The following is a 57671-nucleotide window of genomic DNA, read 5'->3' as shown; positions in this document are numbered from 1 at the left end:
GTCACGCTACTATCAACAACTTTTGCCGCTTGGAACGATAAAGATCCTTTTAGACAAAGCGCTGTTATTGCCTATTATTCCATTTTTAGTATACCAGGATTATTAGTGTTAATCATTTCTATTGCTGGTTATTTCTTTGGAAATGACGTTGTAAATAAAAATATCTTAGAACAGATTTCGAGCACTATGGGAACAGAAACGTCAATCCAGATCAGTCAAATTCTAATTAAATCTACCGAATCAAAATCTACGGTATGGGGATCTATAATTGGCGTCACTATTTTACTTGTTGGATCAACAGCTGTATTTGTTGAATTGCAAAAATCTCTCAACTTGATTTGGCATGTAGAAGTACTTCCACAAAAAGGGATTTTAACTATTCTAAAAGCAAGATTATTTTCCTTTGGGCTAATATTAGCCATCGCTTTTTTACTTCTGGTCTCTTTGGTTATCAGTGCCAGTTTATCCAGTATGGCTAATTGGATCAAAGGATATACGGATGACTCCACTATCCTTTTTTTCAATATATTAAATTTTTTATTTTCCTTTGGGGTGATATCGGTACTTTTTGCACTAATGTTTAAAATTTTACCGGATGCCAAAATTAAATGGAAGCATGTTTGGCTAGGATCTATAGTAACTGGAATTCTATTTACCATTGGCAAAACAGTATTAGCCTTTTATTTCAGCACAGCCAATCCAGCATCTATTTATGGAGTTGCGGGTTCCATAATTTTAATTTTATTATGGGTTTCATACTCTTCTATGATTCTGTTTTTTGGCGCCGAATTTACAGCTGCTTACGCCAAATTTTACTCTGGCACTATTGCTCCCACCACAATCGCAAAAAAAGAATCTTCCAATAGTAAAAAAATATAATTAGCTGATTCCTTTATTGCTCCTTAAATGATCCAATTTTCATGATAAATTAATAATCAATTATGATTAATTAACTAAATCTAGTCCAGATTAAACTCCGTCACAATTTCTACCTCTATCTTATTACATCTGTAAATTATATAAGTTTATTCAAAAGTTGTATAACATAATTTTATATTAAAATACTGAATTTTAATGTATTACAAACTATGAAATTCTATACTTATTTTTTTAGCATTTCCATAAACAAATGAATATCATGAAAAAAGTAAAAAAATTAGGAGTATGGATGGATCATTCTATTGCATATTTAATGGAATTCACAAACAATCCTTTTGATATAAAAACAATTGAATCTGAATTTATTGAAAGAAAAAAAGAACAGTCTATTTCAAAAAAAACCGAATTATCAATTAATAACGAACAATATGTTTTATATGCTTATTATAACAAAATAGGCGAAGCCATTAAAAACTACAAACAAATAGTCCTTTTTGGCCCAACAGATGCCAAAGTGGAATTATTTGATGTTTTAAGCGAAGATCATCGTTTTGTGAAAATGAAAGTTGAAATAAAAGAAACAGACAAAATGAGTGTAAACCAACAACATGCCTTTATAAATAAATATTTTACAGAAAACTAACCCCACAATTAATAAACTAAACTTGATTTAAAGTCATTATTTAGAAGCTAGATTCCAAAATCGATTTTAAACCAGACTATTTAATTCCTTCCACTTTCGATAAAAAAACTGTGAAAAATATAAATTTATCTCAATATTATGCAACAATAGTCCATTGGATAACGAAGACCTTTGTAGCATAATAAAATGAAATCATTTAAAAATGCTTTTTAAAGCAAAATAAAATTAATTCTTTAAATAAATCCAACCCTTATTATACAAAATTACAACAAGTACTAATTATTAATCTCTATTACATATGAAGCTTTGACAGTTTATCTAAAAAATATTTTTAATGATGTAGGTAATGTTACATTATTTGCAACAAAGTTTTTTAAAGAGGTTTTTTCTCCTCCTTATGAATTTAAAGAATTCATGAAACAATGTTATATTATAGGGTATAAATCTATTCCCTTAGTTGCTATAACAGGTTTTATCATGGGATTAGTACTAACTCTTCAATCTCGCCCTACCCTAGCTAAATTTGGTGCTGAATCTTGGTTACCCGGTATGGTGGCACTTTCATTGATTAGAGAAATTGCGCCCGTTATCACCGCACTAATCTGTGCTGGGAAAATTTCATCAGGTATAGGAGCTGAGCTAGGTTCTATGAAAGTAACAGAACAAATAGATGCTATGGAAGTAGCGGCAATTAATCCGTTCAAATACCTAGTGGTGACCCGTATTTTAGCAACAACGCTTATGGTTCCAATACTAGTAATATTTGCTGATGGAATTGGCATGTTTGGTGGGTATATTGGTATAAACATGCATGGAGACGTTAGCTTTTTTCGTTATATATCAAAGGTATTCGATTCCCTTGCATTCGTAGATATTATTCCGGCGACAATCAAAACATTCTTTTTTGGTTTCTTTATCGGGATGATTGGGTGTTACAAAGGATTCAATGCTGAAAATGGTACAGCAAGTGTGGGTCAAGCTGCAAATTCAGCTGTAGTAACTGCCTCACTTACTATTTTCATCATCGATATGTTAGCCGTTCAATTAACTGATTTACTATTTTAAAATGGAGAAAGAATCAACAACTATACTTCCTCAAGCCTCTATTGAGGATAAAGGACCTGTTATAGAAATCAAAGGACTCTTTAAAACCTTTGGAGAAAATAATCATGTCCTAAAAGGAGTTAGTCTTTCCTTAAATAAAGGAGAAGATCTAGTGATATTAGGAAGATCTGGTTCTGGTAAATCCATAACAATAAAATGCATCGTGGGTCTAGTTTTACCCGATAAAGGAGAGATAAAAGTATTTGGTCATAATGTATTGAATTTAGCCACTCATCAACTTAATGAAGTTCGAATTAGAATTGGTTTCTTATTTCAAAATTCTGCTTTATATGATTCAATGACCGTTAAACAAAATCTGGCATTCACCTTAAAACGTCATGCATCCAATTTGACCTATCAAGAAGTTGAAAAGCAAATTGAAGAGGTATTAGAAAGTGTAGGTTTAGCAGAAGCTATAAATAAAATGCCCTCAGAATTATCAGGAGGAATGCGAAAAAGAATTGCGCTTGCACGCACACTAATCTTGAAACCTGAGATCATTCTATATGATGAACCCACAACTGGTTTAGATACAATTACATCACGGGAAATAAGCGAGTTGATTTTAGAAATTAAGAAAAAAAACAAAACCTCTTCCATTATTATTACACACGATATGGCCTGTGCAAAACTTACAGCTGACCGTATTATGATTCTGAAGGATGGAGTAATTCATGCAGAGGGCAGTTATCAAGAACTAGAAGCGAGTGAAGACCAATGGGTACGCTCCTTTTTTATATAATTATTAAATTTAAGAAGTTAGTTATGAACAGCAAATCAGGGAGCACTTGGAAATTAGGAATGTTTGTTTTAATAGGATTAGTGGCGTTTACATCAACCATTTATTTTGTTGGAAAACAAAAAAACATGTTTGGTTCTACCTTTCGTTTAAATTCAAATTTCAAAAATGTTAGCGGGTTGGAAATCGGAAATAATGTGCTTTTTTCGGGAATCAATGTTGGTACAGTAAGCGAAATACAGTTAGTAACGGATACATCAGTAGTTGTTCGATTATTAATTAAAGAAGAAGTACAACAGTTCATTAAAAGCGATGCTGTTGCTAGTATTGGGTCAGATGGATTAATGGGAGATAAAGTTCTTACTATATCTCCGGGAACTAATTCGAAGAGCATCGTAAAAGATAATGCGACCATAAAATCAATTCAAGCAATTGAAATGGATGAAATCATGAGAAGCATTAAAGTAAGTATGGACAATGCTGGTATCATAACAAATGAACTTGCTGAATTCACTTATAAAATGAATAATGGAAACGGGGCACTATCAAAATTAATCACTGATGAAAAATTTGCAAACAGCCTAACAAAAACACTAACCAATCTCCAAACTGGGTCTAAAGGACTGAGCGAGAATATGGAAGCGGCAAAACATAATTTTTTACTAAAAGGGTACTTTAATAAAAAGAAAAAAGCAGAAGAAAAGAAAATTAAAGAGTTAGAAAAAGAAAAAGAAAAAAATGAAGCAGCAAAGTAATTCAACATTAAAGAAATATTTACTATGTGTTTTTAATACCTTATCAATTCTATAACTTAATTCTTCATCATAGGAAAAGCCTTGCCATTATTGATTATTTCAAGATTTAACACGTAAATAATGAAACTTAATACTAAAATCGTGTAACACTCCGTTGAGCTAATAGCGGAACCTTTACATAATTAATAAATATTAAAATTAATCCCTTAAGAATAAAAAAATGAAAAAATTAAATGTAATTCTAGCTTTTATCATGTTTGGATTCCTATTGAACTCATGTAATAATGATAGTACAACCGGAAGCTACCCCTACTCAGTAAGTATGACTGATGCGCCAGGTCCTTATCAAGAAGTAAATGTTGATGTGATAGGTGTTGAAATAAAAGGTGATGGAGCAGAAACAATAACACTGAACGTCATTCCTGGTATTTATGATCTTCTTACGTTATCAAATGGAGTGGAAAAACTTATCGCTACTGACACATTAGAAATTTCTAAGATATCTCAAATAAGACTTATATTAGGAACAAGAAACACAGTCGTATTAGACGGTATAACTTATCCATTGAGTACTCCAAGCGCTGAGCAGTCTGGCCTAAAGCTTCAGGTAAACCAAACATTACAGGAAGGTATAATGTACCATGTTCCTCTTGATTTTGATGCTAATAAGTCAATTGTTAAGTTAGGTAATGGCGGTTATAAATTGAAACCCGTTATTAGAACTGTTGAAACTGCAATAAGCGGAGCTATCAAAGGTACTATTACACCTATTGGATCTTTAGCCGTAGCTACTGCCACTGAAGTTGTTTCTGGGTTAAGTTATTCCACCAATGTAAATGTTGAAGGAAACTTTCTACTAATGGGACTTCCAGCAGGAAAATACACTTTAACCATCACACCAGATGTAATTTTAACTCCCGCCCTAAAGGAAGTTACTATAGAAAATATTGATGTAGAAATAGGTCAAACAAAAATTATCGCAGCTATTACTTTGTCCTAGTGCAGCATAAAGTAAATCATTTTAAACACCTCATTTCTTAAAAAGAAATGAGGTGTTTTTTTTTGTGCCAATTTAAATTGACCCTTAATTTATTATAATTCTTAAAATTTATTTATTCCCAAAATAAGTGAATCATATAACTTCTTATAAAAGTTATGTAACACATTTAAACTCATAACTGCCCAACTTTGCAGCATACTGAGTAAAGAATATAAATTACATTAAAATGCAAAAGAAAGATCTCAAAGAGACATGGAAAGAGCAAAAGGAGCATCTCAAAAAAAAAATTGCGGCTTTAACTGATACTGAATTATTATTTCTCGAAGGCAAAGAAGAAGAAATGATAACAAAGCTTCAAGTTAAGTTTGGCAAAACAAGGCAAGAATTATATCAAATTATTAATAGGCTGTAAAGTAGCGGCTTGAGTTAAAAAAAAAGCCTCCATTATTTCAAATGCTAAATACTATAGAAATGCAAATCAGTAAACATTAATCATCTAACCGTAAATAATATAACATTTATCAAAAGTTATATAAGAACTTTCCTGATCAAGTTCCCGAACTTTGTAAGACAATCAGGCACAAAAAAATTAAATTTTAAAACAAACAAAATGAAAAAATCAAAACAACTGACGTTAGCTACTTTTTTACTAACGTGCTTTGCATTTAATGCATCAAATGCGCAAGACATAAAATCAACTACTCCAGCATTTGGGTTCAAAGGGGGTCTTAACTTTTCCAATATGTATACTGATAATGTAGACGACAATAATATGTTAACAGGTTTCAATGCAGGTTTGTACGCTAAATTCCCAATTACAAATTCTGTATCCATACAACCTGAAATATCGTATACTACTAAAGGTGCTGAACTTACCTACAATAATGCTTTTGCAAATGGAACAGCACAATTCAAAATAAACTATATTGAAGTTCCTGTACTACTAGTTTTCAATCTTACAGATGCTTTAAACATACATGCTGGACCGTATGCAGCTTATATGGTAAGTGGTAAAACAACAAACGATTCAAACCTATTTACCTCTGAAACTAGATTAGACACTAATGATTTCAAAAGGTTTGATGCTGGTCTTTCAGGAGGAGTAGGAGTTGATTTAGAAATAGTTAACTTTGGAGTAAGATACAATTACGGTTTAACAAAAGTATTCAAAGAAGGAAGCTTTGCGGATCCAGATGCTAAAAACAGTGTCTTTAATGTATATGTTGGTCTACGACTTAACTAAAAATAAAAGTGGGATTCAAAAAGAGAATCACGGTCCTTAAAAAACAATAACTAATCCATAAAAAATAGAAATCATGAGCAATCTTCTTTACACACTGGCAGTAATTTTAATCATTTTTTGGGCAATCGGATTCTTCGCATTTAGCGCGGGAGGAATCATACATGTATTACTAGTAATTGCAGTAATTGCGGTACTATTAAGACTTATCCAAGGAAGAAGATTATAAAATACAATTATATACATATTAAAAATAAAATTATGAAAACAGATAAAGTAATATTAGGCGTTTTAGGTGGTCTTGCAGCGGGTGCAATAATGGGAATATTGTTTGCTCCAGAAAAAGGAAAAAAAACAAGAAAGAAAATTAAAAACGTAAGCAACGATTATAAAGACGAATTAAAAGATAAATTTGATTCTGCATTAGAAACACTTTCAAAAAAATATGATGTTCTTAAAGAAGAAGGACAAGGTCTTTTTGAGGAAGGTAAATCTAAATTTGAGAAAACTAAAAAAGACATTGAAAATATGGATATTAAAAATATCAATATCTAACAATAGTTTTTTTAAACTTCAATCGGCTTAAAATAAAATTATGAATGACAGAGCAACAACAATAGAAATTCTTTTCGAAAAAGTAGAAGACTATACTCGCACAACTGTGGAATTGGCAAAACTAAAAGTTATTGACACTTCAGCAGATGTTGTATCTTCCTTGATCTCGCGATTAACAATTGCTATTGTTTTTGCTATGTTTTTGCTACTTCTAAACTTTGGTCTTTCGTTTTGGATTGGTGAACTTCTTGGGAATTTTTATTTCGGCTTCTTCATAATGGCAGCCTTATATTTAGTACTATCTATTGTATTATATTCTTATAAAGATCAATGGATTAAAATACCAGTTAGTAATTTTATTATTACCAAAATGCTGAAAAATAAATAGCATGGAAAAAGGGAACGCGACACAAAATTTGAGCCAAACGATTTTATTGTTGGAACAAAAAAAGACAGAAGAATTACAATCCTTACAACAACAATATCTTGTTGTTTATGAAAGCGTAAAGCCTTTAAACTTAGTCAAAAGTGCTTTAAACAAAATGACCACGTCTCCAGATTTAAAACACAATATACTTAATACTGTGATTGGTTTATCTACTGGTTACATCTCAAAGAAATTATTGTTGGGTTCAACCCACAATCCAATAAAAAGGATACTTGGAACCGTATTACAATTTGCCGTAACAAACTTAGTTGCGAGACGCAATAACAACTAGAAATTATTACTTCTTTAATGAAAATTTCACTCTATATTTTAAATAAATCAATTTGTTTATTATGATTCGAATAATACTATTAATTTATATTCTTTCTAAGAAAGCGACACGAAATAGTAACATCCAGTAATCCTTTTAGTTTAATTGTCAATCTTCTAATAAACCTTTATTAGCTCACACTGAGCAAAAAATTAAAAAGAAGAATTGATAATTGTGACTAAAGCACTCGCGTATTAAAATCAATAAAAGCATGAAGAATCAGTACAGTCCCGTGATGGATTAATTAAGGAACTCCCTACCTATCTTAGATCTTCAACAAGAAGCCAAAAAAATACTACTTTACAATATTTGAGTTCGCTCAGAGACGCTGCGCTATTTATAAAACCGAAATTGGTATCCTCCACCTGTTTTTCTAATGATAACTAAGCGAAAAATCATGCTTATAATAACTATTTTAAGATATTAATTTCTTAAAATCAAATTCACTTTCCATTTTTAGTTCTCTTTTTTAGTTTTTTTAGCGGCATAAATTATTCAAATAACAGTTCTTTAACAAAATTAAATATATAACACCTTGATTTACAATAACTTTATTTAATTTTTAACATTTCATATAAGTGAATTATAGAAGTATACCTTTTAATAGTGTAATACTTGTACAAGTAATTAAACCAACCTTTGCTTCATAAAATAATTAATCCCCTAAACTTAAATAAAATGAAAACTAAAAATTTACTATTAACCTTTGCAATACTATTTATTGCTTTAATTTCCGGTTGTGCGAAAGACGATTTTATAGAGGTCGATGGCGTTTGTCCAGTTGTGACAAATACCACTCCAATCAATGGAGCTACTAACGTTCCTTTGGATCAATTGATTACTGTAACCTTTAATGAGGAAATGAATGTTGAAACTATAAATCAGTCTTCATTTACTTTAAATGGTACTTCGCAAGTAGCGGGTGTAATCACATATGCAGGTAAAACGGCAACGTTCAAGCCATCTGCTTTACTTTCTCCTAATACAACTTACAATGTTACAATAAAGAGAACAATATTAGACCTTACGGGTAACGCGCTACAAACAGAAACTAATTGGACTTTTAGTACTGGGTTAACAGTAACTCCAATGGTTGCATCAACTGATCCAGAGAACAACGCTAATAACGTAGTTTTAAATAAATTAGTAAGTGTAACATTCAATATGCCAATGAAAGCTAGTACTATCACTGGGACCACATATACTGTAAAACAAGGAACTACTGATGTTTCAGGAATTGTATCCTACAGCGGAAACACAGCTGTATTTACTCCTACATTAGCATTGGCAGCAAATACAGTCTACACGGCAACTGTTTCAGCAGCTGTAACTAATTTAGACAATACGTCTATAGCTGCAGACTATGTTTGGAAATTTACAACTGGGACCATAATAGCTCCAATAGTGACTTCTACAGATCCTTTTCCTAATTCAACAGGAGTAAATGTCAACAAAACGATTGTCGCAACGTTTGATATGCCAATGGATGCAGCAACAATTAATAATACTAATTTCACCTTGAAACAAGGTATAACAACTATTCCGGGAGTTGTAACTCTTAATACTGCAGGAACTATTGCTACTTTTAATCCAGACAGTAATTTATTGGAAGGAAAAGTATATACTGCTACAATTACAATTGCGACAAAAAATGTTGCGGGAGTGCCTTTGGCAAATGATAAAATATGGAACTTTACAACATTAATTACTCCTACAGTACCAGTTGCACCTAGCACATCAAATTTATTTTATGGAGTTTTTGGTGGAACAGCAGGAATAACAAATCAAGGACTAACCACAAGAGTTAATAACGGTCCTATCGGTACAACAGCTGTATCTACTAAAGTAACTGGGTTCACAGATACTAAGGCATCCCCATTTGAGGTGTATACAATTACTACTCTTAATAATGGTTTAGTTAACGGTGGAATTTTTGCCGCGGCACCTGCACCAGGAAGCGCTCTTAAAGCAGCAAAAGCACTAGAAGGATTAAATGCAGCACGAGATCTTTATAATAGTATTTCTCCAGCTTCAAAACCAGGTGGAAGTGCTATAGGTGTAGGAGAACTAGGAGGACTATCTTTACCTCCAGGTGTTTATAAATCATCAGTTGATTCATATAAAATTACAAATCTTGATTTAGAATTAGATGCCCAAGGTAATGCAGACGCGGTTTGGATTTTCCAAGCAGTATCTTCCTTAACAGTAGGATCTTCAACAGCACCTAGAAGTGTTAAGTTCAAGGATGGTGTTGGTAATCCAAATAATGTTTATTGGTACGTAGGTAGCCAAGCAGAAATTAACTACGGCGGCGGTGGTGTAATGGTTGGAAATATCATTGCAGAAGAGGGTGTGACATTGTCTGCACCAGCAAATAGTACTACGTTGCCTGGTCAGGAAACAGTATTAAACGGAAGAGCTATTTCATTAGTAGCGTCTGTTACTATGGTAAATACCATTATTAATATTCCCGCTAATTAAGTAACACCCCTAAGTTTTACATATCCCGTCTCAGGGCGGGATATATTTTAAATAAAACCTAATAATAAAAAAAATGAAATTAAAAACTATTTATACGGACAAATCATGTACTGCATGGACTCCAACTAATCTTACCATCAAAAGCATCGGAATGATTGCTTTAGCCATGTTAAGTTTTCAAACAGCTGTACAAGCACAGGAAACTATTGCAGTCAAATACGCAAAACCTTCATGGTACTTTGGTGTAGCAGGTGGAGCCAATTTTAATTTTTATCGTGGTTCAACGCAACAATTGAATGCAAGTTTTACGTCGCCAAAGGCATTTCATGATGGATTTGGAGCTGGACTTTTCATTGCGCCACTTTTAGAGTATCGTCCTGCTGATTCAAAATGGGGTGTTATGTTACAAGCTGGTTATGATAGTCGTAAAGCTGATTTTGACCAAGTGATTACTGCATGTGACTGTCCTGCTGATTTATCAACTGACTTAACTTACATTACAGTAGAACCAAGTGTGCGTTTTGCTCCTTTTAAATCTAATTTTTATTTATATGGTGGACCACGTTTGGCTTTCAACTTGGATAAATCATTTACATATCAATTAGGTACTAACCCAGCATTCCCAGAACAAACAGCTAACGCTGCAGTAACAGGTGATTTTGATAATATTCAAAAAACAATCGTTTCCATGCAAATTGGAGCAGGCTACGATATTCCACTTTCAACAGATGCAAACAAAACACAATTTGTATTGTCTCCTTTTGTTTCTTTCCAACCTTATTTTGGTCAAGATCCACGTTCAACAGAAACATGGAACAATACAACTGTAAGAGCAGGTGTTGCACTTAAATTTGGACAAGGAAAAAACATTCAGGAAGCTACAGATATCGTAGCAGATAAAGAAGTTTCGTTTTCTGTAGATTCTCCTAGTAATGTTCCTGGAGATCTTAGAATTACTGAAATTTTCCCTCTTAGAAACTATGTGTATTTTAACGCTGGATCAAGTGAAATACCAAACCGTTATGTTTTATTAAACAAAGGTCAGGTAAAGGATTTCAAAGAAGACCAATTGGAAGTTTTTGCGCCAAAAAATTTATCAGATCGTTCAAAAAGACAAATGACTGTTTATTACAATGTTTTAAACATCCTTGGTGACCGTATGCAGAAAAATCCAAATGCAACTATTTCTTTGGTAGGTTCATCAGAACAAGGACCGGAAGATGGTTTAGCGATGGCAGAATCAATCAAAACATATTTAGTTGATGTATTTGCAATAAATCCATCTAGAATAAGTACTAAAGGTCAAACCAAACCAAACATTCCAGCAGAACAGCCAGGTGGAACACTTGAATTGGGACTTCTTCGTGAAGGAGACCGCAGAGTTTCTATCGAAAGTAATTCTCCAGATTTATTAATGGAATTTCAAAGTGGTCCTGATGCTCAATTAAAACCGGTGAAAATTGTTCCACTTCAAGAAGCTCCAGCTTCAAGTTATGTAACTTTTAACAATAAAGGAGCTGGTGAAGCTTTATCTACTTGGTCATTGCAAATAACTGATGAAAAAGGTAAATCACAATCTTTCGGACCATATACTCAAGATGAAGTTCGTATTCCTGGAAAAGCAATTTTAGGAAGCCGTCCAGAAGGAGATTTCAAAGTAAAAATGATAGGTCAAACTAAAAGTGGTGCTGTTATACAAAATGAAGCGCCTATGCATGTTGTTCTTTGGACACCAGCTAAAATAGAAGAAGGTCTTAGATATAGTATCATTTATGAATTTAATAAATCAAAAGCTATTGCCATCTATGAAAAATATTTGACTGATGTTATTACACCAAAAATCCCTGTTGGAGCAACAGTAATAGTTCATGGTCACACTGACGTTATAGGTGAAGAAGTTTACAATCAAGATTTATCTTTAGCTCGTGCAAACGATGTGAAAACTATCATTGAAAATGCGCTATCTAAAGCGGGTAGAAATGATGTTAAATTTGAATTAAATGGATTTGGAGAGAATGACAGCAACTCTCCTTTTGATAATAAAACTCCAGAGGAACGTTCTTACAACAGAACTGTTATAATTGATATTGTAGCTGTAAAATAATAAGTCCATTTAACGACAAACTTATTTTTTAGATTTAAAAAAGAGGATAGAAACTTAACGGTCTATCCTCTTTTTTTTGTTTAAAATTAATCCCTAATACAACTCTGTGCCTACTGCAATCAATTACACAATCATTTTAAACCCTTAAGTCAATAAATATAATTATCTTTATAACAACGACTTAAGATAAAAAAAATGAAAAACCAGCAATTATTCACTCCCGAAAAGATTGGCTCTATCGAATTAAAAAATAGAGTTGTCATGGCGCCTATGACCCGATGCAGAGCTTTAAAAAATGTTCCAAACGAGCTGATGGCTGAATATTATAAGCAGCGTTCCAGTGCTGGTTTAATTATTACCGAGGGTACCTCACCATCGCTAAATGGACTTGGCTATGCGCGAATCCCTGGCATATTCAATGAGCGACAAGTGAGTGGTTGGAAAAACATAACCAAAGCTGTACATAAAAATGGAGGAAAGATCGTTGTTCAGTTAATGCATTCCGGAAGAATAAGCCATCCTTTGAACATGCCTCTGGAAAGTGAGGTACTTGCCCCTTCTGCTCTTAAAGCTGCCGGACAGATGTGGACTGACTTGAAGGAATTACAAGATTTTGTTGTGCCAAAAGAAATGAGTTTACAAGATATTATACATGCAAAAACAGAATTTGTTAGCGCTGCACAAAACGCCTTATTTGCAGGATTTGATGGCGTAGAACTGCATGGAGCAAACGGCTACTTACTAGAAGAATTTCTATCGCCCGTGAGCAACATTAGGAATGATACTTATGGTGGAAGCATTGAAAATCGATGCCGATTTGTGATTGAAGTAGTAACTTCCGTGGCTGAAGCCATTGGAAAAGATAAAACGGGAATTCGTTTATCTCCTTATGGTATTGCTAGTGATATGCCACATTATCCCGAAATAGACGAAACCTACAATTACCTATCAAAAGAACTTAATAAAATTGGCATCGCTTATATCCATCTTGTAGATCATTCAGCCATGGGAGCACCTCCTGTACCAATCGATATTAAAAAAACAATTCGCAAAAACTTTAGAAACTCCCTAATTCTTTGTGGTGGTTTTGACCAAGAAAGCGCAGAGCTGGCGATTGCAAGTGGACTGGCTGATCTGGTAGCATTCGGAAGACCCTTTATAAATAATCCAGATCTAGTAGAACGTTTTAAAAATGATTGGTCTCTTTCCCAAAATCTTAATGCAGATCTATTTTATACCGCCGACGAAAAAGGATATACTGATTATCCTTCTTATCAACCATAATTCAATATACATCTTTTAATAACGAAATGGGATATCACTAAAATAAAATTTAAAATGGAAGATATAGACCGCTTGCTAGAATTATTAGGAGACAAAAAGGATTTTTTACTAAACCATGTCTGCAAAACAGTTACTAAAGACCAAATTCAATTACCGCATCCCAGTTTTACAGACTCTTTTTTACAAAGCAATCGAAATGGGCAAACTATCAGAAGCTTAACTCAGCTTTATAACCATGGTAGATTATCTGGAACAGGATATCTCTCTATTTTACCGGTAGACCAAGGTATTGAACATACTGCTGGAAGTTCATTTACTCCAAACCCAATGTACTTTGATCCTGAAAACATTGTAAAACTAGCCATGGAGGCCGGTTGCAATGCTATTGCTTCTACGATGGGCACCTTAGCCCTGCTTTCCAGAAAATATGCCCATAAAATTCCCTTTGTTGTAAAGATCAATCACAACGAATTACTAACTTACCCCAAAAAATATGACCAGATAATGTTTGCGAGTGTAAAAGACGCTTGGAATATGGGGGCGGTAGCTATAGGTGCAACTGTATATTTTGCGTCGGCTGAATCTGATCGACAAATAATAGAAGTTTCAAAAGCATTTGAAGAGGCTCACAATTTGGGAATGGCGACTATTCTTTGGTGCTATTCTAGAAATAATTCATTTGTAAAAGACAATGTTGATTATAATTCAGCTGCAGACATAACAGCTCAAGCCAATTATTTAGGAGTATCACTGCAAGCTGATATTATTAAACAAAAATTACCAACAAGTAACGGCGGGTTTACCGCTATTGGGTTTGGAAAAACTGACCCAGAAATGTATACTAAATTAACTAGTGACCATCCTATAGACTTATGCAGGTATCAGGTTTTGAATTGCTATGCTGGACGAATTGGTATGATAAATTCCGGAGGAGAATCAAAAGGGGCAAGTGATTTTAAAGAGGCGGTACAATCTGCTATCATAAACAAACGTGCTGGTGGATCGGGAATAATTATGGGGCGAAAAGCTTTTCAACGTCCTTTTAATGATGGAGTGAAAATACTAAATGCCGTACAAGATGTCTATCTTGCAAAAGTAATTTCTATAGCTTAATAAGTTTAAGTAAATTACGATTCTAAAAACCAACTTTTTTAGCAATAAAAACAGTTTATTTCTTATCTATTTTGATAAAAAAAACACTTTGAATAGAAAAATTTATTATTTTTAGTGCTCTTTTTAACTTAATTATGACGGAAAACGAAAAAACAATTACTAAATTTTACGATGCTTTTGCTAACGGAGATGCTTCAGCAATGTGTGCATGCTATCATCCAAATATTGAATTTCGTGATCCAATCTTCGGTTCTTTGAAAGGAAATGATGCTTGTAAAATGTGGGAGATGTTAATGGCACGCAGCAATGGAGATGTAAAAATTAAGCTTTCAGAACTAAAAGCAGATGACTACCATGGAGCTGCTCATTGGGAAGCTACTTATAATTTTAGTAAAAATAATAGAGCCGTAGTCAATCATATTAGAGCGGCGTTCTTTTTTAAAGACGGTTTAATCCTGCGACATACAGATGATTTTGATATCTGGAAATGGTCAAAACAGGCATTAGGATGTAAAGGATATCTGTTGGGCTGGACTGGTTACATGCAGAATAAAATTCATAAAAGTGCACTAAAGTCGCTTAAAAAATACCTACAAACCAATTTATAATACTTCAGTCTTTAAAAATGATTTTTTTAAGAGATTTAAATCGATTAAAACGAAAGTCAAATTTGGACGATTGAAAAAGGAATAAGTAATTCTGCTGGGAATCTTTGTTTGCATATTGTGGAAAATCTTAATCGCTATATTTCGAATACATACGGGAACATAAAATACGTAAGAAATCGAGAATTTTAATTTTCATTAAAAGATATCCGAAAAACGGAGCTAATCCATATAATTGACGAAACTATTATAGTCGTGGACAATGCGCTCGATAAACTATCTGAAAAGGAATTGCGAATGGAATTTCCGGTTTTAGTTTTTGAAACAAAAACATCAATCGGATTTATATTGATTCATCTAACTACTCGCCTCGCCTATCATCTTGGCTAATTAAATTACCACAGACGACTATTAGAAGAATAAATTCCATAATTCATTCCCTACTAGGTTTTTTTTCTTTCTTTCTAAGTAAAAGAAAATATTAAAAAATAAAAAAATATAATTACCTGTAAATCAATAATTTTACTGTGCTACAATCGCTTCGACGATATTCCATAGGAAGGAATCTGTTTTCTTATTTGGCCTTTTATCACAAATGCCTATATTGCGGAGCAAATTGAAATAAATCCAAATACTATACAATGAAAAAGGTATTACATAAAAAATTAAATGAATTACAGGCGACGGCTATTTGCGGAAATGATATTAGTTCTTCGTGCTTGTATGTTTCGGCTCTTACTATTATGTATGCGGGGCAGTATGCATGGATTTCATTATTATTTGTGGCTGTTGTTTTATTTTTATTCAGAAAAATATATGGTGAAGTTGTTGGAGCAATTCCCCTTAATGGTGGAGCATACAATGTATTGTTAAATACTTCTTCTAAGAAGATGGCTTCTCTTGCCGCAACATTAACGGTATTATCCTACATGGCGACTGCAGTAATCTCTGCATCTGAAGGAATGCATTATCTACATGGTATTATTCCTGGTATAGATATAACGATTACGACAGTTATTGTATTATTAGCATTTACTGGTTTGGCAATTTTAGGGATTGGAGAATCTGCATTTGTGGCAGTAATAATTTTTATAATCCATTTAGCCACCCTGAGTTTATTAGTCGTAGCTTCTGCATGGTTTCTTCTTAATCATGGTTTACAAACTTTTCATATAAACTGGAGCCTTCCAGTTACTTCTGGTGGTATCGTCAATGCTCTTTTCTTGGGTTTTTCTGCCGCAATGTTAGGAATCTCTGGTTTTGAAAGTTCTGCAAATTTTGTTGAAGAGCAGGAACATGGTGTATTTCCAAAAACACTTCGCAACATGTGGGCTATCGTCAGCTTTTTTAATCCAATGATTGCTTTGCTATTAATCTGTATTATTCCCTTAGCTGAAGTGGGCGAACATAAAGAATCATTACTTGCATTCTTGGGACAAACAACAGGAGGATCATGGCTTGCTTATCTTATTTCCATTGATGCTGTTTTAGTGTTATGTGGAGCTGTTTTAACCTCATTTGTAGGGGTTTCTGGTTTATTGAATCGTATGACATTAGATAGAATTTTGCCAAACTACTTTTTAAAACAAAACAAGAGAGGGTCTAATTATAGAATTATCATCAGTTTTCTAATCCTTTGTGTTTCTGTACTATTTGTTACAGGAGGTAATCTTATTGCACTGGCTGGTGTATATACCTTCTCCTTCTTGGCTGTAATGGGCTTATTTGGTCTTGGAAATTTATTATTAAAGTTCAAACGTAAAAAATTACCCAGACCAGAGAAAGCAAGAGGAGTTTCAGTAGTTCTTGCTGTAATATTGGTAATTGTAGCCTTTGTGGGTAATGTTCAATTGAATGTAGATTCCTTCTATACTTTTATCAAATATCTGATTCCTTCGTTGCTTTTTATAGCAATCATGTTAGGTAGATCTTTTCTGATACAACTTATGATAGACGCCTTAGAGTATTTTTACAAACCAATGCGCAAAATGGTGATATTCAGCAATCGCTATTTAATGAAAATGAATTTAAAAATAAATTCACAAGAGTTTGTGTTTTTTACTAAAGGTGATGATGTAGCTATTCTAAATAAAGTGATGCAATATGTACAAAATAACGAGTCTACCAAAAAATTAAGGATCGTCAATGTAAAACTTAAAGGAGCAAAATCTGATGAGTCACTCATAAAAGATCTTAAAGTTCTGGATCGCGCGTATCCAGAAATTGACATTGAATTCATTGAGCTAGAAGGTATTTTTGGCCCAGAAATCATTGATGAACTTTCTAAAAAATGGAATATACCAAAAAATTTCATGTTTATTGGTTCGCCCGGAGATCGTTTTTCCTATAGAGTTGCTGAATTAGGCGGTGTTCGATTAATTATGTAACTTTAGTAGCTGCTACTATAAATAGCTAAGATCAATAGTCTCCAAAAAAAATTAAACACATGAAGGAAATAATCGACTATACTCTTTTTCAAGATGGTGGTTTTGACATAAAGGTTATTGGTATAATAAAGCTGATTGTTTTTATAATCGTAGTGCTACTGGTGTTAAAAATCATTAGAAAAGCAATTTATAAAGTTGAAAAAATTGACGTAGCCAAAAAATATTCTATTTACAGGCTAATTCGATATTTAATTATTCTAGTATCAATCATTGCTGGATTACAATTATTTGGTTTTAATTTATCGGTGCTTGTAGCTGGATCAGCGGCCCTTTTAGTAGGGATTGGTTTAGGACTTCAGAATCTTTTTAGTGATTTTATTTCTGGAATCTTACTATTGCTTGATTCCTCTGTAAAAGTCAATGATGTTATCGAATTAAACGGAATGGTTTGTACTGTTCAGGAAATTAATTTGCGAACGACAACAGTTCTGACCAGAGATGACAAGTATATTATTTTACCTAATTCTGATTTGACAAAAAATCAATTAATCAACTGGACTCATAACGATCTTGCATCGCGGTTTGAAGTAAATGTAGGTGTTGACTATTCTTCAGATGTTGCACAGGTAATGCAAATATTAAAACAAGCTGTTGATAGTCAAAATAGCGTTTTGAAGGAACCGAGTCCTTTTATACGTTTTACGGATTTTGGCGATTCATCATTGAATTTTTCAATAATTTTTTGGTCCGAAGAATTATTTCGTGTTGAAAATACGAAAAGCGAAATGAGGATAAAAATATTTGAATTGTTTAAAACGAATAACATCACCATTCCTTTCCCCCAGCGCGTTGTTCACATTAACAAATAACAAATGGAAGAGCAAATTCAAGAATATCTTTATAATCCAACAGTTGGAAAAATTGTAAGCTTTTTTATTGGCATCGCAATAATTTGGATGTTAATAAATACCATTCAAAAAAATCTTTTTTCGAAAATTAAAGATAATAATAACCGATACAAGGCTAAGAAATTTAGTAGTTTTATTGGTTATTTTTTAACAATACTTCTTTTAACAATTATATTCAGCGATAGACTTGGGAACCTTACCGTTGCTTTAGGGGTTGCTGGTGCTGGTATTGCATTTGCTCTACAAGAAGTAATCGCTTCATTTGCAGGATGGTTAGCTATCATGTTTGGAGGATTTTACAATACAGGAGATCGCGTTCAGCTTGGTGGAATTAAAGGCGACGTAATGGATATTGGTGTACTAAGGACTACTATTATGGAAACTGGTCAATGGGTTGACGGCGATTTGTATAACGGCCGAATTGTTTTGATTGCAAACAGTTATGTTTTTAAGGAACCTGTATTTAACTATTCAGGAGATTTTCCTTTTTTATGGGATGAAATTAAAATTCCTGTTCAATATGGCAGTGACTATGATAAAGCCAAGGAAATAATTCTTAAGGCCGGAGTTGAAGTAGCTGGAGACCTGACAATTAAGTCCAAACAAAAATGGACCTCTCTTCAAAATAAATATCGCTTAGAAGATGCCCAAACAGAACCAATGATTTCCTTAATTGCCAACGATAATTGGGCAGAATATACCCTTCGTTATGTCGTGGGATATAAAAGGAGAAGAACTACAAAAACAGAATTATTTACTAAAATATTAACTGAAATTGAAAAAACAAATGGAGCCGTAAAAATGGCTTCTGCAACATTCCAATTAGTTCAGGCACCCGATTTTAATGTTAATATCAAAAAATAAGAATGGATTTATTTCCTCTTTTTTCAGTACTTATTGTTTTGTCAGCAGGCTTTATTTCTATCAATTTTAGGATCCTAAAATTACTCAATGCAATAGGTTTGATGTTAGTTTCTTTAATTTTTTTTTATCTTAATTCTCGGATATTAATTCCCTCCGTTTAAAGAAAATATTGCGGTAAAAATGGACAATATTAATTTCAGCGAACTATTATTAGAAGGAATGCTAAGTTTCATGCTATTTGCGGAAGCGATTCATATCAAATTTTAAGATTTGAATAATGAAAAACTTAGTATTTTACTTTTTTCAACCATTAGCGTATCAATAAGTACTTTCATAATTGGATTTACAGCCTCCTACTGGCTCACTTTTATGGGGTTGATGTTCTGTTAATCCATGCCATGTTTTTTGGCGCTCTAATCCCCCCTACTGATCCCATCACTGTATTCAGTTTACTAAAAAGTGCAGGTATAACTAAATCATTAGAGACTAAAATTGCTGTAGAATCTTTGTTTAATGATGGAGTAGCTGTTGTCGTTGTTATTACGATTTTAAAATTAGCGCAACCTGAAGCCAATTTAGAAATAAGTAACATCTTATTATTATTTAAACAATTAGCTATTGGAGGCTTACTTTTAGGACTTGGAATTGGTTACATCGGGTATAAATTGATTGCTAGCATTGACCATTACCAAGTGGAAGTTTTAATCACTTTAGCAATAGTTATGGAGGGTATACGCTTGCTCATTTTATCCATGTTTCCGGACCTCTGGCGATGGTTGCGGCAGGATTAATTACAGGAAATCAAGGCAAAAAATTAGGAATGTCAGATGTTACCGCAGAATATATTGATGAATTTTGGGAACTTATTGATGAAATTTTAAATGCAGTATTGTTTATTTTAATAGGTTTAGAATTATTAATCATACAAGTCAATGAAAAAATACTTTTTGCAGTCATAATACTATTAATAATAACACTGATGACAAGGTATATTTCAATTTACATCCCTTCCATCGCCGTTCGTTTGAAAGAAAGAATTACTCAAAAAACCATTCTTATTTTAACTTGGGATGGGTTAAGAGGGGGGATTTCTATAGCACTTGCCTTATCTATCGCTCCTTAATTCAGTAAGGATATTTAGGTAACCATCACTTACGTTATAGTATGTTTTTCAATTATAGTGCAAGGAATGACGATTGGGAAATTTGCCAAAAAAATGCAATAACTTATTTTTTGTCTATTTCTACACAAAGTACTAGTAAAATAGACACAAAAAAAAACATTACTTTTATTTTTTACAGTAATTATTTATTATATTTAACAACCCTTATTCTACTTAATTTTAGACCTATAGATTTTTAAAAATTGTATAGTATACATTTAGTATCTGTACCTAACTTCAATTTATTAACTAATGGATTATACGAGTTTAAATACTGCTAAAATCGAATCCGATTTTTATAAATTACAGCAAGATTACAATTCATTAAAGGAGTTGTTTGATACAATAACCAATACGAATCAAACTAATGAAAATCAAATTAATCAAATTAATGAAAAACTCACTATATCTTTAGAAAACATGTCAGATGCTTTTGTTGCTATAGACAACAATTGGAAGTATACTTTTGTAAACCAAAAAGCAGGTCTAATGTTTGGAAAACAACCTGAAGACCTCATTGGCAAAAATGCTTGGGTTATTTTCCCTGATGCTGTTGGAAAACCATTCCATAAAGTGTACTATAAAGCAATGAAAACCAAAAGGGAAATAGTTTTTGAAGATTATTTTCTTCCTTGGGATCGATGGTTCGAAAATCGAGTTGTCCCCAGTAAAGAAGGAATCGTTATTTTTTTTCAAGATATAACGGAGCGCAAATTAGCCGAAAAAAAACTAAAAGATCTTAATACAAAACTAGAGGTTCGAAATAGAGAATTATACGAGAGTATTATTCAGATACAAAAAATTAATACTGAATTAATTTACGCAAAAGAGAAGGCAGAAGAAGGGGATCGCCTAAAATCTTCTTTTCTAGCTAACATGAGTCACGAAATCAGGACTCCAATGAATGGTATTTTAGGTTTTACAGCCCTTCTAAAGGAACCAAAACTAACTGGTGAGGCACAACAAGAATATATTCGCGTTATTGAAAAGAGTGGAAGCAGAATGCTAAATATCATAAATGATATCGTTAGCATCTCAAAAATAGAATCTGGCCAAGTCAATCTATCTTATAAAGAAACTTCAGTTAAAGATCAAATTAAAGCTATTTTTAATTATTTTAAAAATGAAGCGCTGCAAAAAAATATTGAACTCAAAATTAACAATACTCTAAATCAAGAGGACAATTTAATACATACAGATGAAGAAAAAGTCTATGCTATATTATCGCATTTACTTACTAATGCAATAAAATTCACCAATCATGGATTGATTGAGATAGGATGTTTTAAAAACAACAATTCTATTACTTTTTATGTACAGGATTCAGGCATAGGAATTGATTCTAAAAAAATAGACATCATTTTTGAACGATTTAGACAAGTGGACGATTCATTAAGCAGGAATTATGATGGTGCCGGATTGGGATTATATATTGCTAAATCTTACATTGACCTTTTAGGCGGTAGAATCTGGGCAGAAAACAATACAGATCATGGTTCTGTATTTTATTTTAAAATCCCTCTTATCAAGTCCAATGAAACTGATAAAGTAGTCCAACCCCAATTAGCACTCGTACCTTATGAAACACAAAAATTAAAAATACTGGTTGCAGAAGATGACAGTATTTCTTTAAAATTTATTTCTAAAATTTTAAAAATATTTGGGGAAAATTTATTGATAGCCAGAAATGGATTTGAGGCGGTAAATCTCTGCAAAAAAAACCCAGATATTGATATCATACTAATGGACATTCAAATGCCAGTGATGAACGGATATGAAGCGATTAAAAAAATAAGGGAGTTTAATGAAGATGTAATCATAATTACTCAAAGTGCCTTCGTATTTACGGACGAAGCCGAAAAAGCAATTGAAGTTGGAGGCAATGGATACATTTCGAAACCAATCGACAAAGATCAATTAATTGAACATATCAATAAGCAATTAGTATCTTCAAGATCCAAGGCACGAACTAAGACTATTTTATAATTTCAGCTATACTAAAGTTCCAGTCAATCCCTTTTTTATACCATAATTGCCCTTTAAAAACATCTAGTGGGCATTCAAAATTATTAGTATAAAGAGCACCTGTTCCAAGTCCTTGAGGCATCAAATTATCTTGTAAAAAAGTCCATTGCGCAATGGCATTTAATCCAATATTACTCTCCAAAGCAGACGTAATCCACCATCCGACATCGTACTTTTTAGCCAATGAAATCCATTCCTGCGTTCCTTTAAAACCACCTATAAAACTAGGTTTTAAAATGATGTATTGCGGCTTTATTTTTAGTAATAACAGTTCTTTCTCTTCTAATGTAAATACGCCAATCAACTCCTCATCCAAAGCAATGGGCAAAGGAGTCTTTTTACACAACTCTGCCATCCTGTCAGTATTGTTTTTTTGTATTGGTTGCTCTATACTATGTAGTTTAAATTCAGAAAGTTGTGAAATTTTATCTAAAGCTTTACTTATATCGAAAGCACCATTTGCATCTACTCTAATTTCAATCTGTTCCGGAGTAAAATATTGCCTGATATACCGCAATAAATCCAGTTCTTTTTCAAAATCTATCGCCCCAATTTTTAGTTTTACACAAGCAAATCCTTGCGCTAATTTCTCTTCTATTTGTTGCTTCATAAAAGCGGCTTCACCCATCCAAACAAGACCATTGATTTGGATTGATTTTGTGCCCTCAGTAAACTCTGAAGGGAATAGTAAAAAAGGGCTTTCACTTTGCAACGATTGAAAAGCCATTTCGACTCCAAACTGAATTGAAGGAAACTCTATTAAAGCTTCCCAAAGTTGCTCTTCACCGAGATGAATATTAGCACAAGTCCATTGTAATTTTTCTTCATAATCTGGTCGGTCATCGATGCTCAATCCTCTCAAAATGCCGCACTCGCCTATTCCTGTTTTTCCGTCTTTTTCAAGTACTAAAAACCAGGTTTCTTTTTCGATCATAACACCTCGGGAAGTTCCTGAAGGACGTTTGAATTCCAGTATATATTTGTGGTAGATTGCTTTCAAATTAATTGTGGATTGTAGATTTTTAAAACTGAAAATATCACTGTTCGATTAACTTTAATACTCGCTCAAAATCATCATTTTGAATTCCTGCTTTTTTAAATACTTCAAAATCTTGTTTTATTTTTTGAGTCACGCTCAGGCTGTCGTTCACATTCTGGGATTGGTATTCCTTGTATATGGATTTTGCGCTTCTAAATTCATTATTAAGTAAATAGGCATGCGCCAAATTGAGTTTTACTAATAGCTCTGTATCATCCAGCTTCTCGCCTTCTTTTAGGAACTTAATCGCTTTGCCATATTGTTTGGTTACAATATAACCAAAGCCAATGTTACTATAATCTACTGCAGTTGCCTTTCCATCGTTGATTATCCTTATGTATTGTGTAATTGCATTGCCATAATCCCTCTTCTTGACAAAATTTAATGCTTGGCTACGCAAGTCATTATACACTCCATTAGAAACGCCCGTCTCATTAATGCAACTTTCTCCATTGTCTTTATATACTTTGGCCTGTTCCATCAAAAGTAAATTCTGGAATTCCTGAAACTTATATTTTTTTTGAATTTTCTCTTCAATACAAATACAAAAATCATCAGAGTTTGCTAGTTTTCGAGCTAATGCGGAGGTCTTGCATTGATTGATTACAAATTTTCTATTTTCTAAAGTCCAGCCTCGGCTTAACTTAGTGTCAACCCAAGGCACTACTTCTAGAATGATTTTTTGCTTCATAATCCAATTAGAGCTTTCGAAACCAAACCAAAGATTCCCCGTATTGTTATTCAAGCAAGCAGACTTATCTATTGACAGTCGTTTTGCGTCTTTGCTTAACGGTGTTTCTTGCGCTAAGCAAGCATATTCCATTTTACCGCTTTTTTGATACGTTAAAGCCTGTTCGTTTGATGAAAAAATAGCGTACTTGCTTTTATCATCTCCTGAAATACGAGACAACAAAAAAACGGCACCCGCAGATCCTTGACTGATTCCAGTAGGATCTGGAATTGCTTTTAAAACCGAAACTAAGCTACTTGCCATTTTCTGATTGTCATCCAAAAGAGTAATTCTGTAAATTAACTCTGTTGTTCCAATAGGAAAATCATCGGTTTTAATCACGATTCTATCTCGTGCCGAAACGATAATTTCTTTAGTAGTGGCTCTCTCTTTGTCCCAATAGCCGTCTTGCTGGGCAAATCCCGACTGATAAAAAATGCTAATGAATAGCATAAAAATTACTTTATTCACTGATGTCTTTTGTGTTAAGTATACGAAACTAGCCCAGATGGAAACGGCATCCTTTTATGCCTCGTCTTTTTGGACGAGACATAAAAGATATAGTGGACAGCTGGAAATAGCTCCTAAACCATTTTATAACTCGATACTCTCTCCTATTTTTAGCAACATTAAATCTTTTCCTTTATCGAAAAATTGTTGAATGGCTGTTTTGTGATCAATTTCGATATAACCAAAAGTATCATAATGATAACCCAGTACTTTATCACATTGTACAAAGTCTGAAGCCAAAATAGCATCCTCGACATCCATCGTAAAATTGTCACCTATGGGAAGAATTGCCAAATCCAACTTGGTACGCATTGGGATCAATTTCATGTCCATTGTAAGGGCTGTATCTCCAGCGATATAAATGTTTTTGTGCTCACCCTCGATAACAAATCCGCCCGGATTACCACCACTAGTGCCGTCAGGAAACGAACTCGAATGAATGGCGTTTACATATTTCACTTTCCCGAAATCGAAAGTCCAGCTTCCGCCGTGATTCATGGGATGTGCTTGAAATCCTTTGGCTGCATAATAACCTGCAATCTCAGCATTTGAAACGATGATAGCATTCGTGCGCTTTGCAATGGTTTCTACATCCAGAATATGATCGCCATGTGCATGCGTTAATAAAATATAATCTGCTTTTAGCGTACTAATATCAACATGTTCCGCCAATGGATTTGCCGAGATGAATGGGTCTACTAAAATGTGTTTTCCGCCTACTTTGATACCCAGAGAAGCGTGTCCGTAATATGTAATTTTCATAATTTATGGTTTATTTATCGTCCTCCTAAAAGGGTATTCACAATGATATCTGAAAAGAAATAAATCATACATAAGGCCAATAATACTGAAAGTGCGAAGGTGCTTAACGCCAATTTTTTTAATTCAGGGTCTAATGCCTTAGGTGCTTTATTTTTATAAACAGTACTTAAATGTTTGGTTAAAGGGATGTAAGCCAGTAAAAACAAGTACTGATCTAATTGAAAATTATTCAACAAAGCAAAAACAACCACCAAAGCCATTGCAAAAGTGATTAGAAAATAATGGTATAATTTTGCTTTTTTACCGCCCATTTTCACAACCAAAGTATTCTTCCCTACTTTCCTATCTGACTCTTCGTCACGCATATTATTTAAATTCAAAACACCAACACTTAAAAGTCCTATTGCGATTGCGGGCAAAAAAAGTTCGATGTCTATTTGTTTCGAATACAAAAAATTCACTCCTAATGTACTGACTATACCAAAAAATACAAATACGAAGACATCACCAAGCCCACGATATCCATAAGCCTTAGCCCCAATTGTGTAACGGATTGCCGCTAAAATTGCTAGTATTCCTAATACCAGGTAAAATAGTGAATAGTACAGGTTAGTGTCCTCGAAGGCAAAATAGATCAATAGTATAGCAGAAAGCAACGTAAGCAAGGCCGTAATTATGATTGCTCCTTTCATTGCTTGCGGAGTAATTACGCCGCTTTGGATTGCCCTTTTTGGCCCTACTCGATCCTCGTTATCTGTCCCTTTCATTCCGTCACCGTAATCATTGGCAAAATTGGATAAAATCTGTAATCCAAGTGTTGTTAAGATGGCAAAACCAAATATTCTCCAATTAAAAACTTCTGTAGGCGTAAGTATGTTGTCCGTTGGGTTTGCTAATGCATACATACTTCCCACAATTATTCCTGAAACGGATAAGGGTAATGTTCTAATTCTTGCTGCTTCAATCCAATGTCTCATTTTATTTTTATTCGTTAATTTGATAAATTTATTTTTTATTATTTAAAAACTAAAACTACATCCAATTGCTGTTAGACGTTTCCATTTCGTACAACCAAAGATTCACATATTGTTTAAGCAAGGTGAAATTCCCTAATTGAAAACTAATGTTTCCGCCAGCCGTATGTATTGTAATCGAACCGATATCAACTCTTTTATGCCAAAACAATTGTGAGGTTGTAATTGCCTGAATTTTTCCTGGTTCTATAATTTTATTGTCTACATCCCAAGCACCATTTTGTTTAATGATAAAATCATCATGAATAAACAATCGATTATTTCTAAAACCAAAATAGACAATAGCTCCTACAAAGAAAACATATATTGGTAACAAATAAACGTATTCGTATACTTGCTCTTCAATATAATTTGCAAAAGCAAAAAAACCAGTTAAAGGTATTACTATTGAAAGGAATATCGAGAAAACCAATTTACGGAAATTAGGTTTAAGCATTACCCCTTTTTGAGGTATGCTTTTAAACAACAATTTCAATATTTCTTCATTCTCTTTTTCATTGCATCCCGGAATTTCAATCACCGACTTACGTTCCTCTGTTTCACCACTTGTCGCCTGCTTAATTTTAAGTTCCAGAATATTCATTTTCCTCTGAAAATAATTTCTAGTAACAGTTACAATTTGCACTTTCTCTTGTTTCAAAATAGTACTTTTTGTACTTAATAAGCCAAAAGAAAGCAATAATGACCCATTTTGTCTAGTGATTTTATAATCGTAATACTTAAAAATGGTACGAACTAGGTTAATGATCAAAATAGAGCACAACATCAGCATTACAATTATAGCGATCGATTGCATCGCTAAACTTCGATCTAAATAGGCATTAATTTTCGTTTTGTCAAAATCCGAATGCTCGATGAAATTACGGCTATTCTCGTACGCCGTGGCAAAAAAGGCTAAAATCAACCCCAGACTCTTTACGTAATTTGACGTAATCCCGACTTTTAACAAGCTCAAAAAACTAATTTTCATAAAAGGAAGCTCTTCTACTGTTTCAGTTAGTAAGGGCTCTTCTAATTCTGCTGAACTAATTTCTTTTTTTTCATTGTCCATTAACCTTGCTTTTAAGGCTAAAGCCAATGGATGTGAAATCGCTTGTATTTTTCCTTCCTTTTTCGCACTTCCAGCAGTATCAACGTCTAGCTCATAAACACCAATAATCCTTTGAATTAAGGATTGGTTAATATTTACCTGTTGGATTCTATTCAGCTGAATAATCGTTTTTGTTTTATTAAAAATTCCTTCGCTGATGATAAACTCCTCATTTTCATTGTCCAAATAAAAAGTAAAGCTCCGATATTGCAAGTAGGCAACAATTCCGATTGTCAGCACAACAACAATTGTACCTAAAAGCAGATATACTTTATTAAGCTCCTCGAATTTAAAAATCCAAATCACCGCTATAGGCCATAAACCGCGCCCCCATTTTTGCAGGGTATCTAAAAAAAGGATTAATACTCCGACGGACGATTGCCGTTGAGGCTGATGTAAAGTATCCTCCATTTACAGTTGTTTTTGAATTTTCCCCATTAACAACTGCTTGATATTTTCGGCCTGCTCTTTTTTGATTCCTGGGATTTCTATGTCACTGGAACTTCCTCCCGCAGTAAAAACTTCGATTTTTGCCAACCCGAAATACCTAGAAACAAACCCTTCATGTAAAGCCACGTGCTGCACTCTATTATAAGGAATTACAATCGTATTTGTCGCTATAACTCCATGCCTAAAAAGAACATCATGAGTCCTGAATGCAAACCCTTTTTTCTTAAAACTAATTCTCGATAATAACAATACAAGAAAAAGAAAGACAAAATAAGTTACTGCAATTCCAACCGCAAAAACTAATAAGCCTCTATTAAAAAACAACAATACTCCTAGCCCTACTCCTACAATTAGAAAAAAAAAAAATACATTTAGCACCGTTACTTTCCAATAATCAGTATCTAAAATAGAGAATTCTACTTCTTCAAATTTAGGAAGTTGCGTGGTATCTATCGTCTCGTTTGAGAAGTTCTTCATTTATTTTTTGTTAAAAGTTTAGTATTCAAAACGTTTAAAGTAGGTTATTAAAACCAACTTCAAGCCTTAAATTTTAAACGGTATTAGGGCAACCATTTTTTCTCAAAGTTTGGCTTACGCTTTTCAAGGAATGCATTTCTACCTTCTTTGGCTTCTTCGGTCATATAGGCTAATCGCGTAGCTTCACCTGCAAAAACCTGTTGTCCTACCATGCCATCATCGGTCAGATTCATCGCAAATTTTAGCATTTTGATCGCCATAGGTGATTTGCCTAATATTTCTTGTGCCCACTCATAAGCGGTATCTTCTAATTCAGCATGAGGAATAACGGCATTTACCATCCCCATATCCATTGCATCCTGAGCCGAATAATTGCGTCCTAAAAAGAAAATCTCACGTGCTTTTTTCTGTCCTACCATCTTAGCAAGGTAAGCAGAACCATAACCACCGTCAAAACTGGTCACATCAGCGTCTGTTTGTTTAAAGATCGCGTGCTCTTTACTCGCTAGTGTTAGATCGCAAACGACATGTAAACTATGTCCACCACCTACTGCCCAGCCAGGAACCACCGCAATCACCACCTTTGGCATAAAACGGATTAAACGTTGTACTTCTAATATGTTCAAACGATGTTGACCGTCCTCTCCCACGTACCCCTGATGACCACGGGCATTTTGATCCCCGCCGCTGCAAAAAGAGTACACTCCATCTTTCGACGAAGGCCCTTCAGCAGAAAGTAAAACAACCCCTATAGAAGTGTCTTCTTGCGCATCGTAAAATGCGTTGTATAGCTCAGCTGTTGTTTTTGGACGAAAAGCATTGCGCACATCAGGTCTGTTGAATGCTATTCTAGCAACTCCATTGCATTTCTTATAGGTGATATCTTCGTATTCTTTGGCAGTGATCCAATCCATTATAATTGATTTAAATTATTTAAGTGTAAAAATAAATCATTTTTTGCATTTTATACTATTCTATGAGGGAAGCTTTAGAAATCCTTCCTTTACAAAACGATGGTAAAGTGTTAAAGTTTAAAAAAAAATAGTTTATTAACAGTGGTCAACTACTATAATGACTAATTTTAGAACATGCTAATCAGCAGAATAGGAATAAACAATCCTGATTTAGCTATTAAACTTCACTGATTTATTAACCTAAAAAAAGAATACTTTGATTGAATTTAAAAATTTCGTCTCTCTTTATTTTGTGGTTTTAAATAATAACAACAGAAAAAGTGAGAAAACGGGAAAGCTATTTACCGAAATTGTGAAAGGACTATAGTAACACCTACGGTTAAAAGAAAGATTATGAAAACCATATCGCTGCATTAACAAAGTTACATGGCAGCAAAAATTTTGGATTTACTATCTTTATACAATAAAAAGAAACCAAATGGTTTTTATTATAAATAAGAGTCTAGCTTGTAAGTAAATTTTTGCCCTAGATTATTTTTAGCTTTGTACTTCGATTATTCGAAACAAACTAAAAAAGAGAAAGACTAACCGTTTTCGATTAGTCTTTCTTTTTTTTTATTCTTTAATCAGGTATATTCCGTCTTCTTTGATTTCGATTAGCTTTTCTCTATACAAAGCTCCAATCGCTTTCTTGAATGTTTTCTTACTCATTTTTAAAACAGTCTTTATATCCTCAGGATGTGAGCTATCTGTCAATCGTAAAAAACCACGACTGGCTCTTAATTCATCTAGAATTAAATCTGCATTAGGTTCGATGCTTTGATATCCTTGTATCTGTAAGGCAACATCAATTTTATTATCAGGACGAATATTTTTAATGTATCCGCGCATACGATCACCCGTACGAATAGCATCATCATAAACTTCATCTTTGTAAAGCAATCCTTTATGGCGTTCATTTATAATTACGTTGATCCCAATCTCCGTAATGTGCGAAACAATCAAATCTACTTCCTCTCCTTTTTCAACTGTAAGTTCTTCATTTTTAAGAAATTGATTCGTCTTACTTGAAGCTACTAAACGGTTCGTTTTCTCATCCATATAAAGATACACTAAGTACCGTTTTCCTTTTTCCATAGGACGAGCCTGTTCTTTAAACGGAACCAGAATGTCTTTTTCCATTCCCCAATCCATAAAAGCACCAATCTGATTAACATAATTTACACGCAAAAGTGCAAATTCATTTAATAAAATATAAGGCTCTAGTGTTGTTGCTACAGGACGTTCTTCATGATCTAAATAAACAAAAACAATCAACTCCTCACCTATCTCAAATTCGTTAGGCACATATTTATTGGGTAAAAGTATGTCGTGTATTCCCTCAGGATCTGTCTCTGGTGTGCCCAGAAATAAACCAACTTTAGTGTCACGAAGTATTGTAAGCGTATTGTATTTTCCTATTTCAATCATTTTATTCAATTTTCTAAGCTGCAAAGGTACGAAGTTTGAAAATAGTAACCCCATCCCATCATACAATTCCCTCGTATTTTCCTTTTTAGAAGCAAAAACAACATAAATTACAAAAACGATTCGTCCCGCTATCCGCAGTATCTTTTGGGCTGAACCCCAGCCCAAAAAGGATACGCACTTCTATCGGGGCTAAATTACAACGTTTCATTTTCTACAAAACCAACAAAAAGCTCCTTAAAACTCATTAAACAACTATTAAAATTATTTTTACCCACTATTAAATCTCTTTTTTTACTTAATTTTAAATTCTGAAAATAAATACCAAAAAATAAATGAAACCAAATCTTTTTTGCTACCTCTTTGCCTTATTGCTTTTTACTCAAGTCAGCTTCGCCCAAATCACTGTTGATGATCCCGAAATTAAAAAAATGATTACGGAAGTCAAAGCTGAAAGTCTTGAAAACACCGTAAAAAAACTTGTTTCCTTTGGCACCCGCCATACCTTAAGCGACACTAAAAGTAAAACGCGAGGCATTGGCGCAGCACAACAATGGGTGAAATCTGAATTTGATAAATACGCTTTAGAATCAAATGGCCGACTTACGTCAAAAATCGATTATTTTACCATAAAAGCAGATGGAAAACGCATTGCTGTTGATAGCCAAATGGGAAATGTAATGGCAACCTTAAAAGGAACAGATTCCAGTGATGACCGAGTATTAATTATAAGCGGTCATCTCGACTCCCGAGTTACAGATGTTATGGATGCCAAATCAGATGCGCCAGGTGCTAATGACGATGGTTCTGGAGTTGCCGCCATGATGGAACTGGCTAAAGTTATGAGTAAGCGATCTTTTCCTTATACAATCGTTTTTGTAGCTGTAACGGGAGAAGAACAAGGATTGTACGGTGCTAGACATTTAGCTGAGCTTGCTAAACAAGAAAACTGGAATATCGTGGCGATGCTCAACAACGATATGATAGGAAACAGCTTGTCTAGCGGAACAAACCTTAGAGACAATACTAAAGTAAGAGTATTTAGTGAAGCGACTCCCTATCTAGAAACTGAGGACGAAGCAAAAATGAGAAAACTAACCAATAGAGACAACGACAGCCCATCTCGACTGTTAGCGCGATACATAAAAACAGCAACTGATCAATATGTAGCTCAGTTAGAAGTTAACTTGGTCTATAGAAATGACCGTTTTTTGCGCGGTGGTGATCATACTCCTTTTAGTCAAAACGGATTCACTGCAGTTCGTTTCTGCGAAATGAATGAAAACTTTGATCATCAACACCAAGATTTACGAACTGAAAACGCCATTAAATATGGTGACTTACCCGAATTCATGGATTTTGAATACCTACGCAAAATAGCTGCTTCAAATTTAGCCACATTGGCTAATTTAGCTTGGGCACCAAAAGCGCCTACTAATGTGGGCATTGAGGTAAAAGACTTGACTAATTTCTCAACTTTAGCTTGGAAAGCAGCGGAGAACAAAAAAACGTACGGATACCAAGTTCTTATAAGAGAAACATCAGCCACAAACTGGGAGAAAATGATTTTCATTACAGATACGAAAACCACAATCCCCTATTCTAAAGATAATTTCCTTTTTGCTGTTCAAGCGATAGATGAATTAGGACATGCAAGCTTACCGGTTTTTCCAATACCTATTCGTTAAAACGACATAGGAATAAACAAAAAAAGAACTTTTTAGCATCTATTTAAGAAATCAAAATGAAATTAATTTCTCTAAATTTATACTGCGAACCTATAGAATAATTCAAGCATATTTATGCTGGAATTATTCAGCTGGTAATCCTAAATCCCAAGTGATTTTTGAAATGATTATTCTCATTTAAGTAAGTTGGACTGCTTTCTCTTTAAAACATATATCCTGTTTTTTTTGGACATGTTCATCGGTTAAAAATAAGATGTACCTGTTAACTTTCTCTTAGAAGTAATATAGTAGGTCTATTCTAATGACATAGCTATTTTTAGATGCAATAAATCTTGAAAAATTACAATTGATAAAAAGAACCTCAAAACCAACAGAAGTAAGAGGGAGCGTTTAATGGAATAAATAGTCACAAAGAAGTTAAAAAAATCTAAATTTATTGATTCCGGTTTGTATTTCTTAACAATAAACATATCTTCGTAGCAATGAACAGGAATTTAAAAACTAATATAGCACTCCTATTTCGGCATTTGTTTTCAATTGCTGCGATTACTATTTTACTTTTTTCTTCATGCTACATACAAAATGAAATAAAAAATGTTCTTGGAATTCCTACTGCAATTGAGCAGGGTGGAAATAAAAAAAACAATGCTTTTTCAACTGCCGTTTACGATGCTTGTTCGCATTCGCTAACTTCCGATTTATCACAAGCTCCAACACAATCATCATTTACAAGTAACTTATTGGCTGTTGCTACTTTGTCAGCAATTGTAATGCTACTTTTTTCTGTTTCTGAAAAAGAAAAAAATAAGCATCCTTTTTACAACACCTTTAAAATTTGTGATCCTTTACCCATCTTCTTGCTCTACCGCAAATTGATCATTTGATACCCTAATAGTTTTTATAAATGCCATTGGAGAACCTTCTACTATGGCATCTTTCAGTACATCAATTTTTCAATTAATTGATCAATAACCTGATCTCAAAATCTATTATTTTATTATGGTCAAATATAAATTGGCAGCCACATTCTTGTGGCTAGTCACGGGATTCTTAGTTCCCGTATATGCACAACAGTCATCTGAATCTTTAAATGATTTGTGGCAAAATGTTGCAGAAGATTACTCAGGAATTAAAGCCAAACAAACTGCTGCAGATGCTTCCGCATTCAATGAGCGTGCAGTAAAATCGAGCAGACTACCGCAAATTAAAGCGCAAGCGCAAAGTACTTATGGAACGTATGATGGTATTGGAGGCGCATTTTTTCCACAAGCTGGTTTTTTTAATGTTAGTGGTGACGCATCATTATATGGAGCTAATCTCTCATCAAATTCATTTGGGTCTGCTGTTGTAGATTGGGAAGTCTTTTCTTTTGGTAAACTTCGAAAAGAAAATGAAGCCGCTCGTGCAGTCACAAATGGAAAAAATAGTGAAAAAGACGCTTATGTTCTGCAACTAAAAAAGCTTTTATCCGAAAGATATATCAAACTTTTATATAACAAAACAAAACTTTCTTGGAATGAAAAAACGATTGAACGACTACATGAGATTCGTACCATTACTTCTGGATTGTCAAAAGCGGGATTAAAACCTGCGGCTGATAGTTTACTGGCTTCTTCTGCTTATATTCAAGCACTTGCAATAAATGACCAGTTGGAAGGGAATAGTAGTGCCACTTTGATAAAGCTACAGGAACTTTCTGGGGCAAGTGCTTTTAACTTCAAAAGTGCACTAGCACATTTCGCAAAACCAGTGGTTTTTATTGAAGAAAGAAAAACATTAATAAGTAATTCTCATCCTATTCTTAGCTCTTTAAAACATCAAGCAGACTTTTACACTGCTAAAAGTGTGATTGAAAATCGTGCCCTGTTACCATCTGTACATTTTTTAGGAGGGATTTCTTATAGAGGTACAAGCATCAATGACAATGGCTATGTATCTGGAAAATGGAAGGATGGCTTTGCTAACAATGCTAATAATTTCATTGCTGGAGTAGGGATTACGTGGAATATTACAAACGTTCTTACCAACAGCATAAAAAGTAAAGGATTCCTTAAAGAAGCAGAAAGTGTAGAAAACCTTCATACACAATACGAGCAGAGTATGCAGGCCGATTTAGCTGCAGCCCAGGTGCGAATTAGTCAACAATTCAAACAAATAGAAAAGGCAACCACTGCTGTAAAACAGTCTGATGATGGGTATAAAATGTACCTATCTCGCTACAAAAGCGGTCTTATTGGGCTAAATGAGCTGCTGCAAATACAGCAATTATTTGAAGTTGCAGAAAATCAACTTTTAGAAGCATCGCAAGATTATTGGATGTTGGTAGCCTATGAAGCTGAGCTGACATCCGATTTTAATTTTCTTTTTACTAATCTATAATTCTATTGATATGAACTTAATAAGATTTGCGTTAAGAAGGCCTATCTCTGTCATTGTTGCTGTTGCAGCAATTGTCTTCTTATCCTTTACAGCAATAAAAAAAATAAATGTAGATATATTTCCCGAAGTAGAACTTCCTGCCATGTATATTGCCATGCCCTACGGAGGACTATCTCCTGCTTATATGGATGGTTTTATGGCAAATGAATTCCAAAAAGTGCTTTTGTTTGTGGGTGGAGTCAAAAGTATGGACTTCAAAAGCATTCAAGGATTGACGCTTATGAAATTGACTTTTTACCCTGGAACAAATATGGCGCAAGCTGCAGGAGAAGTTTCCACCTCAGTTTCCAGAGCCATGGGCTTTTTACCGCCTGGAGCGGTACCTCCTATGGTGGTTCGATTCGACGGAAGTTCGTTACCTGTTGGACAATTAGTATTTGAAAGTGATCAGCGTTCTATTAATGAAATTCAAACCTTAGTACTTACAAAAATACGTCCCATGTTTGTTGCCATTCCAGGGATCACTGCGCCAGCACCTTTTGGAGGAAATGCTCGTTCGATTATTGTTAATATAGATCCTGAAGCCATGCAGGCCAACGGATTGAGCGCTGAAGAAATAACCATTGCCATTACAAAAAACAGTCTTCCATCGCCTGCTGGTAACATCCGAATTGGCGATGAAAATTTAATGGCTCCCATAAATTCCATTGCAAAGAGTCCAGAAGAGTTTTTAAATACTCCAATAAAAACAAACGACTCGCGTACCATTTACATAAGAGATGTTGCGAGTGTTCAAGATGGAGCAGATCAAACGGTTGGTTATGCACTTATCAACGGTAAGCGTTCGGTTTACCTTCCGATTATAAAAAAAGCAGATGCATCAACAATCGAAGCGGTCAAAAATTTGAAAGCATCATTACCCATGTTGCAAAATCAAATTCCAGAAGATGTGAGTATAAAATATGAATTCGATCAGTCGAAATATATAGAAAGTTCATTATCTAATTTAATCCATGAAGGAATTTTAGGTGCTGTATTTACTGGATTGGTTATCTTTTTATTTTTGGGAGATACTAGAGGAGCATTAATTGTGGTGTTAACTATTCCAATTGCTATACTGAGTGCGGTTGCTGCGTTGTATTTTCTAGGGGAAACTATTAACATTATGACATTGAGCGGACTAGCGCTTTCCATAGGAATATTAGTAGATGAGGCCACTGTCACCATTGAAAATATACACCAACACATGGAAATGGGGAAACCCAAACAACGTGCAATTAGTGATGCTCTAGTTGAAATTTCAATTCCGAAACTGCTTATTTTACTATGTATTCTAGCCGTTTTAACGCCCGCTTTTATTATGACAGGTATTCCAAAAGATATGTTTATGCCTTTGTCTATTGCAGTAGCTTTTGCAATGGTGGCTTCTTTTGTTGCTTCTCAAACATTTGTTCCAATTCTAGCGAATTGGATGATGAAAATGAAAAAGAATGAAGTAGCTAATACGGCTCGCAAACGTGCTTTCTTTGATAAATTTCGCGTCAATTATTCTTATCGAATGCGTAAATGGTCTACAAAATCTATCTCGCTCTTTGTACTTTATGTTTTTGTAACTGTTGGATTGATAGCGCTGTTATTGCCTAATGTAGGAACAGATGTGATGCCGTTGTCCAACAGTGGCGATTTTCAACTACGCATTCAAGCTCCAACCGGAAGCCGACTGGAAAAAACGGAGGGGATTGTAAAAGAAATTTTAGGTGAAATTAAAACATTGGTGCCAGAAAACGGCGTAGCGATATCATCCGCTTTTGTCGGAATGCAGCCAGCGACTTCACCTATTAACACCATATTTACTTTTACGAATGCTTCTCATGAGGCAATAGTGCAAGTTTCGGTCAACCAAGAAGTGTATGAGGGATCGATGGAAGATTTGAAGGAAGAGATCAGGATAAAATTGAAAAAAAGTCATCCACAAGTGGCAATCAATTTTGAACCAATGGAATTTACAGAAAAGATTATGGGTCAAGGAGCTATGACCCCAATAGAAGTAAAAGTAGGTGCAGGACAATTGAAAGCTGCTTTTTCTTTTGCTTCCAAAATTGAAGGGAATCTAAAATCGATTCCGTATTTGCGAGACGTTCGTATAGCAGAACCTGTAGCTTATCCCACATTAGAAATCGAAATAAACCGTGACCTAGCTGGACAATTTGGTTTAACAGTGCAAGATATTACGAAAAGTTTAGTCACTGCCACTTCGTCAACTCGTTTTACAAATAAAAATCTTTGGATAGATCCAAAATCGGGATTGGTGTTTCAGGTGCAAGTACAAATTCCAGAAGCGATAATGTCATCGGAACAAAAACTAAAATCTTTACCATTAAAAAATGGTAGTTTAAGACCTGTGCTCGAAGATGTAGCAACTATTAAAAGAGTCACTTCTCCAGCACAAGTTAATCGAAAAGGAGCTAACCGCTACGTCACCCTAATTGCAAATCTACATGGCAAAGATTTAGGAACAGCATCGAGCGCTGTGAAACAAGCCATTAAAGATGCGGGTGAACCACCACGGGGAGTCACGGTTTGGACAGAAGGTACCATTAAACTTTTGGATGATACCTTGAGTAATTTATTATCAGGTTTAGGAGTTGCAATTATTGCGATATTCTTGATGTTGGCGGCTTATTATCAATCGTATAAAGTGCCATTAATTATTTTGTCGGTAGTTCCAGCGGTTATTGCTGGTAGCTTGTTGCTGTTGTTTGTGACACAAAGTACGCTCAATTTACAATCCTATATGGGGATAATTATGTCTATAGGAGTATCTGTTTCTAATGCTGTACTGCTAGTTAATCAAGCGGAATTTTATCGGAAAGACTTATTGCTTAAGCCAGCAAATGCAGCACGTCTTGCAGCCACTTCAAGACTAAGGCCGATACTGATGACAGCCGCCGCAATGCTAGCCGGAATGTTACCCATGGCAATTGGAATTGGCGATGGCGCCGAACAAGTGGCTCCACTAGGAAGAGCTGTTATTGGAGGGTTAATAGCCTCTACGGTCACCATACTTTTATTGGTGCCCCATTTCTTTTCGTCAATGCTTTCTAGAACAGCGATTGCAAATCCTTCGCTTGATCCAGATGATGATGAAAGTAAATATTTTGTTTAATAAACTTTAATAAATATAAAATGTACGATCTAAATAAAAAAATAAAAACGGTTGCTATTGCAACGTTTACATTGCTTGCCTTAACTGCTTGCTCTGATAAAAAAGAAGCAAAAGAAGTAGCTATCAAAGTGGCTAAATTACAGAAGCCTAAAACAGCTATTATTCAGCATATAAATCCTGAATATGAAATATCCTTACCAGCCGAATTACAACCATACGAAGAGGTAGCGGTTTATGCCAAGGTGAATGGTTTCGTCGAAAAGATATATGTTGAACGCGGACAAAAGATCAAAAAAGGACAATTACTTGCACAACTTGTCGCTCCAGAAATGAATCAAAAATACATTTCGGACCAATCATCGGAAAAGAAATCATACAGCGATTATTTGTATGCAAAACAAGCGTATGAAAGAATGCTTGAAGCGTCTAAAACTTCAGGAGCTGTTGCTGCTATAGAAGTAGAAAGGTCTAAAAGTGCTATGGAAAGCGCTCAAGCCTCCTATCAAAGTGCCAGCGCTGGAACGGCGGGTAGCGGACAACTTAAAAAATATTTACAAATCACAGCCCCTTTTGATGGGATCATAACTTCTCGAAATGTCTCCGTTGGAGCGCTTGCAGGAACAGGTTCAGGGCAGCCATTGTTTATGATTGCACAAGGAAATCGCCTGCGATTAACACTTGCTCTTCCCGAAAAACATGCTGCATCTATAACGGAATCGATGCCTGCAACTTTCACAATAAGTTCGCAGCCCGGAAAAATATTTAAAACTAAATTATCTCGAAGTTCAGGATTCTTGAACAGAGATGATCGTTCTTTGACTATAGAATTTGATGTGGACAATGCCTCAGGAGAGTTACAAGGTGGTGATTACGCCCAAGTTAAATTAAAATTACAAAGAAAAGCACCCTCTTATTGGGTCAAAAATGGAAGTATACTGAATACACAAAGTGGTACTTTTGTGCTTACCTTTAACAATAATGAAATTAAAAAAGTATCAGTTAAGGAAGGCATCAAATTAGATACTATAGCTGAAGTATTTGGGGAATTTTCAAATGATGACCTAATAGTGATAAAACCTTCGGAAGAAATGAAAGAAGGAAAAGTAAAATAATGAAGTTCTATAAAACCAAGCTACCAATTGTTGCTTGGTTTTATAGAAATTCATATAGAGATTTGTCAATATTTTGACGCAAACAACAATAATAAAAATAATATAATAATGGTCGAAAAAAATAATGGAGAAAAGCAATCGAAACAACTTATTAATCTAAAAATGATTAAGAAAAATTTGTCGACAATTGTATTCCTAATCTTTATTGCTGTTTTACTATTCAGTCCGGATGCAAAATCATTTCTCATTAAGCAGTTGCTATTCACTGGTCTCTTCAACGCTGAGATTTCAACAGTTAATTCTTCAGATAATACACTCCGTAATCATTTTGATTTTAAGGATTACGAAGGGAATGTTCAAAATACAGCTGACTTGAAAGGTAAAGTTGTTTTCATCAACTTTTGGGCCTCTTGGTGTCCACCATGTATTGCTGAATTTCCTTCTATAGAAAAATTTCACTCAAAATTTAAAGATAATGATAACATAGTATTTTTGATGATAAACATGGATGATGATATCGCCATAGGAAAACAGTTTTTAGATAAGAAGAATTTTTTATTACCAATTTTCCAATCGGTATCGACTGTTCCGAAAGAAATTTATTCGGGATCATTACCTACTACAATCGTTTTGGATAAATATGGAATAATGAGATTACACCATGAGGGATTCGCTAATTATGACGGGGAAAAGTTTAATCTTCAGATAAAACAATTGCTTGAGGAATAAATAGAGTAAAAACTCACTACATACAATGTTATTTATAGAGAGATGAGACAGAACCAAAAAAAGCGCCCAAAAGGCGCTTTTTTCATATTATAAAAAAAATATTAATTGTAAACACTTTCTTTTTTGAAGTGAACTGCTAATAGGTAATAGACAACAGCTCTGTATTTATTTTTATTAGAGCGACCGTATTTCTCCATTACTGCATCGATACCTGCGTCTAAATTTGCTCCATCTGCCAAACCCAATTTCTTTATCAAGAAATTATTTTTTACTGTATCTAATTCTACTTGCTGGCTTCCTGCCACTGTTGCGGAATCTGCATTATAAATAGAAGGTCCACAACCTATTGTTACTTTTGTCAGTAAATCCATATTAGGACTTATACCACATTTGTCTCTCAGATCAGCGGCATACTTTACAATTAATTCATCTCTTGCACTCATAAATAAAGATTTAATATTTAATAAAAATTAGTTAAGTATCTCAAATTTAAACATTTATTTAAAACACCACTAATTTATAAAGTCATTTATTGACTTTTTTTATGAAATTAGATCAACTCTTTAAAAAACTGCAGCAAAATAGCATCATTTTCCAGCGTTGGGGTAAAAACTTCCAGTAGCCCCGGCTTTTCATTTTGACCGTACAAAGTCGCTAAACCTTTTTCTAAACTCAGTTCATCACTGGCAATAGTATATTCAAATCCGTACATCGTAGCTAAATGTTTTGCTGTTAAACAATGGGAAGTTTCAAAGAAAGTATTAAAAACAGGAGTTTCTTTATGACCTGGTAAGATCCTGAAAATTCCTCCACCTCCGTTGTTTATCAAAATTATTTTAAAATTTTTGGGAATGTAATTGTTCCATAACGCATTGCTATCGTATAAAAATCCAATATCACCCGTAATAAACACCGTCTGTTTTCCATTGGCTACAGCCGCACCAATTGCTGTAGAAGTACTCCCATCAATACCACTAGTTCCTCGATTGCAATAGACTTCTATGGAAGGATCAATAGAAATCAGCTGTGCATAACGGATGGCCGAGCTATTGCTAATTTGCAACTGCGAATTTTTTGGCAAACTCGGAATTACTTTTTCAAAAAATTTAAAATCTGAGAATAGAATTTTATCTAAATAGATCTTGCTTTTTAGCTCTCGCAATTTATTCACGGCATCCAATTTCTTAAAATAATCGCTCTCAATTGATTTTGTCAGCGGTAAAAAAGCATCGAAGAATACATTTGGTTCTACTTCAAAATGTTTGGTCAATGCATTGAATGTATCGTATGCCCGCAGTGAATCAATATGCCAATGGTGCTTTGGTTTGTATTTTCTTAAAAAAGCTTTAATTCGTTTCGAAACGATCATTCCTCCAAAAGTGATTAATATTTCAGGACGAAAATCCTCAAACTCTTCATTGGTAAAAGGAGTAATTAAAGTATCTATGGTATTTATAAAGGTGGGATGATGTACGTTTGACGTTGTTTCAGTCAAAACCACCACCGATTGATCAGCAGCTAAAATTTCAATTGTACTATCACTGATTACTCCCGGTTCATTCACGCCCACTAATACCAATTTTTTTGTGGACTTGTTCCAAATCGTCGCATACTTCCCTGCCTCTTTTTGTGAAAGAGACTGCGTATCTTTTGCGTAAGCAGTAACGCTAACACTTACGGAAAGTTCAGAAACCGTTTCATACAACGGTTCTTCAAAAGGGGCATTGATATGTACGGGTCCTTTTTGAGCAATTGAAATATTGATTGCTTCATTTATTTTAATGTCATTTTCAAAGCATACCACCTCATCCAAATTGGCATTATACAAAGAATGATTCGCAAATACATTTTCTTGCCTAATCGTTTGTCCGTCGCCAATATCAATTTTACTATGCGGTCGGTCAGCGGAAATTACAATCAATGGAATCTGACTGTAGAAAGCTTCAGCAATGGCAGGATAGTAGTTTAATAATGCGGAACCAGATGTGCATACTAATGCTGCAGGCTGCTTTGTCTGTTGTGCGATTCCTAAAGCAAAAAAAGCAGCAGATCGTTCATCAGCAATACTGTAACAACTAAAAGCGGGATTGCTTACAAAACCAATCGTTAAAGGGGCATTTCGCGATCCTGGCGAAATTATTATGGTGGTAATTCCTTTGGCTAAACAAATTTCAATTATGCTTTGCGCTAAAGGTATTTTGGGGTAAATCATTAAATTTTAGTTTAAAGTTTAAGGTTTCGAAGTTTGTAAAGTTGTTCAAAACCTCAAGCCAAGCAAAGTTACAAACTTGCTCCCTCTTTTCGCCCCATTTTAACTGATTTTTATTAAATTTGACAACAAAATTTACCGATCAAAATGGAAATCAAAATTAGACCTTACAACGCTGAAGATACCCAAGCGATATTAGATATTATCAACTATAATATCTTAAATTCAACTGCATTATACGATTACAATGTAAGAAGTTATGAACAGCAAAAGACAATCTTAGACGATAAAATAAACAAAGGATTCCCAGTAATTGTAGCTGAATTAGATGGAGTTGTTACCGGTTTTGGCATGTACAGTGAATTCCGTTTCAGAGAAGCTTATAAATATACCGTAGAACATTCCGTTTATGTGAACAATGATTTTCATGGCAAAGGAATTGGAAAAATACTACTTCAGGAATTAATTATTTTAGCTAAAAAACAAGGCCTCCATACGATGATTGCAGTCATTGACGCTGAAAATCAAAGTAGTATTGTCTTTCACGAAAAATTTGGATTTACAACGGCGGGAATGATAAAAGAATCTGGTTTTAAATTTGACCGCTGGTTGCATTCTGTCTTCATGCAGTTAATTTTAGAATAAAAAAAAGCGATTTTCACCAATGAAAATCGCTTTTTTTATGCTGTAAATTTTAAAAAACTATGCTTTTATCCAGTCGATTATAGACGCATCAGTAGGCAGCGTTTGCGGCGCAATCACTTTTTCTAATTCCCCATTTTCATTGATCAGGTATTTTTGAAAATTCCATGCTACCTCCGAATCTTCTAACCCATTTTTAGATTTTTGTGTCAAGAATTGGTATACTGCACACATATCATCTCCTTTTACAGATACTTTATCCATCATAGGGAAAGTCACACCGTAATTAAGTTGGCAAAAAGAAGCAATCTCCTCATTAGTACCCGGTTCTTGTGACGCAAAATTATTAGCAGGGAATCCAATGATCACAAAGTTCTTATCTTGATATTGTTTGTAGATTGCTTCGAGGTCTTTATACTGGGGAGTCAATCCACATTTGGAAGCAGTATTCACAATCATTACTTTTTTTCCTTTCAAAGTGGAGAAATCGAATGTATTTCCCGACAAATCTTCAACCTTAAATTGATAAATATTTTGTTTTTCCATAGCGATTCCACTTTTATTTGTTTCTGATTTTTTGTTTTGTGCCTGATTTTGACAACTGAAAAGAAGTAATGCACTACATGTTAGCATCAATAGGTTTTTCATAATTATATTTTTTATAAAATTAAACAAATTCAAAATTACTTTTGTTGATTCCTAAATCTTATTTTGCTTGAACAAACGTTAAATAAAAATACCTAACGCCAATACAGGATTAACGCTAGGCCTCTCTAACAAAAACAAACAAACCCAATATTTTTCTATTAAAACTTATACGTTATTCTTGCTTTCATAAAAAACGGCGTTCCAGGTGTAAAATGAATTTCTTCCACACTCTCCGACTCATTCTTTAATCTTGATTCAGTAGCAAATTGAGTTTCATTCCACTTAGTATTCAATAGATTCTCTACTGAAATCCCAAATGTGACACTTTTATATTCATAATTAATATTAAAATCAGCTATAGCATATCCTTTTGCTACAATTGAGTTATCTTCATTTGCAGGACGACTTTTTAGATAACGGTATCTTAATCCTCCTGAAAGTCCATGCCATTTTTGAAAACTTAATCCTCCAGTAGAAGTAAAATCAGGTGCTAATGGAATGTAGTTTTGTCCACTCGCTTCGTCAATGCTTCTGGCGTAAGTATAATTAGCATCAGCATCAAAATAAAGCCAATCATTCAATTGATAACGCAATCCTAGCTCCGCTCCCATTCTTCTGGTTTTGCCACTGGGTTCAATGATACCGGCATCACCTACATAAACAAACTCTTGCTGTAAATACAAATACCATAGTGCCGAACTTACAATTAACCTTGGGAAAGGTTTCCAAATCGTTCCTACATCAGTTCCTATTGCGGTAGGCAAAATTTGTTTTCCATTATTTTGAACTACAACACGAGTATCATTCGAATGAAACCCAACTCCTGATTTTACAAAAAATTGCAAATTGTTATTTTGGGAATAGATAAAATTAAGTTTCGGAGACACTTTTACTTCACTTTCGGACTGTGTTTTAAATATCGTTGCTAACTTATCTCTGTAATTAAACTTGAAATAGTCTAATCTTACTGCTGGATTGATCGTTAATTTCCCAAATTTGAATTCGGCATTTAAGTACGTAAACGCATTTGTCTCATCAATATCTCCTAATTTAATATTTTCTAGTGTAATACTTCTGTTCAAGGTGTGTGATAGTTCAGTATCAATAGTTGCATCTGCACGAAAACCTAAGCCTAATTGAAATGAAGCATCCCAATCATTACTTTGTACTTTTTTATTTAATTCGGCATTCATCCCGTAAATAGATCGGTTTTCCTTTTGCTTGATTTGATCTCCATTTATAGGATCTTCTAAAAAGAAAGTAAAATTAGAATACAGTTCAAAATCATATTTCGAATAAAAAGCATTGGCTTTTAAGAACGTGTTTTCATCTATAGGTTTACTTAACGACGCGTTAATATTTGTTCTGGACGTCGTCCCTCCTTCTGTATCATCAACTGATCCAAATCTAGAAATAGTTCCATTATCTACTAATCGTTGTGGTATTTGTCCAGACGCATCCCAAGTACTGGAAAAACGAGAAGCAGATATTGAGAACTTACTATTGTCATCCAATACCGCCGAATATTTACCTAACAAATTGATTCTATTGAAATTTTGAGGTGACTCAAACGGACCGTCTGTCAAGATGTATTCTGTTGCGATGTAGGCACTTTGTTTTTTCTGGTTTCCCAAAAGATTAAACATTCCTACCGTTCTTAACGTATTAAATTGACCCGCTTCTACAGTTATGCTGCTCTTGTCTAACTTTTCTTTAGTTTGGAAGGTGACGTATCCTGCCGTTGCAAAATCCCCTTTACTGGCATAATACGTCCCTTTTCCAAAATCTATCTTTTCTACCGTTTCTGGAATAACAAAATGTAAATCGGCATAGCCTTGACCATGTGCATGCGATACCATATTTACAGGCATTCCATCCACAGAAATAGCAATGTCAGTTCCGTGATCTATATCAAATCCTCTTAGGAATATTTGCTCTGCTTTACCTCCACCGGCGTGTTGACCGATGAATAATCCTGGAACTTTTCTTAAAATTTCCTGAGAAGAATTTACCGGAGTCGTTTGCAAATCAATTTTTGAAATGACATTCAGCGCCGAAAGCTGTTGTTGAATCACTATCTCATCTAATCTAAAGATATCCTCTACCAACAGAATTCTGTTTTCTGAATCACCGATCGTATAGTTTGCTTTTTTGTGTCCCAAAGCAGTTACTATCAAAATATTTCCTATTACTGATTTATCAATGCTGAACATCCCCAGCTCATTTGTATGTGCATGTGCCTCCGAATTGGTATTTACGATATAGGCGTTCTCAATTGCATTCCCAAATTCGTCTACAACAACTCCTTTTTGGATTTGACTGTGCGATACCAACCCTAAAAAGGCGAGTACTATTGTAAAAAAATATCTCATGGTGGGATTATAATTGATTAACCTTTTGCTCTAAATTAGGACCTAATTCATACATGCTAGAAAGTAATTCTTCCTTTATAGGTGCTACTTTTTGGTTCTCATTATTGGACTTGTAAATCATTGCCAAGTGGTATTGCACCTTTGGCTCAAATGATTTTCCTACTACATATTTCTTGGCAATTTCTAATGCTTTATCCTTTTGTCCCATATTCAAATAAGACCAAGCTAATAAATCATAAGAATCTGGTGTTGGTCTATGATCCACTTCAATTTTTGCGATTTCCAATGCTTTAGGCGCTGTTTCTTTTGCATCAGCATAAATCAAAGTATTGTATTTATTATACATTGCTCCGTAATTATTCTTTTCAAGCATAGCGAAATACGCCTTTCTATATTCTAAAGCTCTTGCATCATCCCCTTCAAATTGAGCAATCTGAGATTTCAATAAATAAAAATCTGGAGTGTTGTGTGTAATTTCAATAGCTTCCACAATTCTTTTTGCCTCTTTAGTATTTCTTTCATGAGAAAATACTATCCAAGCAATTCCTTTTAATGCATAGGAATAATTGGGATCTATTGCTAATGTTTTTAAGTAACTGTCATACGAATCCTGAATTCTCCCAGCGTGACCATAAAAATCACCTAGATTAGAATAAGACCATATTTTAAGTGTTTTATTATCTTCCTTCTCGGCAATATCTCTGGCTTTCTCCATAAATGTAATCGCCGTTTTCAAATCACCTTTATGATCATTCCATTTTGCTAAACGAATTAGATAATCATAATCATTCATGTCTTTTATTGCATTCAAATTACTTTCTGCCTCAGCAAAATTCCCTAATTCCATTTGGACATCAAACAGCAATTTTTGAGTTTCTTTTCGCCCTTCTCCTATCACTAGCGCTTTATTGGCCAAAGCTAAAGCTTCTTTAAATCTATGTTGCGCAATATAGTTTCTTCCTAACGAACGAATTGTCGATACTTTGGAATACTTATTAGCTTCATTCGATTGGACAAGTAAATTTTCTGTTTTACATAAATTTTTAATGTCGCCCGTATATTCAAAAAGAGTGGCATACTTTGAAGCAATTATACCTAAGTAACTTTTTTGATTAGGAGCTGCATCGTATTTTTTTTGCCAAAAATCAATTTCCTTATTTGCAAAGTCCAATGATTCATTACCATCAACATGCAAGTATTTATTATAATCGGAAGTATTTGTAATCTGGTTCTGTTTATTCGTATCGCAAGCGAAAATAAAAAGGATTGTAAAAACCAGGACGGGGATAATTTTATAAGGTTTCATAATCTATGTGTTTTGTTTATTGTTAGAAAAAAAACAGAGCTCACTAATTCTGACAGAGCTCTGTTTTTTTGAAAATTTATTACCAGGCTGCTGCCAAGTAAGGAAAAGAAGTGGTAAACGCTTTATCATTTGCATCTACGTGATCTGAAGTAAGACCAGTATTAGAACCACCTGTTGGCCCACCAAAGATTAACAGTAACTCAACATCAATTACATCATCAGCCAAAGCTCTACCAGTTAAAACATTTGTTCCATCGAAAAAAGTTGTTTTTCCAGAAGTTTTCACGTTTAAAACATCAGTTGCTAACACTCCTGTAAATTGTGCTGCAGTCAAACCTAAAGCATTCGTAGTATATCCAGGGTTTAACGCCATTAATCTAGATTCAAAAATTGGCTGGTATTTCGCTCCCATTGCAGAAGGTATAGCCGCATTAAAGTCGTCTTTAGGTTGTCCCGAAGCAATAAAAACTGTGTTTATCGCTGGTCTAGCCATTTGATCTTGTTGTGCAAAAGTTCCTGAGAAGTCAGTACTTGCCATTGCATCTCCGTTATTGTCTTCATCGTTACAGCTTACTGTAGCTACTGCACATACAAGTGCTAGAGTTATGATTTTGAATTTATTTGTCTTCATAATTTTGAATTTTTTAGAATAAAATTTATTATTGTTTTTTCTTAGTTTCTGCCCATACATTTAAAGAGGCTGCTGTACCCAACATTGCTTTTGGAACCTCAACGACTACAGATAATACATTTGAACCTGCAAAAGTATCGACACCCGGATTATTAAATTCTGTAGCAGTTCCTCCAAGGATTGCTTGAAATTGACCTAAGTCAAAAAAGAATGGATCGTCTCTAGGTCCAGCGAAAAATTTCATTCCGTTTTCAGTAGACGTTACCGCTGCTGCGCCATATTTAGAAATGGCAACACTTCCAGATGCCGCACTGGTTTTAATTGTACTTGATGTTCCAGTTGTTCCAGGAGCATACGGTCCGAAGAAGTACATTTTATCTCCTTTTTTAATTGCTTGGATAACCAAGTCTTCCACATTGTCACCTGTATTGTCAATGTTAATTTCAATCATCACATTTTCATTAAATGCAGCCGCCGCGGTTGCATTAGGACTTAACAACCCTTGAGTGTTAACTGCAAAAACTAAATTATTAGTTTCTTGTCCTTGAAAAGTGTACATGTCTGTAATGTCTGCTGCACTACCTGTTACTGATGGAGCATCTACGTGATCCGCTGCTACTAAGATTAAGCCTGAAATCGCAATTAGCGAAAGACCTAATACCATTTTTGTTTTTTTCATTTTGTTATAATTTAAAAGGTTATAAAAGCATTTACGCGATTGTTTTCTTTTTGGTTTTAAAAAAATTAAAAAAAAGTTAATATATTTATTAAATAATTGATTTTCAATAATTTAAAATGAAAATAAAAACACAAGTATTTTAAACCACTATATTAATTGTAGATCCAATCAATATAATTTATTCATTTGTAAATAAGTTTGTATAAGTTTGTAAGAGTAAAACCTAAAGTATATGACCCAGGAAGAGTTATTAGTATTAGTATATAAGAAAGACGAAAGAGCTTTTACACATCTCTATGATATGTATTCTAAAAGTTTATTTTCAGTTATTAATGTTCTTGTACGAAATCGAGAAGAAGCCGAGGATGTACTTCAGGAAGTATTCGTTAAGATTTGGAAAAATATTGATTCCTATAATGAAAGTAAAGGACGATTCTATACATGGATCCTTAATATAGCAAGAAATACCTCTATAGATAAACTGCGATCCAAAAATTTTAACAACAGTCAAAAAAACCTTTCCTCAGATAATTTCGTACATCTATTAGACGACAGTAACAAACTAGTCAACAAAGTGGATACAATTGGAATACAAGAGTTTGTCAAAAGACTCAAACCAAAATGTATACAAATCATAGATTTATTGTTCTTTAAAGGATATACCCAACAAGAAGCTTCGGAAGAGTTGGAAATCCCGTTAGGAACCGTAAAAACACACAATCGAAATTGTATTAATGATTTAAGAAACTATTTGAAAGTATAATGGAAACAAAAGAATATATCGACTCCGGAATATTAGAACTCTACGTTTATGGTTTGCTAAGCGACACCGAAAATGAAGAAGTTACTACCATGGCTAATAAGCATCCTGAAATTAAGGAGGAAATTATTGCCATTGAGAAAGCAATTGTGGCCTTTTCCTCTAGTTTTTCACCCTTTCATTCGGTGGCTAACTATGAGAAGATCAAAGCCAAATTAGAGCTAAAACACACGCCAGTAATAGAAATGGAAACATCAAGAAACTGGGCACAATATATTGGATGGGCAGCTGCCGTTCTTTTATTGGTTGGTATTGGATTCCAATACAATCAATTGGAACAGACCAGCAATCAAGTTGTAAGTACTGAAATTGAAAAAGCAAAAGTTGAAAAAGAACTAAATCAATTAGAACTTAAAAACAAGCAAAATGAAATCGGTCTTGCGGTTGTAAGAGATACAAAGAATACCGTTGTAAGTTTAGGTGGACAGGCTGTAGCGCCAGAATCCTCTGCAAAAGTGTATTGGAACAAAGAAACTCAAGTAGTTTATGTTGATGCAGCAGGCTTACCAGAACCTCCAAAAGGAATGGTATATCAGGTTTGGGCTCTAAAACTGAATCCTTTGACCCCAACAAGCATTGGATTATTAGACAAGTTTGATGAAAACAACCAACGCATTTTTGCTGTTAATAATACTGGTGATGCGGAAGCCTTTGGAATTACATTAGAACCTGCAGGCGGAAGTTTAAGCCCTACAATGGAGCAATTATATACCTTAGGAAAAGTGTAGTGATTTATACAATAGCATTCCCTTTAAAACCAGACTTTCAAAACGAGAGTCTGGTTTTTTTATTTAAATCTACTTTGGTTAACATATCTGATAAATGGAAACCATAACAATATAAAGTACCTTATATTTGCATTTTTTAAACAGTACATGAACTACACCTTACTTTCCTCTCCTTTACAAGGATTTACAGATTTCCGTTTTAGAAATGCGCAAAACAAAATTTTTGGCGGAATAGATACTTTTTATGCACCATACATTCGCTTAAACGGAAAAATGGTAATTAAATCCTCCTATCAGCGTGATTTATTACCAGAGAACAACTCCGAACTAGAAGTTATTCCGCAAATTATAACGAATGATGCCGATGAGTTTTTGTTTGTATCGAAGTATTTACAGGAATTAGGATATAAAGAATTAAACTGGAATTTAGGATGCCCCTACCCGATGGTAACCAAATGTGGAATGGGATCAGGATTGATAAGCAACACTGAAAAAATCAATCAAATTCTACATAAAGTTCATAACGAATCGGATATTATTGTCTCGATGAAAATGCGTTTGGGATATGATACTACCGAAGAAATTCTTGATGTCTTTCCTATTTTAGAAAAATACCCCATTAAGAATGTAGCGATTCATGCCCGCATTGGAAAACAATTGTACAAAGGTGGTGTCCACTTAGATGCTTTTCAAGCCTGTGTCGATAACACCAAACTTAAATTGTATTACAATGGCGATATTACTTCGGTAGCGAAATTCCACGAAATGCAAGCGCGTTTTCCTGCAATAGATCACTGGATGATAGGTCGCGGCTTGATTGCTGATCCTTTTTTGCCTAGTATGATTAAAAGCAACAGCTTAGAATATCCAAAAAATAAAATGGAATTGTTTAGTGAATTTCATGACACCTTATACGCAGGATATAGCGAATCCTTATCTGGTTCAACCCACATCTTATTGAAAATGCACCATTTATGGGAGTACTTTTCAGTTATTTTTGCTAATCCTAACAAAGTGGCTAAAAATATAAGAAAATCAAAGAGTATTCGCAATTATGAGCAAACGGTGAAAGAAGTTATAAAGGCGGGGTAAGCATTTTAAAAACATAGAAACAGAGGCTTTACTGTACTTAGAAAGACGTTTCATTAAGGACTAAACATCCACATGGCTTGTCATGAAAAATCAGTGTTAAAATAGTGGATGCCTATCAACGACTCAACAGATTGTTCTTTAAAAGATTCTTTTAAAGAACGGCATCCAATTTCAATTTACACACGTATTTGAATCTTTCCAAGTTATTATTGCTGCTAATTAGGGTACTGTAATTATTTTTCCATATTTGGTAAGACCACTTCCACTTCCTATTTTACCATTTTTATTTACATAAGAATTGGTGTTATTTACTCCAAATTCCCCAGCGGAAGAAAGAATACTAATATTAAAATTCAAAAGGGTAGTATTATTTTTTTGGACCGCCCCTGCAATGTTACTATTTATGTCGTATATTGAATTTGTTATAGGATAAAGGCTTATGGTTTCCGTTCCATAAATATCGCCAGATAGATCTAATCCTAAAGTATAAATATTGTCCTTGGATGAAATACTCGTAGGAGTTATAGATTGTAAAGTTGCATAACTACCCCTAAATGAAAATCTAAAATCTGAGGCTTGCAGTTCCCCACTTCCGGTATTAGTATTAAAAACAGCTCTGTTCATAGTAACTGTTATTTTAGCATCTGATGAATTAAATAAAACAGAGTCGAAAAAATTTCCTAACGTATTATTGGTATTTACAATTGGAGACCCAGTATATTCAGTTCCATTATTAGAAAAAACATTATTTATTATAGTTGTTTTACTTTGATCATTGACACTACCAGTATTGATAACAATACCAGAGTTATCAGTAAATAGATTGCCATCAAATAAATGATGATTAGTACCTAAAGTTGTCAGTCCCCAACCTTCACTAGAAATCCAAGACGAAAATGAAAAAAGAGTAGCCCCGGTATTATTTGTAAATGTTGAGTTTAAAACTTGAAATCTATTGACTCCCCTAAAATTACCTATCAGTCCTGAATTATTATCAAAAATACAATTATCTAACTTTACATATCTTTCTACGAAAAAAATCATACCACTGTTATTAGAAAAGGTACAGCCTGTAACGATAATTTTATTAGTATAATCTGCATCGTTGTCAGATGTCGTATCAGGTGTCGAACCAAAATCACTCGTAATAAACCTATTACCACTATTATTGGTAAACGTCGAATTAGTAAAACTGATCAATGAATTGTCACTTCCTGCGTAGAAGGCATAACCCTGAGTATTTCCCGTGATACTAATGTCTGATGCTAAAACAGAGCTCTCAAAAGCATAAAAAATAGTTCCAGGATTTGTTGATGTTCCTTTTGAATTTTCAGTCAAAGTTAAGCTTGTAATGGTCAAAACTACACTCGGATCTAACGTAAACATTTTATAAATACTATTTCCTGAAATGCTTATAATGCTAGTTCCTGGTCCTGTGATAGTATAACTACTTTTTATATTAGGTAAATTACTAGTTAATGTTATTTTACCTATTAATCCGGCAGAAAAAACTATTTCATTGATAGTAGAATTAGAATTTGCTGTATTAATAGCTGTTCTTAAGGTCCCTACACTGTTATCGTCAATTAAACTTGTCACTGTATATGTACTTTGAGCTACACTCAATAATCTAAAAAATAAGCTTATTATTAGAATTATTTTTTTCATGTTTTAAATTTTATATCTATATTTTTCAAGTCGTTAATTACATCATTACTTTTGTTAATAATATACTTAACAAAAGTTGGATCATTTTTTTGTCTTAATGAATCCACATTAAAAATCAAATTTCGTGAGAAGAATTATATCCAATACTATAATCAAGTCCTTCATAGGCAATACGAGTAAACCCTGACGGTGTTTGAGCATTTGTGGTAAAACCAAATAATAAGATAAGATAGCCGCAACTAATTAATCTTCTAGAAATTTTATTTAATACAACGTTCATTTGAAATAAAATGCAATTCATAAAGTATAATTTTATTAAATGTAATCGTCGTGTCTCAAAACCTTTTTTATCCAAATAAGATAAATTTATTACTTGTCTTAACAGATGCTAAATATCCAATTATTAAAATGAACTTTATTATATTTTATCGTATCCATGTTGAAAACCACGCATCTCTTGTTTCGGAAAATTTTCTACCATAACCGACATCTGCAAACCAGTGTACACCATTAGTATAATTATTTGAATGATACATTTTTGGCCATCCTGCAGCAGCGCCAGGACAGCAATACGCCCATTGCCAAGTACCCGAATTTACAACAAAGGTAGACGAGGCTCCATTTGCCCAGGTTGCTTCCCCATTCACGTCGTTTGCAGAACTCTTTAATGCACCTATTGCTAATGGAGACGTCGAAGTTACTTTGTTTGCATAAGAGGTAGAAGAATTCCCTGCGCGTAATTGAACATCTGTAGATACGTTAGCTAATTCAATTACAGTCGCTCGCGGTAAATAACCCAAAACATTTGGAGAGGTAACGCTGCTGGCTAATGGTGCTGCTGTATACCCTGCCCCGACATTTAACAGCATCCATCCACCACCATCGGTACTCATATCTGCATAAATCTGAAAAGGAGTACCGCTATTTATGTTAGGGATAGAAATCCAATAAATACCATCGGTAGAAGCGGGATATGCTTGTTTTATTGCAGAAGCGCTTAAAGCTGCAGAAGCAAATGTAAGACCACTTTTAGGTTTTATACTTATTACTCGACCAAATTTATCTAAAGATGTGTCGGCTCCTGTTGCGCCATTAAGATCTATATAATTTGGCAAATTGAGCTCAAACCTACCGTTACTAGTTAAAACTGTGGCATTAATAACCGATACTTGTCCTATTTTACTCCAAGCAGAACCACAAGTCCCACTCGTTAAAAGCGCTCTATACCTTCTGGTCGATGTTATGCCAGAAAAAGCATAAGTAGTAGCAGTATTACTAATATCTGTCCAAACTATTCCACCGTCAGTAGAATATTGCCATTTACTAATTGTGCCTGTATAACCATTCAATGTTAATGTTCCTGAATTAGAGCCACCAAGAAAACTTTGATCTGAAACTGTACCTCCCATGGGAGCTGTACCTGCTATACATGAAATAGTATAAGCAGCAGTATAAACTGTACTAGAACAACTTGCTATCACTGCTCTGAAATAATACGTACCTGCTGTGGTAATTTGATATGACAAAGCCGTTGTAGTATTAGCAATATCTGTAACGGCAGATGCAAAAGTACTACTAGTTGATACTTGCCATTTAGTAACATTACCACTGTTACCATTCAAGGTAAAGTTAACATTAGCATTAACACAAATAGTGTTATTGTCCGCTACAATGTTTCCAGCAACAGTATTGCTTACATAGATTCTTGTAGATGAGGTTGTTAAATTAGCACAACTTGGCGTATTTACTACAGCTCTATAATACGTGTTTTGAGTAATATTAGTTACAGTGTTTGTACTTGTTGTGTTAGCTATATCAGTACCATCAGTTAAAAAATCATCATACGAATATTGCCATTTTACCACGGTACCTCCGCTAACTAATCCGACCAAGTTTAATGTCGTACTGTTTGTAGGGCAAACTGTAGTGTTCCCGCCCGTAATACTTCCTGATGGCGCTCCCGTTAGTAACAAATCTCGCGTAAAAAAAACATTAGATCCTACATTATCCGTTGACATACCACCGTATTCAACTATATAGGATGCAAGATTTGTACTAAAATTTAAATCATTCCAATGACCTCCATTTCCTGCATAGAATTGTCCCGCATCTTCTCCAGCAGAATCATTGGGCTCACCATTGTTCCAATATGAAAATTGGTCTGTTTGGGTTACTGGTGACCCATTTCCTATAGAAAACAAGGTTCCTTTTTCTGGACCAGAAACCCAATGCCATTTCCCTTCTGCATTTGCAGCATCAGCATATTTTGTTGTGCCAGTAGCCGCGTTAATGTAAACATCATTATCAGAGGCCCCCATCCAAGAATCTACTTGTATGATTTTCCAAATGAAATTAGTTTCAGCCAAAGATGTCATTGTTACTAAATATCCTTGACGACCAAAATAGGACTTGGTTGCCGCAGCTGCTAATGCGTTTGGCCAATTTATAGCTCCAGAAATATTTTCATAAAAGTGACCGTTCAAATTATTGTAATATTTATTTCCTGCAACAAAGCTCACTTGCCTTTGTTCTTGGTAACAAGTTGCAGAAACAGTTTGAATAGTGACAGTTCTCAATAATGCTTGCCAATTTGAAGCAGTGGTCGTTCCTGTAAATACCAAACTTCTGGTGTTTGTATTGAAAGTAGCGGCAGTAATTCCAGAAGGTAAATTCCCAGTAAAAGACAATACATCTCCTGATGTATAACTACCCGAAATCGTAACTGTAAAGGATGTAATATTACCATCCGCAGTTACGGTAACTTGAGGGTCTATTGTCGATTGAACATTATTGTTAATAGATAACGTACTGTTTGTTCCAGATACATCAACAATAGTGGCTTGTGAAAAGCTCTTGCTTACAAAACACAATACTATTAATACAATATTTAGCGATTTTCTTATCATGTTTTAAATATTTTTAAATATCTAGTCTTTTTCGTTTTTATTGCTAAAAAATATTAGTAGAAATAGTCAAACTGAATTCTGTCGCCCATCACTAACGCATATCCACCATTACTTGCTGGAGTATAAGTCAAAGTAGTTCCAGCTACGCTGTATGCACTATTACTTATCCTAACTCCATTGATATACATTTTTACTTTACTATTTATAGATTTAGTTTGTGCTAAAGTAAAACTGCTTTGCGATGCTGTAGCACTAAATTCATCAGCTACTTCACGAACTGAGGCTGTTGGAGTTCCCCAAGAAGTAACTCCTGCTCCATTAGTCGTTAATACCTGTCCGGTTGTTCCGTCCGTTTTAGTGTAGATTACAGCACCTGCGGTTAGCGTTCCGCTAGTTTTTACATTAGTTACACTTGTGTTTCCTAATTGAATGGTATTGGTCGCATCTACTATTGCTCCATTACCTAAAGCAGTAGCATTGATTAAATTGTCCGCACTTACGTCAGCATCATAACCAATTACAACATTGTAACTCCCTGATATTATACTATTCCCTGATTGATAACCTAAAGTAATATTTCCCTGACCACCATTATTATAGCGACCTGAGTCCCTTCCTAATGCTATATTATTACTTCCTGTAGCCTCATCATATAACGATGCATTTCCCAGTGCAATATTATAAGAACCACTATTACCCTCTCTATATGCCCCTGTCCCTAACGAAACATTATGTGATCCTGAAGTGCCTTGATAATTCGCACCGTCTCCTATAGCAATGTTACTACTACCTTCTGTAGTATTTCTATTAGTGGTAAATCCGATAGCAACATTATTACTACCTGTAATGGAACGACCTGCTTGTTCGCCTATTCCTACATTGTTAATCCCTACCGTGTTTGAAACTAATGTAGATCTTCCTATACCGACATTTGAAGCCACACCCGCAGATCCTAAACCAACTACCAACCCTTTCACACTAATATCATTATTAAAAGTCTTTGAACCTGCAATAGTTTGATCAGTTGTTAAATCTACAAAATTTTGAGTTGATGAACCTGTACCACCATTAACTAAAGGTAGTATTCCTGTTACTTTAGAGATCAAATCAATACTTCCTGCAAGCATTGTATTAGTTACTTTGCTAGCTCCAATAGTAGTTGCATTACCAGAACTTGTAACATCTCCTGTTAAGTTAGCATTGGTAGTAACGTTTCCTGCAGTAAGGCCAGCAGCTGTACCTGTAATATTTGTTCCTACAAGTGCAGAAGGTGTTCCCAAAGATGGTGTCACTAATGTTGGTGAAGTAGATAAAACAAGGCTTCCCGTTCCTGTTTCGTCAGAAATTACTCCAGCCAATTCTGCTGATGTAGTTGATGAAAGCACATTTAACTTATCAGTAGTTACCACCAATGTTTTTGACGTTGGTATTGTACTTCCATTAATACTTGTTGCTGTTGCAACTCCTAAAACAGGTGTCACTAATGTTGGTGAAGTCGATAAAACAAAACTTCCTGTTCCTGTTTCATCAGAAATAACTCCAGCTAATTCCGTTGAAGTAGTTGCTGAAAGTACATTTAATTTATCAGTAGTTACCACCAATGTTTTTGACGTTGGTATTGTGCTTCCGTTAATACTTGTTGCTGTTGCAACTCCTAAAACGGGTGTTACTAATGTTGGTGAAGCATTCATAACAAAGGTAGAACCTGTTCCTGTTTGAGAAGCTACAGCAGTTGCATTCCCAATACTTGTTATTGGACCTGTTAAGTTAGCATTCGTTGAATTATTTCCATTCAATTTTTGTATTGCCTGAAGTAT

Annotated in this window: 49 protein-coding genes and 1 pseudogene (1 of these 50 running past the window's edge); 32 read left to right on the top strand and 18 right to left on the bottom strand. The window is 34.3% G+C overall.

What is annotated here, in order from left to right; all coding sequences use genetic code 11:
• From AC4PRO_RS04160 to AC4PRO_RS04055, 22 genes and pseudogenes are all read left to right on the top strand, one after another.
• Positions 1-879 carry the 3' portion of a YihY/virulence factor BrkB family protein gene (locus AC4PRO_RS04160; protein ID WP_492116430.1) on the top strand. It extends 24 nt beyond the left edge of the window, so only the last 879 of its 903 coding nucleotides appear in the window; its start codon lies off the left edge, out of view; its stop codon occupies positions 877-879.
• 259 nt (positions 880-1138) lie between these two features.
• On the top strand, positions 1139-1522 hold the full coding sequence (locus AC4PRO_RS04155; RefSeq protein WP_492116429.1) for a hypothetical protein: 384 nt from the start codon (positions 1139-1141) through the stop codon (positions 1520-1522).
• Between the two features lie 306 nt (positions 1523-1828).
• Positions 1829-2587, top strand: a complete 759-nt coding sequence (locus tag AC4PRO_RS04150) for an MlaE family ABC transporter permease (RefSeq protein ID WP_074724247.1) — start codon at positions 1829-1831, stop codon at positions 2585-2587.
• Between the two features lies 1 nt (position 2588).
• Entirely contained in the window at positions 2589-3368 is a 780-nt protein-coding gene (locus tag AC4PRO_RS04145; protein WP_492116428.1) for an ABC transporter ATP-binding protein, read from the top strand.
• Positions 3369-3391: 23 nt separating this feature from the next.
• The gene (locus AC4PRO_RS04140) at positions 3392-4120 is read left to right on the top strand and encodes an MlaD family protein (protein ID WP_492116427.1); all 729 of its coding nucleotides are present in this window, start codon (positions 3392-3394) and stop codon (positions 4118-4120) included.
• Between the two features lie 220 nt (positions 4121-4340).
• Positions 4341-5120, top strand: a complete 780-nt coding sequence (locus tag AC4PRO_RS04135; protein WP_492116426.1) for a DUF4382 domain-containing protein — start codon at positions 4341-4343, stop codon at positions 5118-5120.
• 226 nt (positions 5121-5346) lie between these two features.
• Positions 5347-5532, top strand: coding sequence for a CsbD family protein (locus AC4PRO_RS04130; protein ID WP_074724250.1), 186 nt, complete (start codon positions 5347-5349; stop codon positions 5530-5532).
• A 198-nt stretch (positions 5533-5730) separates the two neighbouring features.
• Complete coding sequence (locus tag AC4PRO_RS04125; RefSeq protein ID WP_492116425.1) at positions 5731-6363, top strand: porin family protein; 633 nt, start codon at positions 5731-5733, stop codon at positions 6361-6363.
• Positions 6364-6436: 73 nt separating this feature from the next.
• Positions 6437-6589: a lmo0937 family membrane protein gene (locus AC4PRO_RS04120; protein ID WP_139174262.1), complete on the top strand. Its 153-nt coding sequence runs from the start codon at positions 6437-6439 to the stop codon at positions 6587-6589.
• 32 nt (positions 6590-6621) lie between these two features.
• Complete coding sequence (locus AC4PRO_RS04115; RefSeq protein WP_074724252.1) at positions 6622-6915, top strand: YtxH domain-containing protein; 294 nt, start codon at positions 6622-6624, stop codon at positions 6913-6915.
• Between the two features lie 40 nt (positions 6916-6955).
• On the top strand, positions 6956-7303 hold the full coding sequence (locus AC4PRO_RS04110) for a hypothetical protein (RefSeq protein ID WP_492116424.1): 348 nt from the start codon (positions 6956-6958) through the stop codon (positions 7301-7303).
• A gap of 1 nt (position 7304) precedes the next feature.
• Positions 7305-7634 carry a hypothetical protein gene (locus AC4PRO_RS04105; protein ID WP_074724254.1) on the top strand — a complete coding sequence of 110 codons (330 nt, stop codon included), beginning with the start codon at positions 7305-7307 and terminating at the stop codon, positions 7632-7634.
• A 717-nt stretch (positions 7635-8351) separates the two neighbouring features.
• Positions 8352-10154 carry an Ig-like domain-containing protein gene (locus AC4PRO_RS04100; protein ID WP_492116423.1) on the top strand — a complete coding sequence of 601 codons (1803 nt, stop codon included), beginning with the start codon at positions 8352-8354 and terminating at the stop codon, positions 10152-10154.
• 73 nt (positions 10155-10227) lie between these two features.
• Positions 10228-12258: an OmpA family protein gene (locus AC4PRO_RS04095; protein WP_492116422.1), complete on the top strand. Its 2031-nt coding sequence runs from the start codon at positions 10228-10230 to the stop codon at positions 12256-12258.
• A gap of 195 nt (positions 12259-12453) precedes the next feature.
• The gene (locus tag AC4PRO_RS04090; protein WP_492116421.1) at positions 12454-13542 is read left to right on the top strand and encodes an alkene reductase; all 1089 of its coding nucleotides are present in this window, start codon (positions 12454-12456) and stop codon (positions 13540-13542) included.
• Between the two features lie 54 nt (positions 13543-13596).
• The gene (locus AC4PRO_RS04085; RefSeq protein ID WP_492116420.1) at positions 13597-14655 is read left to right on the top strand and encodes a class I fructose-bisphosphate aldolase; all 1059 of its coding nucleotides are present in this window, start codon (positions 13597-13599) and stop codon (positions 14653-14655) included.
• 134 nt (positions 14656-14789) lie between these two features.
• Positions 14790-15263 carry a nuclear transport factor 2 family protein gene (locus AC4PRO_RS04080; RefSeq protein ID WP_492116419.1) on the top strand — a complete coding sequence of 158 codons (474 nt, stop codon included), beginning with the start codon at positions 14790-14792 and terminating at the stop codon, positions 15261-15263.
• A gap of 638 nt (positions 15264-15901) precedes the next feature.
• On the top strand, positions 15902-17647 hold the full coding sequence (locus AC4PRO_RS04075; protein WP_074724260.1) for an APC family permease: 1746 nt from the start codon (positions 15902-15904) through the stop codon (positions 17645-17647).
• A 59-nt stretch (positions 17648-17706) separates the two neighbouring features.
• Entirely contained in the window at positions 17707-18516 is an 810-nt protein-coding gene (locus AC4PRO_RS04070) for a mechanosensitive ion channel family protein (RefSeq protein ID WP_492116418.1), read from the top strand.
• A gap of 3 nt (positions 18517-18519) precedes the next feature.
• Positions 18520-19419 (top strand): mechanosensitive ion channel family protein, encoded by a 900-nt coding sequence (locus AC4PRO_RS04065; RefSeq protein ID WP_074724262.1) that lies wholly within the window; start codon positions 18520-18522, stop codon positions 19417-19419.
• 317 nt (positions 19420-19736) lie between these two features.
• Positions 19737-20542, top strand: a pseudogene (locus AC4PRO_RS04060) (cation:proton antiporter domain-containing protein).
• Between the two features lie 291 nt (positions 20543-20833).
• Positions 20834-22567 carry a PAS domain-containing hybrid sensor histidine kinase/response regulator gene (locus tag AC4PRO_RS04055; protein WP_492116417.1) on the top strand — a complete coding sequence of 578 codons (1734 nt, stop codon included), beginning with the start codon at positions 20834-20836 and terminating at the stop codon, positions 22565-22567.
• Here the strand turns inward: AC4PRO_RS04055 and AC4PRO_RS04050 are convergent.
• The 8 genes from AC4PRO_RS04050 to AC4PRO_RS04015 all read right to left on the bottom strand — a co-directional run bounded on the left by AC4PRO_RS04050 (position 22557) and on the right by AC4PRO_RS04015 (position 31082).
• Positions 22557-23606, bottom strand: coding sequence for an o-succinylbenzoate synthase (locus AC4PRO_RS04050; RefSeq protein ID WP_492116416.1), 1050 nt, complete (start codon positions 23604-23606; stop codon positions 22557-22559). The two genes, AC4PRO_RS04055 and AC4PRO_RS04050, sit on opposite strands and share 11 nt — an antisense overlap.
• A 37-nt stretch (positions 23607-23643) precedes the next feature.
• A complete protein-coding gene (locus tag AC4PRO_RS04045) occupies positions 23644-24828 on the bottom strand; it encodes a tetratricopeptide repeat protein (RefSeq protein WP_492116415.1) in 1185 nt (394 codons plus the stop codon).
• 141 nt (positions 24829-24969) lie between these two features.
• Complete coding sequence (locus AC4PRO_RS04040; protein WP_492116414.1) at positions 24970-25647, bottom strand: metal-dependent hydrolase; 678 nt, start codon at positions 25645-25647, stop codon at positions 24970-24972.
• 14 nt (positions 25648-25661) lie between these two features.
• Positions 25662-26624, bottom strand: coding sequence for a 1,4-dihydroxy-2-naphthoate octaprenyltransferase (gene menA / locus AC4PRO_RS04035; protein WP_492116413.1), 963 nt, complete (start codon positions 26622-26624; stop codon positions 25662-25664).
• A 55-nt stretch (positions 26625-26679) separates the two neighbouring features.
• Positions 26680-28182 (bottom strand): PH domain-containing protein, encoded by a 1503-nt coding sequence (locus AC4PRO_RS04030; RefSeq protein WP_492116412.1) that lies wholly within the window; start codon positions 28180-28182, stop codon positions 26680-26682.
• Entirely contained in the window at positions 28183-28698 is a 516-nt protein-coding gene (locus AC4PRO_RS04025) for a PH domain-containing protein (protein ID WP_492116411.1), read from the bottom strand.
• An 83-nt stretch (positions 28699-28781) separates the two neighbouring features.
• Complete coding sequence (locus AC4PRO_RS04020; protein ID WP_074724270.1) at positions 28782-29612, bottom strand: 1,4-dihydroxy-2-naphthoyl-CoA synthase; 831 nt, start codon at positions 29610-29612, stop codon at positions 28782-28784.
• Positions 29613-30227: 615 nt separating this feature from the next.
• On the bottom strand, positions 30228-31082 hold the full coding sequence (locus AC4PRO_RS04015; RefSeq protein ID WP_492116410.1) for a CvfB family protein: 855 nt from the start codon (positions 31080-31082) through the stop codon (positions 30228-30230).
• A 332-nt stretch (positions 31083-31414) separates the two neighbouring features.
• Here AC4PRO_RS04015 and AC4PRO_RS04010 point away from each other — a divergent pair, with 332 nt between their 5' ends.
• From AC4PRO_RS04010 to AC4PRO_RS03985, 6 genes are all read left to right on the top strand, one after another.
• Positions 31415-32767, top strand: a complete 1353-nt coding sequence (locus tag AC4PRO_RS04010; RefSeq protein ID WP_492116409.1) for a M20/M25/M40 family metallo-hydrolase — start codon at positions 31415-31417, stop codon at positions 32765-32767.
• A gap of 482 nt (positions 32768-33249) precedes the next feature.
• Positions 33250-33651 (top strand): hypothetical protein, encoded by a 402-nt coding sequence (locus tag AC4PRO_RS04005; protein ID WP_492116408.1) that lies wholly within the window; start codon positions 33250-33252, stop codon positions 33649-33651.
• Positions 33652-33766: 115 nt separating this feature from the next.
• A complete protein-coding gene (locus tag AC4PRO_RS04000) occupies positions 33767-35146 on the top strand; it encodes a TolC family protein (protein WP_492116407.1) in 1380 nt (459 codons plus the stop codon).
• 10 nt (positions 35147-35156) lie between these two features.
• The gene (locus tag AC4PRO_RS03995) at positions 35157-38312 is read left to right on the top strand and encodes an efflux RND transporter permease subunit (protein WP_492116406.1); all 3156 of its coding nucleotides are present in this window, start codon (positions 35157-35159) and stop codon (positions 38310-38312) included.
• Positions 38313-38332: 20 nt separating this feature from the next.
• The gene (locus AC4PRO_RS03990) at positions 38333-39424 is read left to right on the top strand and encodes an efflux RND transporter periplasmic adaptor subunit (RefSeq protein ID WP_074724275.1); all 1092 of its coding nucleotides are present in this window, start codon (positions 38333-38335) and stop codon (positions 39422-39424) included.
• Positions 39425-39532: 108 nt separating this feature from the next.
• Complete coding sequence (locus AC4PRO_RS03985) at positions 39533-40153, top strand: TlpA family protein disulfide reductase (protein WP_492116405.1); 621 nt, start codon at positions 39533-39535, stop codon at positions 40151-40153.
• Between the two features lie 101 nt (positions 40154-40254).
• Here the strand turns inward: AC4PRO_RS03985 and AC4PRO_RS03980 are convergent, their stop codons facing one another.
• A complete protein-coding gene (locus tag AC4PRO_RS03980) occupies positions 40255-40596 on the bottom strand; it encodes a DUF2853 family protein (RefSeq protein ID WP_074724277.1) in 342 nt (113 codons plus the stop codon).
• 107 nt (positions 40597-40703) lie between these two features.
• Positions 40704-42365 carry a 2-succinyl-5-enolpyruvyl-6-hydroxy-3-cyclohexene-1-carboxylic-acid synthase gene (gene menD / locus AC4PRO_RS03975; protein WP_074724278.1) on the bottom strand — a complete coding sequence of 554 codons (1662 nt, stop codon included), beginning with the start codon at positions 42363-42365 and terminating at the stop codon, positions 40704-40706.
• Positions 42366-42509: 144 nt separating this feature from the next.
• On the opposite strand from menD, the gene AC4PRO_RS03970 reads away from it, so the two are divergent.
• Positions 42510-43007: a GNAT family N-acetyltransferase gene (locus AC4PRO_RS03970; protein WP_492116404.1), complete on the top strand. Its 498-nt coding sequence runs from the start codon at positions 42510-42512 to the stop codon at positions 43005-43007.
• A gap of 57 nt (positions 43008-43064) precedes the next feature.
• Here AC4PRO_RS03970 and AC4PRO_RS03965 read toward each other — a convergent pair whose 3' ends face one another.
• From AC4PRO_RS03965 to AC4PRO_RS03945, 5 genes are all read right to left on the bottom strand, one after another.
• Positions 43065-43652 (bottom strand): glutathione peroxidase, encoded by a 588-nt coding sequence (locus AC4PRO_RS03965; protein ID WP_492116403.1) that lies wholly within the window; start codon positions 43650-43652, stop codon positions 43065-43067.
• Between the two features lie 158 nt (positions 43653-43810).
• On the bottom strand, positions 43811-46024 hold the full coding sequence (locus AC4PRO_RS03960) for a TonB-dependent receptor (protein ID WP_492116402.1): 2214 nt from the start codon (positions 46022-46024) through the stop codon (positions 43811-43813).
• A 7-nt stretch (positions 46025-46031) separates the two neighbouring features.
• Positions 46032-47330 carry a tetratricopeptide repeat protein gene (locus tag AC4PRO_RS03955; protein WP_492116401.1) on the bottom strand — a complete coding sequence of 433 codons (1299 nt, stop codon included), beginning with the start codon at positions 47328-47330 and terminating at the stop codon, positions 46032-46034.
• A 79-nt stretch (positions 47331-47409) separates the two neighbouring features.
• Entirely contained in the window at positions 47410-47961 is a 552-nt protein-coding gene (locus AC4PRO_RS03950; RefSeq protein WP_492116400.1) for a DUF4331 family protein, read from the bottom strand.
• A 28-nt stretch (positions 47962-47989) separates the two neighbouring features.
• Complete coding sequence (locus AC4PRO_RS03945) at positions 47990-48640, bottom strand: DUF4331 family protein (protein ID WP_492116399.1); 651 nt, start codon at positions 48638-48640, stop codon at positions 47990-47992.
• Positions 48641-48872: 232 nt separating this feature from the next.
• Here AC4PRO_RS03945 and AC4PRO_RS03940 point away from each other — a divergent pair, with 232 nt between their 5' ends.
• The 3 genes from AC4PRO_RS03940 to AC4PRO_RS03930 all read left to right on the top strand — a co-directional run bounded on the left by AC4PRO_RS03940 (position 48873) and on the right by AC4PRO_RS03930 (position 51280).
• Complete coding sequence (locus AC4PRO_RS03940) at positions 48873-49403, top strand: RNA polymerase sigma factor (protein ID WP_492116398.1); 531 nt, start codon at positions 48873-48875, stop codon at positions 49401-49403.
• Entirely contained in the window at positions 49403-50188 is a 786-nt protein-coding gene (locus tag AC4PRO_RS03935; RefSeq protein ID WP_492116397.1) for an anti-sigma factor, read from the top strand. The genes AC4PRO_RS03940 and AC4PRO_RS03935 overlap by 1 nt, the downstream gene beginning before the upstream one ends.
• A gap of 147 nt (positions 50189-50335) precedes the next feature.
• The gene (locus tag AC4PRO_RS03930) at positions 50336-51280 is read left to right on the top strand and encodes a tRNA dihydrouridine synthase (protein WP_492116396.1); all 945 of its coding nucleotides are present in this window, start codon (positions 50336-50338) and stop codon (positions 51278-51280) included.
• A gap of 219 nt (positions 51281-51499) precedes the next feature.
• Here the strand turns inward: AC4PRO_RS03930 and AC4PRO_RS03925 are convergent, their stop codons facing one another.
• From AC4PRO_RS03925 to AC4PRO_RS03915, 3 genes are all read right to left on the bottom strand, one after another.
• Positions 51500-52948, bottom strand: a complete 1449-nt coding sequence (locus tag AC4PRO_RS03925) for an autotransporter outer membrane beta-barrel domain-containing protein (RefSeq protein ID WP_074724287.1) — start codon at positions 52946-52948, stop codon at positions 51500-51502.
• A gap of 425 nt (positions 52949-53373) precedes the next feature.
• A complete protein-coding gene (locus AC4PRO_RS03920; protein ID WP_492116395.1) occupies positions 53374-55854 on the bottom strand; it encodes a DUF8696 domain-containing protein in 2481 nt (826 codons plus the stop codon).
• 53 nt (positions 55855-55907) lie between these two features.
• On the bottom strand, positions 55908-57671 hold a 1764-nt coding region (locus AC4PRO_RS03915; RefSeq protein ID WP_492116394.1), incomplete at its 5' end, for a beta strand repeat-containing protein.

The sequence above is a fragment of the Flavobacterium sp. DW-iso2 genome, assembly GCF_058725285.1.
This window is presented reverse-complemented; position numbering and strand designations above follow the sequence as displayed.

What these genes read in the sequence shown, in the direction of transcription:
- AC4PRO_RS04155 (WP_492116429.1), top strand. Translation starts at nt 1,139, where the DNA reads ATGAAAAAAGTAAAAAAATTAGGAGTATGGATGGATCATTCTATTGCA.
- AC4PRO_RS04145 (WP_492116428.1), top strand. Translation starts at nt 2,589, where the DNA reads ATGGAGAAAGAATCAACAACTATACTTCCTCAAGCCTCTATTGAGGAT.
- AC4PRO_RS04140 (WP_492116427.1), top strand. Translation starts at nt 3,392, where the DNA reads ATGAACAGCAAATCAGGGAGCACTTGGAAATTAGGAATGTTTGTTTTA.
- AC4PRO_RS04135 (WP_492116426.1), top strand. Translation starts at nt 4,341, where the DNA reads ATGAAAAAATTAAATGTAATTCTAGCTTTTATCATGTTTGGATTCCTA.
- AC4PRO_RS04130 (WP_074724250.1), top strand. Translation starts at nt 5,347, where the DNA reads ATGCAAAAGAAAGATCTCAAAGAGACATGGAAAGAGCAAAAGGAGCAT.
- AC4PRO_RS04125 (WP_492116425.1), top strand. Translation starts at nt 5,731, where the DNA reads ATGAAAAAATCAAAACAACTGACGTTAGCTACTTTTTTACTAACGTGC.
- AC4PRO_RS04120 (WP_139174262.1), top strand. Translation starts at nt 6,437, where the DNA reads ATGAGCAATCTTCTTTACACACTGGCAGTAATTTTAATCATTTTTTGG.
- AC4PRO_RS04115 (WP_074724252.1), top strand. Translation starts at nt 6,622, where the DNA reads ATGAAAACAGATAAAGTAATATTAGGCGTTTTAGGTGGTCTTGCAGCG.
- AC4PRO_RS04110 (WP_492116424.1), top strand. Translation starts at nt 6,956, where the DNA reads ATGAATGACAGAGCAACAACAATAGAAATTCTTTTCGAAAAAGTAGAA.
- AC4PRO_RS04105 (WP_074724254.1), top strand. Translation starts at nt 7,305, where the DNA reads ATGGAAAAAGGGAACGCGACACAAAATTTGAGCCAAACGATTTTATTG.
- AC4PRO_RS04100 (WP_492116423.1), top strand. Translation starts at nt 8,352, where the DNA reads ATGAAAACTAAAAATTTACTATTAACCTTTGCAATACTATTTATTGCT.
- AC4PRO_RS04095 (WP_492116422.1), top strand. Translation starts at nt 10,228, where the DNA reads ATGAAATTAAAAACTATTTATACGGACAAATCATGTACTGCATGGACT.
- AC4PRO_RS04090 (WP_492116421.1), top strand. Translation starts at nt 12,454, where the DNA reads ATGAAAAACCAGCAATTATTCACTCCCGAAAAGATTGGCTCTATCGAA.
- AC4PRO_RS04085 (WP_492116420.1), top strand. Translation starts at nt 13,597, where the DNA reads ATGGAAGATATAGACCGCTTGCTAGAATTATTAGGAGACAAAAAGGAT.
- AC4PRO_RS04080 (WP_492116419.1), top strand. Translation starts at nt 14,790, where the DNA reads ATGACGGAAAACGAAAAAACAATTACTAAATTTTACGATGCTTTTGCT.
- AC4PRO_RS04075 (WP_074724260.1), top strand. Translation starts at nt 15,902, where the DNA reads ATGAAAAAGGTATTACATAAAAAATTAAATGAATTACAGGCGACGGCT.
- AC4PRO_RS04070 (WP_492116418.1), top strand. Translation starts at nt 17,707, where the DNA reads ATGAAGGAAATAATCGACTATACTCTTTTTCAAGATGGTGGTTTTGAC.
- AC4PRO_RS04065 (WP_074724262.1), top strand. Translation starts at nt 18,520, where the DNA reads ATGGAAGAGCAAATTCAAGAATATCTTTATAATCCAACAGTTGGAAAA.
- AC4PRO_RS04055 (WP_492116417.1), top strand. Translation starts at nt 20,834, where the DNA reads ATGGATTATACGAGTTTAAATACTGCTAAAATCGAATCCGATTTTTAT.
- AC4PRO_RS04045 (WP_492116415.1), bottom strand. Translation starts at nt 24,828, where the DNA reads ATGCTATTCATTAGCATTTTTTATCAGTCGGGATTTGCCCAGCAAGAC.
- AC4PRO_RS04040 (WP_492116414.1), bottom strand. Translation starts at nt 25,647, where the DNA reads ATGAAAATTACATATTACGGACACGCTTCTCTGGGTATCAAAGTAGGC.
- menA (WP_492116413.1), bottom strand. Translation starts at nt 26,624, where the DNA reads ATGAGACATTGGATTGAAGCAGCAAGAATTAGAACATTACCCTTATCC.
- AC4PRO_RS04030 (WP_492116412.1), bottom strand. Translation starts at nt 28,182, where the DNA reads ATGGAGGATACTTTACATCAGCCTCAACGGCAATCGTCCGTCGGAGTA.
- AC4PRO_RS04025 (WP_492116411.1), bottom strand. Translation starts at nt 28,698, where the DNA reads ATGAAGAACTTCTCAAACGAGACGATAGATACCACGCAACTTCCTAAA.
- AC4PRO_RS04020 (WP_074724270.1), bottom strand. Translation starts at nt 29,612, where the DNA reads ATGGATTGGATCACTGCCAAAGAATACGAAGATATCACCTATAAGAAA.
- AC4PRO_RS04015 (WP_492116410.1), bottom strand. Translation starts at nt 31,082, where the DNA reads ATGATTGAAATAGGAAAATACAATACGCTTACAATACTTCGTGACACT.
- AC4PRO_RS04010 (WP_492116409.1), top strand. Translation starts at nt 31,415, where the DNA reads ATGAAACCAAATCTTTTTTGCTACCTCTTTGCCTTATTGCTTTTTACT.
- AC4PRO_RS04005 (WP_492116408.1), top strand. Translation starts at nt 33,250, where the DNA reads ATGAACAGGAATTTAAAAACTAATATAGCACTCCTATTTCGGCATTTG.
- AC4PRO_RS04000 (WP_492116407.1), top strand. Translation starts at nt 33,767, where the DNA reads ATGGTCAAATATAAATTGGCAGCCACATTCTTGTGGCTAGTCACGGGA.
- AC4PRO_RS03995 (WP_492116406.1), top strand. Translation starts at nt 35,157, where the DNA reads ATGAACTTAATAAGATTTGCGTTAAGAAGGCCTATCTCTGTCATTGTT.
- AC4PRO_RS03990 (WP_074724275.1), top strand. Translation starts at nt 38,333, where the DNA reads ATGTACGATCTAAATAAAAAAATAAAAACGGTTGCTATTGCAACGTTT.
- AC4PRO_RS03985 (WP_492116405.1), top strand. Translation starts at nt 39,533, where the DNA reads ATGGTCGAAAAAAATAATGGAGAAAAGCAATCGAAACAACTTATTAAT.
- AC4PRO_RS03980 (WP_074724277.1), bottom strand. Translation starts at nt 40,596, where the DNA reads ATGAGTGCAAGAGATGAATTAATTGTAAAGTATGCCGCTGATCTGAGA.
- menD (WP_074724278.1), bottom strand. Translation starts at nt 42,365, where the DNA reads ATGATTTACCCCAAAATACCTTTAGCGCAAAGCATAATTGAAATTTGT.
- AC4PRO_RS03970 (WP_492116404.1), top strand. Translation starts at nt 42,510, where the DNA reads ATGGAAATCAAAATTAGACCTTACAACGCTGAAGATACCCAAGCGATA.
- AC4PRO_RS03965 (WP_492116403.1), bottom strand. Translation starts at nt 43,652, where the DNA reads ATGAAAAACCTATTGATGCTAACATGTAGTGCATTACTTCTTTTCAGT.
- AC4PRO_RS03960 (WP_492116402.1), bottom strand. Translation starts at nt 46,024, where the DNA reads ATGAGATATTTTTTTACAATAGTACTCGCCTTTTTAGGGTTGGTATCG.
- AC4PRO_RS03955 (WP_492116401.1), bottom strand. Translation starts at nt 47,330, where the DNA reads ATGAAACCTTATAAAATTATCCCCGTCCTGGTTTTTACAATCCTTTTT.
- AC4PRO_RS03950 (WP_492116400.1), bottom strand. Translation starts at nt 47,961, where the DNA reads ATGAAGACAAATAAATTCAAAATCATAACTCTAGCACTTGTATGTGCA.
- AC4PRO_RS03945 (WP_492116399.1), bottom strand. Translation starts at nt 48,640, where the DNA reads ATGAAAAAAACAAAAATGGTATTAGGTCTTTCGCTAATTGCGATTTCA.
- AC4PRO_RS03940 (WP_492116398.1), top strand. Translation starts at nt 48,873, where the DNA reads ATGACCCAGGAAGAGTTATTAGTATTAGTATATAAGAAAGACGAAAGA.
- AC4PRO_RS03935 (WP_492116397.1), top strand. Translation starts at nt 49,403, where the DNA reads ATGGAAACAAAAGAATATATCGACTCCGGAATATTAGAACTCTACGTT.
- AC4PRO_RS03930 (WP_492116396.1), top strand. Translation starts at nt 50,336, where the DNA reads ATGAACTACACCTTACTTTCCTCTCCTTTACAAGGATTTACAGATTTC.
- AC4PRO_RS03925 (WP_074724287.1), bottom strand. Translation starts at nt 52,948, where the DNA reads ATGAAAAAAATAATTCTAATAATAAGCTTATTTTTTAGATTATTGAGT.
- AC4PRO_RS03920 (WP_492116395.1), bottom strand. Translation starts at nt 55,854, where the DNA reads ATGATAAGAAAATCGCTAAATATTGTATTAATAGTATTGTGTTTTGTA.